Raw genomic sequence first — 55,632 nt, forward strand, 5'->3', positions numbered from 1 at the left:
CCATGGGACGCTAATCCACTACCAGGATGGTAGTAAGTGCGGCGCGCGACCCAACGCCATGGGCGCGCCGCACACAACCCGCGGCGCCCCGGTCCCTCGTTCGAGGGGCCGGGGCGCCGTCGTGTGCGGTGGGGCGCCATACCGAAGGCACGTGAACCGAAGACACGTGAATAGCCATCACTTTCTGTAATTGCAATGCAACAATGAGTGCCATGCCGTCCCCCCGACATGACACCCTCATCAAACTGTTCGCCGACCGCCCTCAACTGGCGGTGGAGATCCTGCGTGACTTCCTGGGGGTGGACCTGCCCGCCACTCCGCTGGTCCGGCTGGAGAAGAGCACCTTCAACACCCGCCCTTCCGACGACATCGAGGCCGACCTGGTCCTCGTGATGGGACCACCACAAACGCCCGCCCACGCCATCATCGTGGAGATCCAGCAGGACAAGTCCAAGGATCCCCGGCAACTCGCCCGCTACGCCGCCGCCCTGTGGCTCATGCTGGGCTGCGACGTCTCAGTCCTGGTCATCTGCCCCGACCGCAGAGTCGCCGCCCACTACGCGCAGCCGATCGAGTCCGGACTGACCGGCTACCGCCTGCGACCCTGGGTACTGGGGCCGGACGACATCCCGGCCATCACCGACCCCCAAGAGGCCGCCGCCCACCCGCACCTCGCCGCCATGTCGGTCATGATCCACGGCCGCGACCGCAAGGTCATCGAGGCCTTTGCCGCCGCGCTGGCGGACGTGACCGACGAACACGCTCCGGATTACTATGAATACGCATACAGCATGTCCGCGCCCGAGATCCGCCGCCTCATGGAGGAGATCATGAAGTCCGCGTCCACTGAATGGCCGGTCTACAGCCCCTTCGCCCGCGAACACTTCGGCCGCGGCAAAGCGGAAGAGGCCGCCAGATCGGTGCTGCTCGTGCTCGCCGCTCGCGACTTCAACGTCCCCGACGACATCCACGCCCAGATCACCGCCTGCACAGACCTCGGCCAACTCGAAACCTGGCTCACCCGCGCGGCCACCGCCCAGACCCTCCAAGATCTGTTCAACGAACCAGGCTGACAGCGCCATAAAGAGCGACCTCGGCGGCAGGGCTCGCCGCAGAGTGACAAGCCCGCACGAAACGCGCGCGGGCTTCGATCAGCCGGTGCCGCCGGGAGAGATCAGGCCGGTCTCGTAGGCGACCACCACGGCCTGGACCCGGTCGCGCAGGTCGAGCTTGGACAGGATGCTGGCGACGTGGGTCTTCACCGTGGCCACGCTGAGGGTCAGCTGGTCGGCGAGTTCGGCGTTGCTCAGGCCGGTGGCGAGCAGGCGCAGCACGTCCAGTTCCCGGGGCGTCAGCTGGTGCAGATCGCGGTGGAGAGCGGGCTTCGCGCTGTCGCGGCGGGCGAAACGCTCGACCAGGCGGCGAGTGATGGTGGGCGCGAGCAGTGCGTCGCCGGAGCGCACCAGACGTATCGCGGCCACCAGGTGCTCGGGTGAGACGTCCTTGAGCAGGAACCCGCTCGCTCCTGCGGCGAGCGCGGCGTACACATAGTGGTCGAGGTCGTAGGTGGTCAGGATCAGCACGCGGGTCTCCTCATTGCCGCCCGCGAGGATCCTCCGGGTGGCTTCGAGGCCGTCCATCTGCGGCATCCGGATGTCCATGAGCACGACGTCGGGCCGGGTCCGGCGAACCACAGTGACGGCTTCGTCTCCGTTGGTGGCCTCGGCCGCCACTTCGATGCCGTTGGCGGCGAGGATCATGCGGAATCCCGTGCGTACCAATGCCTGGTCGTCTGCGATGACGGCGCGCAACCGCTCGGTCATGCGGTCCTCCACGGGACGCGGGCCTTGAGCCGGAATCCGGCCTCGGCCGTTCGTCCGGCGTCGAGGGTCCCGCCGTAGACGGCGAGCCGCTCGCGCAACCCGATCAGCCCCCTGCCGCCGCCGGCCCGCGGCCCGGCGCCGCGTGTCCCGCCGGTGTCGGTCACCTCGATCTCCAGCCAGTCGCCGTCATGGCCGATCGTCACGGACGCGGCGGCCCCGGGCGCGTGCTTGATCGTGTTGGTGAGGGCTTCCTGTACGACGCGGTAGGCGGCGAGGTCGATCCCGGGAGGTAGCGGCCCGGGCGGTGACGCCGCGACACGCACCGGCACTCCGGCGGCGCGGACTCGTTCCACCAAGCCGTCAAGCTGGTCGAGCCCGGGTTGCGGTTCGAGCCCGTCGCTGGGCCCGTCCAGGCGTTCGCCGCCCGGGCCGGCCAGCAGGCCCATGACATGGCGCAACTCGGCCATGGCGGCCCGGCCACCGGACTCGATCGCGAGCAGAGCCTGCTTCGACTGTTCCGGCTCCGCGTCCATCACGCTGCGGGCCGCACCGGCCTGAATCACCATCACGTTGACATTGTGGGTCACCACGTCGTGGAGCTCGGCGGCGATCCGGGAGCGCTCCTCCGCGACAGCCTCGCGCATGGCGTCCGCCTGCGCCCGCTGCAGCTCGGTGAGCCGGTACCGGCTGGCTCCTAGCTGTCGCCGCCAGAAACGGACGAAGCTCCCGAGAAGGCCGACACTCAGCAGGACGACGAACGGCCCCATCCAGCCCGGCAGCGCGGGTGCGATGTCCCCGAACCCGGCACCGGCGAGCCCGGCCACGAGCACCAGGCCGCCCATCGCCAGGATTCGGTTACGGCTGTGGGCGGCGGCACCGTACGCGGCGACAGCGCAGGTCAGCACCGTGATCCAGGTCGCGTCCGCCTGTGTGGCCCGCGCCGCCAGCAACACCACCCAGAAGGTGATGAGCGGGTACCGGCGCCGCGCCGCCAGCGGCAACGCCGTCAGCGCCACGAGGAACGCGGGCGCGTCGTGGGATGGAAGCCGGCCAAGGGCTGGGAACGGGCTGTTGGACAGGGCGCTGGGGAGTAGTGGGTGTTCGGCCGGGGGACCCGGTCGGAGCAGAAGGTGCTCGATCACTTCGAGCTGTTTCGCGGCAGGACCGATCGCTGGATACTCCGCCGCCACGGTCACCGCCAGGACAGTCAGGACGATCGCGACCACGACATCGGCGGCGAGTGCCCGGCGGGACAGCCTTGGGGGCCCGTCGCTGCTCCGTCCCGGCGCGTCCCGAGCTGAGTAGTCCTCGTTCAGCCGGCGGTACAGGTCGAGCACATGCCGCCACCACGGCCGTCGTTCTGTGGTCTCCACCGGCACATTGTCACGCCTGCCCTGTCCGTCCCACATCGGCCGTCGTGACGGGGCTTCACGGTCTTCGGGACTAGATCGCAGGGATGACCTGGTGGCCCCTCGTTCTCAGGCGCTACGTGATCTCGGCATCACGGCCGAAGCGCACAGGCAGGAGCGGCGCCTAATTTCGGTCCCGGCACGAGGGCCGGGGCCTCGACGATCGAGGCGCTGCTCATGACCATCCCTTCGAACCGCTGCTCAAGGAGGACATAGCGTGACTTCTGTCCTGCAGGCCCAGGCACTGGGCAAGAAGTACGGCAGACGCTGGGCGCTGCGCGAGTGCACCATCGACATACCGGCTGGCCACATCGTGGGGCTGGTGGGTCCCAACGGAGCCGGCAAATCCACGCTGCTGAAGCTGGCCAGCGGCCAGCTCGAGCCGAGTGCGGGCGGCGTCGCCGTGCTCGGCGGCCGGCCGGGCAGCACGCCCGCGCAGCTGGCCAAGGTCGGGTTCGTCGCCCAGGAGACCCCCGTCTACGCGAACCTGACCGTTGCCGAACACCTATCGTTGGGAGCTCGGCTCAACCCCCGCTGGGACGCCACCATGGCGCGGGAACGTATCGCGCGACTCGGGCTCGTCCCCGCGCATCGGGCGGGCAGGCTGTCGGGCGGCCAGCGCGCCCAGCTCGCTCTCACCCTGGGCCTGGCCAAGCGCCCCGACCTGCTGATCCTGGACGAGCCTGCGGCAGCGCTCGATCCGCTGGCCCGTCACGAGTTCATGCAGGGGCTGATGGAGGCCGCTGTCGAGCACCAGCTGAGCGTGGTGCTCTCCTCTCATCTGGTCTCCGACCTGGAACGGGTCTGCGACTTCCTGATCGTGCTCGTCGATTCCCGCGTCCAGATCGCCGGGGAGAGCGGCCAACTGCTGGCCACCCATCACCGGCTCACCGGCCCCCGCCACGATCCCGACCGGCTGCCCGGCGGCCGGCACGTGGTCTCCGCCCGGCACGCCGATGGGAAGAGCACGTTCGTGGTCCATGCCGAAGCGCCGATCGACGATCCCGCCTGGACGGTCAGCCGGCTCAGTCTGGAGGACCTCGTCCTGGCCTACATGGACAAGGGCACCGCCGAGCGCCGGCGGGTCGCCCTGGAGGTGCGGCGATGATCTGGTTGACCTGGCGGCAATCGCGCGGTTCGGCCGCGACGCTGGCCGCCGTCCTCGTCGTTCTCATCGCCGTGCTGGCCTTGACCGGGCCGGGTCTGGCCTCCCGCTACGGTGCCGGAATCGCCGGCTGCACCCCGGACAACACCTGCGACGACTTCTTCGACCGCTTCTTCGACGAGTACCAGCTCCCTTTCCTGGCCCTCACCCTCGTCGTGCTGATCCTGCCGGCGCTGGTCGGGCTCTTCTGGGGAGCGCCGCTGATCACCCGCGAGCTGGAGGCGGGCACGTACCTGCTGGTGTGGAACCAGAGCGTCACCCGCGGCCGCTGGCTGGCGGTCAAGCTCGGGCTCACCGGCCTGGTGGCCATGGCCGCCGCCGGCGTGTGCGGCCTCGTGGTGACCTGGTGGTCCGACCCGCTGGACAAGTCAGCCGTGCCGGAACTGGCCCAGATGTCTCCTTTGGTGTTCAGCGCGCGCGGCATCGCCCCGATGGGGTATGCGGCCTTCGCCTTCGTCCTCGGTGTGAGCGCGGGTGTGCTGGTGCGCCGCACGCTGCCCGCGATGGCCCTCACCCTGGTCGCTTTCGCCACGATCCAGCTCGCCATGCCGCTGCTGGTCCGGCCCCACCTGATGCCCCCGGTCACGTCGACCTTCGAGCTCGGCCGGACGAATGTGAACGGCCTCGTGCCGCAAGGGCAGGCAGGCGGCGGCACACAGGTCTTCCTGAGTACGTCGGCCGTTCCCGGCCACGCGGGCGCCTGGGTCCTGTCCAGCGACCTGGTCGATCCGTCCGGACGTACCGTCGTCGGCCGCGACGGAGCCTCGGGGCCGTCGTCGACGATCGCGCGGTCCGTCCCGGTCTCCACGACCTCGGGACCCTGCGCACCATCGGGAGGGCTGGGCACAGACGCTTGCACAGCGGAGATCAACCGGCTCGGCTACCGGCAGCAGGCGACCTACCAGCCCCTTGAGCGCTTCTGGCCCTTCCAGTGGATCGAGACCGGGATCTACGCCCTGCTCACCCTCGGCCTCACCTGGCGCTGCTTCCGGCGGGTACGGCGAGGCTTGTCATGACCGTCGCCAGGATCGCGGCCGCCGGGCTCGCCCTCCTCCTGGCGACGGCCTGCACCGCGCCGCCGCCGCCGCGCGGCCAGTCAAGCACGGCGGCCGGTACGGTCTGCGCGCCGCCCCACGGAACGCCCGGAGCTGAGACGCCCACCACGATCGACGTCATCGAGCAGGCGTACTTCTGCATCCTCGGCAACTACTACAGCGGCGCCACCCTGGACGCCCGCTCGCTACTGACCGCCGGATTCACCGCCCTGACCCAGGAGCTCGACCACCACGGACGCGACCTGCCCGGCGCCACCATGCCGGCGCTGACCGGCGACCGCAAAGCCGACTGGGCCGCCTTCGAGACCGTCTACCGCAAGATCACCGATCAAGTGCCCGACCTGCGCGACAAGCTGGCCATCGCCACCCTCGAAGCCATCGTGGCCGGCCTCGGCGACGACCACGCCGACTGGATCCACGGCGTCAAGCAGCCGCCGGACTACTACGACGGCGACGGCTACGGCCTAGGTCTCGAGGCGAACGTGGACGCTTCGCAGGCCGACGGCGACCTCGGCGTCGCCGTACCGCCGCTGTTCGTCACGACCGTGCTGGGTGGCGCGGCACGGGCCGCAGGGCTGCGCCCAGGCGACATCATCGAATCGATCAACGAATCGGCGCCCTTCATCGACGACCGGGCCACTCCCGCTATCACCGCCCTCTACCCGCAGTATCCGGAAGCGCGCCAGGTCCGGCTGCGGCTCCTGCGGAAAGGCACCGGACGCCGCTGGAGCGTGACGCTTCAGCCCGGTCTTTTCCAGCGGGACCTGGCCGCCCTGCAAGTGGTGCGGTCGAAGCTGCTGGACGACGACATCGCCTACGTACGGCTGACCGCGTTCGCGCCCGACTCAGCGGACCGGGTCCTGCGGGCGATCTCCCAGCTGCGCAAGGGCCGGACGCTGTCCGGCGTCGTGCTGGACCTGCGCGGTAACAGCGACGGCGGTCTCACGGAGGTGACCCGGCTGGTGAGCGCGTTCGTCCACGGCAAGGTCACCGCCTACCACTGCACCGTGGACGGCACGTGCGCGGCATCGCGAACCGACGACACCGTCGGGCTGCTCAACCTGCCACTGACGGTACTCACCGACCGCGGCTGCGCCTCAGCGTGCGAGCAGTTCGGCTCCGCGGTCAAGGATCTGCGCATCGGCCGGTTGGTCGGCACCAGGACCGCCGGTGTCGTCTCCGGCCCGGCTCAGGCGTACCTGCTCGCCGACAACACCCTGCTGAGCTTTCCCGCCAAACACCACCTGGGGCCCAACCGCGAGGTCATCGACCGGATCGGCGTGCCGCCCGACCACTACGTGCCCCTGACCCCGGAGGACACGGCCGCCGGGCGCGACCCCGCCCTGGCCAAGGCCCTGACCCTGCTGCACAAGTGAAGGGACATCTCCATGAGACAGACCCTGGTAGCCGCCGCGGTACTGGCCGTCCTCGCCGCGTCCGCCTGCTCCGCACCCGCGCCGCCCCGATCCGACGCCGTGTCCGCCGCGCCAGCCGGGCCTGCCACCCTGCCCGCCCCCACCGGCCCTCACTCGGTCGGCACCACCGTCCTGTACCTGAAGGACACCTCCCGCCCCGACCCCTGGAATCTCGACGCCGAAGCCAGAGAGCTCAAGGTCACCCTGTGGTATCCGACCAAGCAGCGCGACGGGCAGCGGGCTCCGTACATGACACCCAAGGAATCGGAGCTCCTCCTGAAAGGCACCCTGATTGCGAGCGCGCCGTACGACACGCTGAGCAAGACCCGCACGAACGCCATCGAAAACGCCGAACCCGCAGGCAAGACGCTGCCGCTGGTGGTGCTCTCCCCCGGCTTCACCAAGCCGATGAGCACCCTCACCTCCCTGGCCGAGGACCTGGCCAGCCGCGGGTACGTCGTGGCCGGCATCGATCACACCTACGAAAGCTACGCCACCACCTTCCCCGACGGGCACGTCGCCGAATGCCTCGCCTGCGACAGCAACTCCGATCCCGGCTTCGGCGCCGGGCTGGTCCAGGGCCGCGCCGCCGACGTCTCCTTCGTGCTCGACCAGTTGCCATCGCGGTGGGACGGTTCCGACCGGATCGACCGCTCCCGCATCGCCATGGTCGGCCAGTCGATCGGCGGGTCGAGCGCCATGGCGACCATGCTCGAAGACCGCCGAGTGCGGGCCGGAATCGACATGGACGGCACCGCATACGCCCGGATTCCCAAGAGCGGGTTCTCCCGGCCGTTCATGTTCCTGGGTTCGGCGCAGCACGTCTCCGGAGGTCCCGCCCCCACGTGGGACCGCGACTGGAAGCTGCTCACCGGATGGAAGCGCTGGATCGTACTGACGGGCACCGAACACCAGTCCTTCACCGACACCCCGCTGCTGTCGGACGCCCTCGGCATCAAACCGCTCCCTGGCGTCCTGCCGGCGGCGCGCACCGCCGAACTCACCCGCACCTACGTGGCGGCCTTCCTCGACCACCACCTGAAGTCACAGCGGCAGCCCCTCCTGGACAAGCCGTCGTCGCGCTACCCCGAGGCCAAGTTCTGCCCCGCGACCTGCGCTCATTCCTGAGGTCCGGAGGAGTGAGCCCCCGACCTATGTGGCCAGGGGCTCAAACGCGCAGATGGATGATCGGGTGTTGGACGGGAGGCTGAGTCAGAGGTCAAATTCACCTAGCCATACACCACCAATGAAGGCTTCCCACTCATCTGGGCGGAACGTGAGCAGGTCACGAACGCCGTGTCGCACACCGCATCCGGCGAGGCAGGCGGGTTCGTCACGGTGGAGGTCACCTCCCTGGATGCCGCGACGGCCTACATCGAAGTGATCGACGACGGGACGGCCATGGCCTTTCCCGAGGTGCGAAACGCCGACGCCGGCGACTGTGGCGGCCGGGGGCTATGGCTGGTCGAAACGTATACGGCCAGGTGGGGCGTGCGCGATGAGGGCTATAGACGGCGAGTGGTGTGGGCGGAGATGTCCACGAAGAACGGCACGCCTGCCTGTGCGGCAAGGATGTGAGGGCGCGAGATGAGGTGCACCGGCGTGTCCTGGACGGTTGATCAGGCGTGGTCTTCTCCCCACTGCAGGAGTCCGCACGCATCCCCCGCGCAGTCCCATGCCGAGCGATTGGCATGGAACGCACCCCGCGACAACGGCCGCCACGTGCGCGTCATCGCGTGGACCTGCGAGTGCGCCAGCCCCTTCTACGAGCTGTGCCAGGCGGGCGGCCAGCGGTTCATCCGACGCACTCGAAACGGGCCGAACGAGTGGATCGTTGATGAAAGCGACCGATGGCCTGCCGGGCAGGCGGAGGCGCAGTGGCACGCCTTGCTGGTCGGTCTTGTCCGCTGAGGAGAGGGGGCAGGCCGTACGAGATTGGCTTGGGTTGTCGGCGGGCGTGTAGAGCGACGGGCCCCACGAAACGCGCGCGAATAAATCGGTTGCGGCGAGCGCCAGACGAGGCATAGGGTCGGTGACATGCGCTTTTACCTGTAATTCGTTGGGGATGCCAATGCCCCGGCCACTCGGCCCCGCCCGGCGGTGTGTATGCCCGCCGACCTCGTCCAGACGCGGCAGCTGAGCTTGTCGACCGGCCCTGGCCGCGTCGTGAATTACGTAAAGGAGCCCTCATGCGAGTTCGTTCAGGCAAGAAGAAACACGGCAAGAACCTCCCCGGGCAGGAGATGCCGCCGGTGCCCCGGCAGATGCCGAGAATGCCGCAGCGGCCCATCGCGCCGCCCAGGCGGATCCCGTCCAAGGGACGCTAGTCCACTACCAGGATGGTAGTAAGTGCGGCGCGCGACCCAACGCCATGGGCGCGCCGCACACAACCCGCGGTGCCCCGGTCCCTCGTCGAGGGGCCGGGGCACCGTCGTTTCAGCACTACCGGGCAGGTTAGAGGCGTTCGATGATGGTGACGTTGGCCTGGCCGCCGCCCTCGCACATCGTCTGGAGGCCGTACCTGCCGCCCGTACGCTCCAGCTCGTGCAGCAGTTTGGTCATCAGGATCGCGCCCGTACCGCCCAGCGGGTGGCCCAGGGCGATGGCGCCGCCGTTGGGGTTGACGGTGGCCGGGTCGGCGCCGAGCTCCTTCATCCAGGCCAGCGGCACCGGCGCGAACGCCTCGTTGATCTCGGTGACGGCGATGTCGTCGATCGACATGCCGGCCTTGTCCAGTGCCCGCCGCGTCGCCGGGATCGGCGCGGTCAGCATGTACACCGGGTCGTCACCCATGAGCGCGAGCTGGTGGATGCGGGCGCGCGGGGTCAGTCCGTGGTCCTTCACGGCCTGCGCCGAGGCGATCAGTACCGCGCCCGAGCCGTCGGAGATCTGCGACGCGGTGGCGGCGGTGATCTGGCCGTCCTCCTTGAGCGTCTTCAGCCCGGCCATCTTCTCCAGCGTCGTGTCCGCCCGTGGCCCCTCGTCGTCGGAGACGTCGTTGACGGGCGCGATCTGGTCCTTGAAGTAGCCGTTCGCGATGGCCTTGGCGGCCCGCTGGTGGGATTCGAAGGCGTACCGCTCCAGTTCCTCGCGCTTGAGGCCCCACTTCTCGCACATCAGCTCCGCGCCGCGGAACTGCGAAATTTCCTGCTTTCCGTACCGCTCGACCCACATGTCGCCGAACGGGAACGGCATGCCCTTCTCCAGCGCGGCCGTGATCGACGAGCCCATGGGGACAATGCTCATCGACTCGACGCCGGCCGCCACGACCAGGTCCTGGGTGCCGGACATGACGCCCTGCGCCGCGAAGTGGATCGACTGCTGCGAGGAGCCGCACTGCCGGTCGATGGTGACACCGGCCGTGGTCTCCGGCAGTCCCGCAGAGAGCCAGGCATTTCGCGCGATGTCCATGCTCTGGGGGCCGAACTGCATGACGCACCCCATGATGACGTCCTCCACCGCGGTGGGGTCGACGCCAGTGCGGTCGATCAGCGCCTTCAGAGTGTGAGCGGCCAGGTCAGTGGGGTGGACGGTGGAAAGGCCGCCCTTCTTCTTGCCGACCGGGGTGCGAACCGCCCCGACGATGTACGCCTCTGCCACAGTGCCTCCTGAAACCGAGCATTGTTCGGTTATTAGGGAGAGACTACAACAGAACGATGCTCTACGCCCCGTCACCCTGGGGGCAGAAGGTCCTCCACCGCGTCGATCCGGAACCGCCACCGGTCCACGATCAGCCCGTTCAGCGCATCCGCCAGACGCAGCGCGAGCGCGCCGACCTTCTCGGGGTCGTCGCCGCGCAGCTCGATCGCGGTCAGCTCGGTGGCGAAGGGCAGAAGCTCTTGTACGGCGGGCGGACGGCCCTTTTCCGGGACCACGAGGACTCGTATGTCGCCGACCGTGTAGAGGAAATCGTCCTGCTTGTCGTCTTCGCCAGCAACGCCAGAGATGTCGGCCACCTCGGCGACCTCGGCAACCGCTTCAGCCTCGGCGTCGGCACCTGTTTCAGCCTCGGTCTCGGTGTCGACAGCCGTATCCGCAGCCGCGTCGGTCTCTGTGGTCGTTGCGTCGGTAGCGGTGGGGTCCTCGGGCGCGGTGTCCGTAACGCTGTTGGCCTCGTCGCCTACGTCGGCCTTGGGGCTGTCGTCGAGAGCGCTCAGTACCGTCCGCAGTTCGTCCGCCGTCGGCCGTTCCGGAAGGATCACCGCTGGGCCGCCACGGTCGCTGTCGGCGGGATCGGTCACCTCACCCCGGCACACGGCCAGCCCGCCGAGGCGGAAGGCGATCCCCTCGGCCAGGTAGCGGTCGAAGTAGTCGAACGGCAGCGGGCCTTCCGCCACCACCCGGCAGGCCCACACCTGTTCCAGCTCGCCGCCCACCAACTCGGGCTCGGCCTCGACCGGGACGTGCACCCGGACGTCCAACGCCACGATGTCGGCGCCGTCCTCGCGGGCCTCCGGGTCTGCCAGCCGTACCAGTCGCAGGAGATCTGCCTGGCTCGGCTTGGCGGGCAATGCCGCCGTCGGGCCAGTACGCAGTCTCCGCTTAGCCATCCAGCCCATGACGCGCCTCCGCGTTCAGCCTCGATAGGAGCTTGTCATCGTCGCATAGACGATGATGTTGTCGGTGTAGTGACCGATGCTGCGGTTGTACGTGCCGCCGCAGGTGATGAGGTGGAGCTGGGCGTTGGCGTTGGCCTGGTTGCCGTAGACGCGCTGGGTGGGGAACGTCTTCTTGCTCGCCTGCTCGACGCCGCCGACGGTGAACACCGCGGTCGTACGGTCCTGCCGCTTGACCTCGATGGTGTCGCCGTTGCGGATCTCGTACAGGCGGCTGAAGACGGCGCTGCGCGTCCGGGTGTCCTTGTGCCCGAGCATCACGGCCGGACCGGCTTCGCCGGGGGTGGACATGTTGCGGTACCAGCCGACCAGGTTGGGGTTGTCGGCCGCCGGCACCTGGATCGTCCCGTCCTTGGCGAGCCCGAGGGACTCGACCGGGGCGTTGATCCCCAGCCGCTTGATCACGATCCGCTGTGGGGTGGACGGCAGCATCGCGGGCGCCGGGTCCGGCAGCGGGAGCGGCGGCGGCACCGTGGGGGCCGCCTTGAACAGGGCCTGAGCCGGCTGTCCCGTCGTCTTGCCGTCGGGCTGCACGGTGACGGGCAGCGTGTCCCGCTGGCTGGCCAGGCCGTACTCCTCGGGCGAACGGAGCACGATCAGCAGCCCGGCCACCACGGTCACCACCCCGGCCACAGCGGCGAGGATCAGCACCGACCTGAGTACGGTGCTGCCCCTGTCCTGCGGCGGCTCGCCCCCGTAGGGGTACTGTCCGGCCACCTCGATCAGCCTCTGGTGGCGGAACGGCGACGCATCACGAGTCCTCCAACACCGGCGGCGAGTATCAGTGCGGATCCGGTCAGCACGACCATCCTGCCGTCGGGACCCATGTCACCGCCACCACCTGTGTCGGCTCCGGCCTTGGGAGTCTTGGAGCTCTTGGTGGTGGTCTTCGTCGCGTGGGGGGTCTTGGTGACGGTGAGGGTGGTCGTCTTGGTGGGCTTGGGGGTGGGGGTGGGTGTCGGCGTGGGGGTGGGGGTGGGGGTGGTGCTCGGGGTGGAGGTGCCGGTGGGAGTGCCGGTGGGAGTGGCGGTCGCGACGACCAGGTTTGCGGAGGGGCCACCGCCTGCGGTCTGGGGGGCGCAGTTGTACCACGCAGCGTTGTTGACCTTGACCGCGAACGCGTCTCCCTTGATGGCGACGGTTCCCGCCACAGTGGGGGTGACCACAATCGCCATGGTGGGAATCGGCATGGGCGCACCTGAAGCGATCGTGGTCGTCACGGTCGTCGTCCCTGTGGCCAGGACTTGGCTCGAAGGGACGGGGCTTCCGGTTGGCGTGATGGTCGCCTCTGCGGCGAAGGTGGCTGTAGGCGTAATCGCTGTGGGCACCGCGAGCGGCGATGTGGCGGGCTGCATGACGCGCCAGCTCACTGTGGCGGCGACGTGTGGAACGGCCAGCGTTGGCGTCGCTATCTCCATGCTGAACGGCACGGTGATAGTCGGTGCACTCGTAGGCGCTACTTGAGCGACCGGAGTGCAGACATACCGCTTCTCAACCGGTGTGGCCATCGCGGCCACCGCCGGAACCACCCAGAAGATACCCGCACCCGCTAAGGCCAGGCCAGATGCCTTGAGGGCGAGGCGGTGCCTCGCCTTGGACGTCAGCACTGTCCTTCTCCGTTTCAGCGCAGTATCAACAGGCGTACCAGGATCCCAGCCGTTGGTCACGGTCAGGTAGCGATGATACGAACTCTCCCTGTGAAGTTCCCGTAAACCCTACAAGCAAGCACTTGCCCGCCGTTCACCCCTTCTTCTTGGACAGGGTGGCGTACACGATGATGTTGTCCGTGTAACTGTGGGCCGTCTTGTTGAAGACGCCCCCGCAAGTGATCAGCCTGAGCTGCGCGTTCTTCGTGTTCCCGTACACCCGAGCCGTCGGGAACGAGGACTTGCTGACCTGCTCGACCCCACTCACCGTGAACCGCGTCACCTTTTTGTCCGACCGGTACACGTAGATCTGGTCCCCCTTGGCCACCTCGGAGAGCCGGTAGAACACCGCCGCGCCCTTCTTGGTGCTCACGTGGCCGTTGATCACCGCGGGCCCCAGCTCACCCGGGACCGGCGAGAACTTGTACCAGCCAGTGAGGCCGGGCTTCGTCAGCGGCGGGGTCGTGAGGTTGCCCTTGAGGTCGACGGTGACCGAGCCGATGGTGGCATTGACCTTGATCTTGGGGATCTTGATGCGGTACGGCTTCGCCTTCTTGGCCTTGGTCTTGGCCGGCGGGATGGCCGCGACGACCGGGGCGGCGGCCAGCGGGGGCGGCGCGTCGAGGCGGGCGGGGGTCAGCGGCACGTTCTTGCCGCCGGGGCCCACGGTCGGGGGCAGGACGAAGGCGCCTGCCGCGTTCTGGATCTGGACCGTGTCGCCCGGCTGCGCCTGCGGCCCGGGACCCGAGCCGTCGTCCACGGTCGGCGCCAGCGACAGCAGGCCGACCATGATGGCGCCCACCCCGCCCAGCGACCCGGCGATCAGCAGCCCGGGAAGTGCCCTGTTCAGCAGCGGCTTCTGCTCGGTCATGACTCAACTCCTCCGGCGTGCTCGGCCTTGCGCCGCCGTAGCAGCAGCCCTCCTGTGGCGCTGCCCATGAGCAGCATCGAACCGCCCGCGATCAGCCCGTACGACCCGCCGCCCGGCGGCTCAGGCGCCTCACCGGAATCGACCCCGCCCTTGGGTGTCTTGGCGACCTGCGCCTTGACGTACGTGGTCTTGGTCGTGGTCGGTTTGGGGGTAGCCGTGCTCGGACTGGTGCGTACGGTCCCCGGTATCACGCTCACCAGGCCGTCGTTCGTCCCCGGCGGGTTGTTGTGCGGGAGCGTGGGGGTGGGCGTGGTCGGGCCCGGGGTCGGCGAGCCGCCGGGACCGGTCGGGGTGGGCGTGGTCACCGTGGGGCTCGGCGAGGTGGGGGTCGGCGAGGTGGGGGTGGCGCCGGGCACCGTTACGTCGATGGCACCGGGGTCGTTCTGCAACGTGCACAGGGCCTGGTCGTGGGTCGGCGGCTCGTCCAGGTTGGCGGTGCTCACCCGGAAGGCGTCCACGTTGGCGACCTTGGACTCGGTGTTGATGATCTCGATCGTGTGGGGCCCGTAGGCGAGCACTGGTGACTTCCAGAGGTCTTCCTGGGCTCTGGAGCCGGTCATGTCGCTGCCGTCGCGGTCCTTGCTCGGCTTGACCAGCCCGTCGGTCACGGTGTCGCCGTCGAGGAGCACGCGCACGTCACCGAGGTCCCGGTCCCGCCGGCCGATGTAGGTGACCTGCGTGCCGGAGAAGGACAGCTTCGCGCTCTCGCCCTGCTGGTCGGTCGTGTGCAGGTCGTAGAGGTAGTCGCCGAACTCTTTCTCGGTGTTGATCCGATGCCAGCCACTGGAGTAGGTGACGCTCTTGTGGTTGTTGATCATCACTTCGCCCTCGGCGGGCTGGAACCGGACGACCAGCCCACCCGGCCTGACCCGGATGGTGCCGGTCCGCTTCACCAAGCCCGCGTCCGACAGCCCGTCGGGGAGCACCAGCTGGTCGCCGGGCACCAGTTCGTCCTGGTCCTTGCTGCCCTTCGGGCGGAGCTGACCGTTCCAGGCGCCGGTGATGTCGACCACGCCTTCCAGGTTCAGCGTTGACCCTGCCTCGAAGAAGCCCGGCGAACCGAACCGGTGTAGGCCCTGGTACTTCAGCGCCCAGCCGACGTCCAGCATGCCGCCCGCGGCGATCCTGGGCGTGATCGTGGCCTCCAGCTGCACGCCCGCCCCGGCGACACCACCCGTGCAGAGGTACTTCGCGACGAGCGAGGACTCCGCCGACCCTGAGGGGGATGACACCACGAACGCGGCTGACGCCGCCATGCCGACCGATGCGGCGATGAACGCCTTACTCCACCGATTCACGGCACACTCCGATCAACACAGTAGGCCGAAGGTCGATCTTAGGGTCGATATCCGCCGAACACCGCCACTACCGACACTTGTGATGAACCCGTGTCCGCCTCTCGCAAACCGGCAACAGAATCGTATTCTGTCCAGCACGACCACCCCCCGCTTGGAGGCGACCGATGCGGCGAGACCTCTTCGACGAGGAGCACCTGCTCTTCCAGGAGACCGTGCGCGAGTTCATGGCTCGTGAAGTCGTGCCACACCACGGCCAGTGGGAGAAGGACGGCATCGTCCCGCGTGATGTGTGGAAGAAGGCCGGGGAGATCGGCCTGTTCGGGTTCTCCGTCCCCGAGGAGTACGGCGGAGCCGGTGTCACCGACTTCCGGTTCAACGCGGTCATCGTCGAGGAGATCATCCGGCACGGCGCGTCAGGGCTCGGGTTCGGGCTGCACAACGACATCATGGCGCCGTACCTCGTCGACCTGACCGATGAGGAGCAGAAGCGGCGCTGGCTGCCCGGGTTCGTCAGCGGTGAGCTCATCACGGCGATCGGGATGACCGAGCCGGGCGCCGGGAGCGACCTGCAGGGGGTCAGGACGACCGCGGTCCGCGAAGGCGATCACTACCTGGTCAACGGGCAGAAGACGTTCATCACGAACGGGATCAACGCCGACCTCGTCGTGGTGGTCGCCAAGACCGATCCCGCGGGTGGGGCGCGCGGCACCACGCTGCTGGTCGTCGAGCGGGGCATGGAGGGGTTCGGACGGGGTCGCAATCTCGACAAGATCGGGATGAAGGCGCAGGACACGGCCGAGCTGTTCTTCGAGAACGTCCGCGTCCCCGTGGCCAACCGGCTCGGCGCCGAAGAGGGCCAGGGCTTCTTCCAGCTCATGAACAACCTGCCGCAGGAACGGCTGTCCATCGCGGTGGCGGCGGTCGCGGCGGCGGAGACGGTTCTGGAGCAGACCATCGAGTACTGCAAGTCCCGCCAGGCTTTCGGGCGGAATATCGGGTCCTTCCAGAACACCCGGTTCGTCCTGGCGGAGCTGGCCACCGAGACGGAGATCGCCCGCCACTACGTGGACAAGTGCATCCGGGCGCTCAACGCCAAGGAGCTGACCGTGGTCGACGCCGCCAAGGCCAAGTGGTGGACCACCGAGCTCCAGAACAAGGTCATCGACCGCTGCCTCCAGCTGCACGGCGGCTACGGCTACATGATGGAGTACCCGGTCGCCAAGGCGTGGATCGACAGCCGCGTCCAGACCATCTACGGCGGCACCACCGAGATCATGAAGGAGATCATCGGAAGATCCTTCGGGTTCTAGAATCCGGACGCATGACGCGCGGGAAGCGCCCCGGCACCGCATACTGGTCAGCATGTACGGCGGCCTGATCCTGCTGGTTTTCCTGGCGTTGCTGTTCGCCTGGGGGCTCAACCGCGTGCGCCGCGTGTTGCGCCTGGGGCCGGTCGGCTACGCCGGGGTGATGATCGTCTTCATCATCGTCATGCTGCTCATCTACGGCCAGACGTTCCGCTAGCCGGGGAGTCCCTCGACGAAGCGGGTGAGGAGCCGCGCGAACTCCGCGCGCTCCGCGTCCGACCATCCCGCCATCGCCTCGGCGAACGCCGCCTGCCGACCGCGATGCGCCTGCTCCAGCGCCGTCCGGCCGGCACCGGTCAGCACGAGCAGCGCCCGGCGCCCGTCGGCCTGGTCCGCCTGCCGCTCCACCAGGCCGGCCGCGACGGCCGCCGCCACCAGCCTGCTCGCCCTCGGCTGGTCGACCGAGAGCGCGTCGGCCACCGTGGAGACGGTGGCGGGCGCGCTCGCGGACTCGATCACGTCGAGCACCTCGAACTCCGGGCCCGGCGCGCCCTGCAGCCGCGCCAGCGCGCGCCTGCTCTGCCTGCGCCTGATGGCGACCATCGCGCGCTCGACCGCTGCAACTTCATTGTCAAAATACATATAGTTGCTATTATACATCCATGACCCGAAGAATCGGTTTCCTCCTGAAGCATGTCCACGCCCTCCTTGAGGACACGATGGACCGCGCGCTCCACGACCATGAGCTCTCGCGCCGCCAATGGCAGGCACTCAACGCCGTGGCCGAGGGCGACGACCCGTACGAGGCGCTGAAGGCGTTCGACTGCGTCGGCGACGCGGTGCGCGAGCTGACCGCCAGGGGATGGATCACCGGCACCACCCTCACCGAGGAAGGCGAGACGGCCCACGCGGCGGTCCACGCTCGCGTGATGGAGTTCAGGCAGCTCGCCAACCAGGGCGTGAGCACGCAGGACTTCCAGACCACCCTCGCGGTGCTGAACCAGATGGCCGCCAACCTCGAAGCCGCCTAACCGCCGCTGCCGTCCAGCAGCACCCGGGCCACCAGCCCGGGATCGTCGCTCATCGGCACGTGACCGCAGCCCTTGAGCAGCTTGACCCGCTGCCCCGACCACCTGGCGGCGCGTACGGCCTGGCGGCGCGGCAGCAGCCGGTCGTGCTCGCCCCAGGCGATCGTGATGGGCGACTTGGGCGGCGCGGGCGGCATCACCCCGGCGAACGCCTCCAGCGTCTCGTCGAAGCCGGGCGCACCGCCCAACGCCTGGGTGGCGGCGATCAGCGCCGTCGGCGACAGCCGGGACGGATGGGCCACCAGAAGTCCCGCCGACAGGGCCCGGCCGAGGGGGTTCTCGGCGAGCCTGATGGCCTGCTCCGGCGGCAGCGACCTGGCCGTGGCCCGCAGCGCGCGCAGCACCGACCGGCAGTACAGCAGCTCGGAGCGCGACCAGAAACCCGCGGGCGACAGCGCGGTGGCGGAGCGGACCACGCCGCGCGAGGCCAGCTCCAGCGCGATGTAGCCGCCGAGCGAGTTGCCCGCCACGTGCGGCTCGCGCACCCCGAGCAGCGCGCAGAACGACTCGACCGCGTCGGCGAGCGACTCCGCGGTGTACGGCGTGCCGTCGGGCAGGCCGGGCGAGACGCCGAAGCCGGGCAGGTCGATGGCGATGACGGTGCGCGAGGCGGCGAGGCGGTCCATGACCGGCAGCCATGCCTGCCAGTGGTGCCCGATGCCATGCAGGAGGATCAGTGGCGCGCCGGTGCCGCGACGCTCGAAGGCCAGGTCCATGGCGTCGAGCTAATCACTCAACGGCTACGGGTGGGAATCTCGAACCAGACGGCTTTGCCTTCCCTGGTGGGTCTCGACCCCCAGCGCCTGGCGAGTTGGTCCACCAGGTAAAGGCCGCGTCCGCCCTCGTCGTTCTCCCCCGCGCTCCGGATCCGGGGCAGGCGCAGGTCCTGGTCGAACACCTCGACCCAGACCGACTCCTCGCCCCTGCGCAGCCGCAGCGTGAACTCCTTGTCGCTCACCACTTCGTCCTCGAAGCCGGGTACGTCCCACGAGTCCTCGAACGGCAGCGGCGGCCCCTCGACGACCAGCTCCCTGCGAGGCACGCTGCCGTGAGCCGCGTGGAGCACCACGTTGGTGACGACCTCGGAGACGAGCAGGCAGGCCAGCTCGGCGCGCTCCTCGGGGACGTTCCAGCCGCCGAACGCCTCGGAGGCCATCCGGCGCGCCTCGCCGACCATGATCGGCTGGGCCGGGAACGTGCGCTCCTCGACGTCGAGGTCCGACTCGCTCGACCGGACCACCAGGATCGCCATGTCGTCGTCGATCTCGCCGGGCACCGCCACGGTCGCCGCGTCGGCCACCCGCTCCACCTCGGCGTCGGCCATCTTCGCCAGCTTCTCGCACAGGACGCCCAGCGTCTCCTCGTCGCTCGGCATCCGGCCGTCGCGGGCGGGACGGCGGTCGACCAAGCCGTCGGTGTAGAGGAGCAGCGCCGCGCCGGGCGGCAGCGTGCGGGTCTCCTCCTTGTAGACGAGGTCGGCGTGCAGGCCCTTGGCGCGTACGCCCAACGGCTGGCCGACCTCCTCGATGTCGAGCTCGACGCACTGGCCGTCGACGAGCAGCAGCGGCGGCGCGTGCCCGGCGTTGGCGAACGACAGCTGCCGCGACCAGGCGTCGTAGACGAGGTATTGGCAGGTCACGATCGGCGGGACGCTGATGTCGGCGCCGCTGTCGTCCTTCTCGGGAGTGGCGATGATGCGGGTCCACTCGTCGAGCCTGGCCAGGATGTCGGCCGGTGACTTGTCGTCCTGCGCGAAGGCCCGCAGCGCCGCCCTGAGCTGGCCCATGATGGCCGCGGCCTTGGCGCCCCGGCCCTCCACGTCGCCGATGACGATGCCGACGCGACCGGCCGACAGCGGGATCACGTCGTACCAGTCGCCGCCGACCTGGGTCTGGATGCCCTGGCCGTGGGAGGCGAGCGGCGCCGCCGGGTAGTAGCGCACCGCGATCTGCAGGCCGTCGAGCTGGGGCAGCGCGCGCGGCAGCAGGTGCTTCTGGAAGGACTCGGCGGTGTGCCGCTCCTCCTCGAACAGCAGCGCGTTGTCGATCGCGAGCGCGACCCGGGTGGCGATGGCGCCGACGAAGTCGCGGTCGAAGGCGTCGTAGTGGGGGCTGCGGCGGTCGGTGAGGTTGGACAGTCCGAGGTACATCAGGCCGAGCGTCTCGCCGCGTACGCACAGAGGGGCCACGATGGCGGAGGTCATGCCGACCTCGCCGCACAGCTTGGCGCTGCCCTCGCTCGGCGACGGAAAGCTGCTGAGGGCGAAGTCCTCGACGAGGATGGTCTCCTGGCGGCGCAGCGCGGTGTCGGCGTAGTGGGAGGCGGGGTAGCGGATCTCCGCGCCCACGGGCTTCCAGGTGCCGGCCGGTGGGTTCCATCCCTGGACGTGCTGCGAGACCCGCCGGACCAGCCGGTCGCCCTCCATCAACTCGATGAAACAGTGGTCGGCGAACTGCGGGACGAGCATCTCGGCCACCCGCTTGAGCGTCTCCTCGACGTACAGGGAGCCGGCCAGCCGCTCGCCGATGCGCTCCAGCAGGCCGAAGCGGTCCTTCTCGCGCTCGTTGCTGCGCAGCGCCTCGCGGGCGGTGACGACGATGCCGGTCACCGACCCCGAGGGGTGGCGCAGCGGCACGGCCTGGGCGCGTACGTAGACGATCGTGCCGTCACCCCGCCGTACGTCGAAGGTGCCCTCCCACACGCCGCCCTTAAGCACGTGCTTGGTGAGCTCGCTGGCGAGCGGGTGGTCCTTCTCCATGATGCCCAGCGACAGCATCGAGGTGTCACGTGACGACTTCGACGGGCGGCCGAAGAGCTTCTCGGCGAAGGGGTTCCAATAGAGGAGATTGCTGAAACGGTCGGTCACGACGACCGCCATCTCGGCATGGTCAAGCACGGATGCAGCCGCCAGATGATCAGCCTCTTCCTGGGACACATCCCCCCAACGCTTCATCCGGAGACCACTCCTAGGGAGGGCATGTGCGCAATGCGAACCACGGGCACTCCTGCAACAGCGTCGACCGGCCGGGAGTGGAGGGCCTCCCAATAGGGATTCAACCAAGGAGTAGCGGGCGAGTCAGCGCCTGGAGACGAAAACATGCGCGGCAACGTCACGCGGAAGCTCCGCGAGAGTGTCGTTCGCGTCACCGTCACCTGTCACCCGCACACCGTCGTCGCTCGCCGCGAGCGTCACCTCGCGTCCGGGTTGTATCCCAACTTGCTTGAGTTTAAGCATCACAGCAGGATCGCTTTGCACTTGTTCGCTAATTCGCCGCACGACTACGGGTATATCTCTGGGTCCGGCGAGGTCGGACATGGATGTCAAGAGGCTGGGGCCACCCTCTACGGGCTCTCTGGCGCCCAGCTCGCCCAGTCCGGGGATCGGGTTGCCGTGCGGGCAGGCCGTCGGGTTGTCGAGCAGCGCCACCAGCCGGGTCTCCACGGACTCGGACATCACGTGCTCCCAGCGGCACGCCTCGATGTGCACGTCTTCCCAGGGCAGGCCGATCACCTGGGTCAGCAGGCACTCCGCGAGCCGGTGCTTGCGCATCACGCGCGTGGCCAGGGTGCGCCCGAGGTCGGTCATCGACAGGTGGCGGTCACCTTCGACGCGGACCAGGCCGTCGCGCTCCATCCGGGCCACGGTCTGGCTCACGGTGGGACCGCTCTGCTGGAGCCGCTCCGCGATGCGCGCGCGCAACGGGACGATGCCCTCCTCCTCGAGCTCGAAGATCGTGCGGAGGTACATCTCCGTGGTGTCGATCAGGCCGTGTGCGGTCAAGGCTCCTCCCATCTGAATGCTACGCCGGTCAGGGCAGGGTCTGGACCCGTCGGCGACGGGCAACAGAAGTCACACGGAACCCTATGGGGAGAACGACCGGCGAGGGTGACGCTCCACAACAACCGAGCGCGCTGATTACTTCCCGATCGTGATGAAAGCGGCTAACCAGCCCGGTAGTTCCGGAAGCTCGGCACCGACAGGCCCACGATCAGGACCGCGACGGCGCACGCCAGCCCGCCGCCCACCCAGGCCCACGTCATCCCGAACCACACGGCGGTCAGCCCGGCCCGCAGGTCGCCCAGGCGCGGCCCGCCCGCCACGACCACCATGAACGCCCCCTGCATCCGCCCGCGCATCTCGTCGGGAGCGTGCAACTGCAGGATGGACTGCCGCCAGACGGACGACACCATGTCGGCCACCCCGCCGACGGCCATCAGCACGACCATCAGCCAGAGCTGCTGCGCCAGCCCGGCGGCGGCCACGCTGAGCCCCCAGAGCGCGATCGTGACCGTAAGGGCCACCCCCTGGCGGCGTACCCGGCCCAGCCAGCCGGAGCCGAGCGCGCCGAGCACCGCGCCGATGGCCATGCCGGCCGACAGCCAGCCGAGCGCGATCGGCGAGCCGTCGAAGCGCTCGGACACGGCCTGCGGGATCAGCGCCCTGGGCAGCGCGAACACCATCGCGATGATGTCCACGACGAACGACATCAGCAGGACCGGCCCGGTCGCGATGTAGCGCAGCCCGTCGATCACCGACCGCCAGCCGGGCCGCTGGATCTCGCCCATGGGGAGCAACTGGGGCAGCCGGATCGAGGCGTACAGGCTGGCCGTGAAGAGCACCGCGTCGATCCCGTACGCCAGCGCGTAGCCCTGCCAGGCCAGCAGCACGCCCGCGATCATCGGCCCGACGATCGCGCCGAACCCGAAGACCAGCGAGTTGAGCGCGTTGGCGGCGGGCACCAGCTCGGCGGGCAGGATCCTCGGGATGATCGCGCCGCGGGCGGGCGAGGTCATCGCGAACCCGGTGGCGCTCACGGCCGAGGCGAGCAGCAGCAGGTAGACGTTGCCCAGGCCGAGGAGGGCCTGGGCCAGGATGAAGAGCGTCGCGCCCCAGGAGATGAGCGAGCTGATGATCAGCAGCCGGCGCCGGTCGACCGCGTCGGCGAACGCCCCGCCCCACAGCCCGAACACCAGGAGCGGGAGCAGGTTGGCCAGCCCCAGCAGGCCGACCCAGAACGAGGACTGGGTGAGGTCCCAAACCTGCTTGCTGACCGCGACGACGGTCACGCCGATGCCGATGTTGGCGATGGCCTGACCGGACCAGAGGCGCCGATAGGTGGGGACGGCCAGCGGCCGTATGTCTATGAGATGACGCTTGATCAGCTCCCCGATTGCCATTTAAGGCACATTAAGGGGCGAGTCTCTCCAGAACCCATCCGGGGCGCGTTCGCCGATATCGCAGCCTGTCATGCATCCTGTCAAGCTGCCCCTGCCAGAACTCCACCTCCAGCGGGCTGACCCGGAACCCGCCCCAGAAGTCGGGCACGGGCGGATGCTCCGGCCACCGGGCGGCGAGCTCGTCGTATCGGGCGTCCAGCTCCTCCCTGGACCGCACGACCGCGGACTGGCGTGAGGCCCAGGCCCCGATCCGCGAGCCGTACGGCCTGGAGTTGAAGTAGTCGGCCGACTCCTCGTGCGAGAGCCGCACGACCGTGCCCTCGATCCGCACCTGGCGGCGGATCGGGTGCCAGGGGAAGAGCAGCGACGCGCGGGCGTTCTCGGCCAGGTCGCGGCCCTTGCGCGACTCGTAGTTGGTGTAGAAGACGAACCCCTGCTCGTCATAGCCCTTCAGCAGGACGGTCCTGGCGCTCGGCCGGCCGCCGGCCGAGGCCGTGGCCAGCACCATGGCGTTCGGTTCCGGCAGGCCGGCCGTGAGCGCCTCCTGGAACCAGGTGGCGAATTGGGTGATCGGATCGGCGGATAGATCGGCTTCGAGCAGCGGCTCGCCCTCATACGTACGGCGAAGCCCCGCCAGCGCGGGCGGGCGCGAGGTGGCATCCACGAGACGGTATTCTTGCGCGCTTGGTGGCAGATCCCACACAACACTCCCTACCAGCGGCTTTCGCGTTCCGGCGGGTCCGGAGACCGACCACGGGCGGGTAGGGGGTTAAATTGACCCGCCGGTATCTCGACATCAAGGCATTGCCGCAACATGGCAAGAAAGGGAGGCGGCCGAGAATGTCCGACTTCAAACCCGGCCTCGAGGGCGTTGTAGCTTTTGAGACCGAGATCGCGGAACCGGACAAAGAAGGGGGCGCCCTTCGCTACCGGGGTGTCGACATCGAGGAGTTGGTCGGCCGTGTCCCCTTCGGGCACGTCTGGGGCCTGCTGGTCGACAACAAGTTCCAGCCGGGCCTGCCCCCGGCGGAGCCGTACCCCATTCCTGTCCACTCAGGTGACATCCGCGTAGACGTACAGAGCGCGCTGGCCATGCTGGCCCCGGCCTACGGCTTCAAGGCGCTCCTCGACATCAGCGACGAGGAGGCCCGCGACCAGCTCGCGCGCGCCTCCGTGATGGCGCTGTCCTTCGTGGCGCAGTCGGCGCGCGGCCTCGGCCTGCCGATGGTGCCGCAGAGCCGCGTCGACGAGGCCAAGACCATCGTCGAACGGTTCATGGTCCGCTGGCGTGGCGAGCCCGACCCCAACCACGTCAAGGCCATCGACGCTTACTGGACCTCGGCCGCCGAGCACGGCATGAACGCCTCCACGTTCACCGCCCGCGTCATCGCCTCCACCGGCGCCGACGTGGCCGCCGCGCTCTCCGGTGCCGTCGGCGCCATGTCCGGCCCGCTGCACGGCGGTGCTCCGGCCCGGGTGCTGCACATGATCGAAGGCGTCGAGCACCTGGGCGACGCCAAGAAGTACGTGCAGAGCGAGCTCGACAAGGGCAGCCGGCTGATGGGCTTCGGCCATCGCGTCTACCGTGCCGAGGACCCGCGCGCGCGGGTGCTGCGCCGTACCGCGAAGGAGCTCAACGCGCCTCGTTACGAGGTCGCCGCCGCTCTGGAGCAGGCCGCCCTGGAAGAGCTGCACGCGCGCAAGCCCGACCGGGTGCTCGCCACGAACGTCGAGTACTGGGCCGCCGTGGTGCTGGACTTCGCCGAGGTGCCCTCGCACATGTTCACCTCGATGTTCACCTGCGCCCGCACGGCCGGCTGGGCCGCGCACATCCTGGAGCAGAAGCTCACGGGCCGCCTGGTCCGCCCGAGCGCCAAGTACATCGGCCCGGCGTCGCGTCCGCTCAGCGACGTCCCCGGCGCCTCCGAGGTCGTCGGCACCATCTGACGCCTCGATCCTTGTGTACGGCTGCCGCGTTCCGACGCGGCAGCCGTATTTCATTTGATGGCGGCGGAGGGCGAGTCGGCGGTGTCGGGCAGACGGGCGCACACGGCGTCCTTCGGGGGCGGCTCGCTGACGTCCAGGGAGCCGCAGCGGACGACCGACTTCGGGTTGCCCGCTCGCGCCACGTCCACCTTCATGATCGCGATGGCCTTGTCGACCGGGGCGTGCAGATCGGCGGAGCCGAAGTCGATCTTCCCGCTGGAGCCGTTCCAGACCCGCCGGGTCAGCCGGTACAGGATGTCGCCCCGGCTGGGCAGGCCGCCGCCCTCCTGCGCGCCCGCCCGATAGGCGGTACTGGCCGCCTGGTAGAGCACGTTGGCCGCGTCGAAGGTGAGGATGAGGTTGTCGTCGGAGGACTTCGCGTGCGCGCCGGCGAGCAGGCCGCTGATGAACGCGGTCTGCTTGGTGGCGCTCTGGTTCCACACCGCCCGGTGCGCCAGCGCCACGTAGTAGACCTGCATCCGCTTCATGTGGGCGATCTCACCGGCGTGCTCGGCCATCGCCCTGACGACGTCGTCGCCCGCGAGCACCTTCGCGTCCTTGCAGCCGCTGCCCTCCACTGAGGTCAGGAAGCCGAGGAACTCCGAAGCCCGCCCGGCATAGAGGAAGACGTCCGGTTTGAGGCCACAGGCCGCCACAGCGGCCTCCTGGATGCCGCCCGACTCGACGTTGTAGTCCTCCGGCTCCTTGACGGTGATGCCCTGCGCCTTCAGCGCCGTCTCGAAGTCGTCGGCCAGGTTCTTCGTGTACTGGTCGGTGATCGATTCGTCCTGGACGATGACCGCGACCGGCTTGGCCACGTCCTCGAGCAGCATGCTCCGGGCGAAGCGCGCGCCCAGCGTCGCCTCACGGAAGTTGGTCGGCCCGACCTGGAAGTAGTAGGGGGACGGCTGGCCGGGCTGCTTGCCGTCGGCGGAGTCGCCGACGTAGCCGAGCCGGTCCGCCGTCGCCGTGGTCGACACCATCGGGATCTTCGCCAGGTGCAACTCCTCGATCGCCTGGCTGACGCCCTCCATGCTGCGCGGCAGGCCGATCACACCCATCACGTGCGGGTCCTGCGCGGCGAGCTCGGTGATGAGCTGCGCCGTCCGGCGGCCATGGCGGAAGTTGTCGCCGGCGTTGGCGAGCAGCACCCGCAGCCGGGGCGTGGTGCTGGCGGTCCGCTGCTGCTCCTCCACCGCTTCCAGCTCGGACACGGCGGCCGACAGCCGGGTGTCGTTCGCCTCCGTCTTCGTGATCGAGAACTCACCGAACAGGACCACGCTGACGTACCGTCCCGAGCCGAGGGCGTAGCCGTTGTTCGCGTCGATCTTCTTGACCAGCTGCTTCACGGCGCCGTCGAAGAGGCCGTCCGGCGTGTCGCCGGTGGCGTTCACGATGCCGACGCACTCGGTGCCGCTCCGCTCCGCCCATCGCAGACCGCCGCAGTGCGCGGCCCTGTCCCGCTGCATCCAGAAGACCAGGGCGAACGGCAGGACCAGCAGCAGCCCGATGGCCGTCCAGTAGGCCAGGGCCCGCTTCCTGCGCGGCAGCACCGGCGGGTACGCCCCGACTGCGGGCACCTCCGCGGCCTGGATGCCGATCCGCAGGTCAGGGACGCGGAGCCGGGCCGCGGCCCGCCACCGCCCGACGACCTCGGGCAGCTCGCCCAGCTCCGCCGACCCGATCGGCGGTCCGGGCGGGACGGCGGACACCGCCGCCAGCACGACCATCGGCGGCAGCAACCCGGTCTTCTTGGTGGTCTCCTCCACGAGCCGCAGGAACCGCGCGTTGACCCCGTCGGGATCGACGACCTGGATCAGCAGCAGGGCGTACAGCCCTCTGCCCCAGCTCGGCCACGGGATGATCCACTTCTTGTACGCCTCGCGCAGATCCCGCATCAGCGCGTGCACCAATAACCGCTCGATGGCCTCGTCGTCGGCGTTGGCCAGGCGCAGCGCGTAGGGGGTGGGCCGCTCGAACCGCTTGCGCCGTACGTACGGCTGCTTGCGCAGCCAGCCGGTGAACAGTGTCCCCCTGATCGAGAAGAAGGCCTGGCCGGTGGTGCCGAGCGCGGCCACCAGCAGACCGAGCACCCACGGAGCGAGGCCGACGAGGTCGGCGGGGCCGTTGAACCACCAGACGGCCAGCGTGCCGACCGGCACCCAGGTCGTCGCGGCGCGCGCCAGGAAGTCGGCCGAGGTCCTGCGCCCCCGGTCGCTGTCGCGGCTGCTCCGCTGCCTCTCCTTGAGCCGTTCCTTGAACGCCCGGTAGCCCGTGTGAGAGTGCGGATCCGGCGGCCAGCTCCCGGTGGCGTCCGGCGGCGGCAGGTCCCGCTGCTCCCTCGCCCACAGCACGAACTGCGCGAGCGGGAAGCGGGGCGGCGGCAGCAGCGACCCGCCCACCGGCTTGCCCAGCTGGCCGTGCTCGCCCGCAAGAGCCTTCACCAGCTCCTGGACCGTCCCGTACTCGCCCTCCTTGACGTGGGCGTAGGGCACGGAGTCCTGGAACGGCTCGGCGAGCAGCTCGACCGCGGCGAGCGCCTCAGGGCCCGTCACGAGCACCGTGGGCAGCGGCGGGTCGGCCCGCCAGAACACCGGCCGGTGAATCAACGCTTCGACGACACTCCGCAGATCGGCCACCCGGACTCCTCCAGCCAGACCTCACCCGTGTTGCCGGTCCAACGAATGATCGAGGGAAATGGTTCATCATTTCTCAGGATCCGGACCCGGGTCCAGGCAACCTCGTCGGGAAAGTACCCTTGGTCAGGTGGCTGACATCGTGATTCCCGCTGACATCAAGCCCGTCGACGGCCGCTTCGGCTGCGGGCCCTCGAAGGTTCGCACCGAGCAACTGGCCGCGCTCGCCGCCTCCGGCGCGAGCGTCATGGGCACCTCGCACCGCCAGAAGCCGGTCAAGAACCTGGTCGGCCGCGTACGCGCCGGCCTCGCCGATCTGTTCTCGCTCCCCGAGGGCTATCAGGTCGTGCTGGGCAACGGCGGCACCACCGCGTTCTGGGACATCGCCTCCTTCGGGCTCATCCGGGAGCGGTCCCAGCACCTGTCGTTCGGCGAGTTCTCCTCGAAGTTCGCCACCGTCGCCAAGAAGGCACCCTGGCTGGGCGAGCCGACGGTGATCAAGTCCGAGGTGGGCACCTACCCGGCCGCCGCGGCCGAGGACGGCGTCGACGTCTACGCGCTCACCCACAACGAGACCTCGACCGGCGTCGCCATGCCGATCAAGCGAGTCGGCTCCGACGACTCCCTGGTGCTCGTGGACGCCACCTCCGGCGCGGGCGGCCTGCCCGTGTCCATCGAGGAGACCGACGTCTACTACTTCGCCCCGCAGAAGAGCTTCGCCTCCGACGGCGGCCTGTGGATCGCGCTCATGTCGCCGCGCGCCCTGGCCAGGGTCGAGGAGATCGCCGCCACCGACCGCTACGTGCCCGAGTTCTTCAGCCTGCCGGTCGCGATCGACAACTCCGGCAAGGACCAGACCTACAACACCCCGTCGGTGGCGACGCTGTTCCTGCTGGCCGACCAGCTCGACTGGATGAACGGCAACGGCGGCCTGTCCTGGACCACCGCCCGCACCGCCGACTCCGCCCAGCGCCTCTACACCTGGGCCGACAAGACCTCCTACACCACGCCGTTCGCGGCTCCCGAGTTCCGCTCACAGGTGGTCGGCACGATCGACTTCTCCGACGACGTGGACGCGGCGGCCGTGGCCAAGGCGCTGCGCGCCAACGGCATCGTCGACACCGAGCCCTACCGCAAGCTCGGCCGCAACCAGCTGCGCGTCGCGATGTTCCCGGCCATCGACCCGGCCGACGTCGAAGCGCTGACGGTCTGCGTCGACTACGTGGTCGAGCGTCTTTGACCTGTTACGCCGGTTACGTGGTCGAGCGTTTCTGACCCGTACGGCGCGAGAGCTCGTCCAGCAGGGCCAGGGCGTCCTCCTCCTCGACGCTCTGCGCGAACCTCGCCAGCACCGGCAGCCGGTCGGTGCTGGCCGCCAGCGCCTCCAGCATGAGCCGCGTGACGTGCTCGTCCCTGGAGTAGGCGGCCGCGTACTTGAAGGCGTTACGGTACGGCGTGCGGACGAGCAGCCCCTTCTTCACCAGCCGTTCGGCGACGGTCTGCACCGTGGTGTAGGCGAGCTCACGCACCTCGTTGAGCGTGGCGAGCAGCTCACGCACCCGCATCGGCCTACCGGCATCCCACAGCACGTCCATGATCGCGCGCTCCAGGGATCCCAGGTTCGCCAACTGACCAACCCTCCGGCTCGGTGAGTTAGGAAACATTCTTCCCTAAAAAGCCCGCGCGCGACCAGGGTTGATCTTCCTTTCCGCCCAGTCGCGCCGACATATCCTCATGTGACAGGGGTTATACCGGATGAGTATGAGCAGGCGGCCCAATGGCCTGGGCTACCTGATGTTCGCCAGCCGCTGGTTACAGGTCCCCCTCTACCTGGGGCTCATCGTGGCCCAGGGGGTGTACGTCTGGCAGTTCATGGTCGAGCTCTGGCACCTGATCGAAGGCGTCCTCCATGGCGGCGAGAGCGACATCGAAGTCACGGTCATGCTGTCGGTGCTGGGCCTCATCGACGTGGTGATGATCTCCAACCTGCTCATCATGGTCATCGTCGGGGGCTACGAGACGTTCGTCTCGCGCATCAACCTCAACGAGCACCCCGACGAGCCGGAGTGGCTGTCCCACGTCAACGCGAACGTCCTCAAGGTCAAGCTGGCGACGGCCATCGTGGGCATCTCGTCGGTGCACTTGCTGCAGACGTTCATCAAGGCCCAGACGATCGAGGACAGCAAGATGATGTGGCAGACGATCATCCACCTGGCCTTCGTCCTGTCGGCCATCGGCCTGGCGCTGATAGATCGCCTGCTGTCCTCGTCTCCGGCCGAGCGGGTGCACAGCTCCTAGCGCGGTGACCTGGCTGGTTCGGCCTACGCCACTTCGCGCTTGCGGCGCAGCAGCCAGGCGGCGATGACGCCGCCCACCAGGCCGAACAGGTGGCCCTGCCAGGAGATGCCCTGCTGGTTGGGCAGCAGGCCCCACAGGATCGAGTAGTAGGCGATCCCCACGCCGATCCCGATGACGATGTCGAACACGCGGCGGTCGAATATCCCGCGAGCCAGGACGTACCCGAAATATCCGAACACCAGGCCGCTCGCACCCACCGTGATCGTGTCGGGGCTGGTGAACCAGGTGCCGATCCCGCCGATCACGATGATCAGCAGGCTGGCCGCGAAGAACCGCCCGAGCCCACGCAACGCCGCCAGGAATCCCAGGATCAGCAGCGGCAGCGAGTTGGCCATCAGGTGGCCGAAGCCCACGTGCAGGAACGGGGCGAAGAAGATGCCCACGAGGCCCGAGGGGTCCCAGCCGACGATGCCGAACTCCCGGTCCAGGCTGCCGTTCGTCGTGTAGTCGACGACCTCGACGGCCCACATCACGGCGAGCATCACGACCATGACGAAGGTCGCGCTCAGGGCGCCGGCGAGGAGGGAGCCCGCGCCACGCTTGGCCGACTCGTACGCGGACCTCGAATAGTCGCTCATGCGCCCCTCCCGCTAGACCTTTCCTTCTTTACCGTACGCAGAAGAAGTTATGCGCGCGCGATGAAACCCCCTCCCAAAAAGGGGAGGGGGTCGGGAAAAGGGCTACTCGCCCTTCCACTGGGGGGCGCGCTTCTCGGCGAAAGCCGCCGCGCCCTCCATGGCGTCCTTCGAGCTGAACACCGGGCTGATGATGCCGCCCTGCTTGGCGAACATCTCCTCCAGCGACCAGTCCTGCGACTCGACGATCACCTGCTTGGTGGCCGCGAGGGCCAGCGGAGCGTTGGCGGCGATCTTCCGGGCCAGCTCCAGCGCCCCGTCCAGCGCCTCGCCCGCCGGGGTGATCCGGTTGACCAGTCCCAGCTCGTACAGGCGCGAGGCGGGGTAGTGATCGCCGGTCAGGGCGATCTCCATGGCGACGTGGTACGGGATCCGGCGCGGCAGCCGCATGATGCCGCCCGCGCCCGCCACAAGGCCCCGCCTGGGCTCCGGCAGGCCGAAGGTGGACTCCGCCGACGCCACGATCACGTCGCACGACAGCGCGAGCTCGAAGCCGCCCGCGAGCGCGTAGCCCTCGACCGCCGCCACGATCGGCTTCTTGGGCGGCGACTCGGTCAGGCCGCCGAAGCCGCGGCCCTCGACCACGGGGAAGTCGCCGGACAGGAAGCCCTTGAGGTCCATGCCCGCCGAGAAGTAGCCACCCGCTCCGGTCAGAACGTAGGCGGAGATGTCGGGACGAGCCTCCAGCGTGTCGAGGGCTGCCGCGATACCGCGGGCCACCGCGCCGTTGATGGCGTTGCGCGCGGCGGGCCGGTTGATCGTGATCACGGCGACGCCGTCGGACTCTTCGACGAGCACTTCGTCAGACACGTGACCTCACTTGGGCTGGAAGCGGATGCCGCCGTCGAAGCGGACGACCTCGGCGTTCATGTAGTCGTTCTCGATCAGGGACCTGATCAGGTGCGCGAACTCGTCGGCCCGCCCCATGCGCTTGGGGAAAACGACCGGCGCCACCAGCTTGGCCTTGAACTCGTCGGAGTTGGGCGAGAAGCCGTAGATCGGAGTGTCGATGATCCCCGGGCAGATGGTGTTCACCCGTACGCCGATGGCCGCCAGGTCACGCGCGGCGGGCACGGTCATGCCCACGATGCCGCCCTTGGAGGCCGAGTAAGCGAGCTGCCCGGTCTGGCCTTCCAGCGCCGCGACGGAGGCGGTGTTGATGACCACGCCCCGCTGCCCGTCGGCGTCCACCGGCTCGGTCTTGGCGATCGCCGCCGCGCCGACGCGCATGAGGTTGAACGTGCCGATCAGGTTGACCTCGACGACCTTGCGGAAGGAGGCGGGGTTGTGCGGGGCGCCGTCACGGTTGACAGTGCGCTCGGCCCAGCCGATTCCCGCGCTGTTCACCACGACGCGCAGCGGCTTGCCGGTGGCGACGGCCGCCTCGACCGCCGCTTGTACCTGCTCGTCGTCCGTCACGTCGGTCCGGGCGAAGACCCCACCGAGTTCGTCGGCGATGCTCTTGCCGCGTTCCTCGTTGAGGTCGGCGATGACCACCGTGGCGCCGTGGCCCGCGAGCTCGCGGGCCGTCGCCTCGCCGAGGCCACTGGCCCCGCCGGAGATGATTGCTGCAGATCCGTTCACGTCCATATCCCGGACCCTAACCCGCCAACCGAATGAAGTTCTACTCGGGGTGGGTTAAATCTCGCCTACGGCCGTGTCGACATCGGAATATACCTTGATCCGCCGGTCGAGCCCGGTCGTACGCAGGATGCGGGCCACCGGGGCCTGCGGCCCGGCCAGTGACACGCCGCCGCCCTCTCCCGTGGCCAGCCGCCATGCCTCGATGAGCACCGACAGGCCGCTGGAGTCCATGAACGACAACTGCTGGAGGTCGAGCACCAGCCAGGCGCCATCCTGTTTGATGGCGTCCCGCACCTCGTCGCGGAGGAACGGCGCCGTGAACAGGTCCAGCTCACCCTCAACGGCCACCACCACGGCATCACCCAGGGCGTGTCGCGCAAGCCGCAGCTTCATTTGGCCCTCCTCGATGAGCCACTGTACTTCGACATCCCCGGGTACCGGGCATGCACAAACTCGGATCATCCGTATGTGAAGGCCGAAACGGGAAAATGACCTCCCTGGATCAGCCGTGCTCCGCCGGTGCGGGGATGGCGAAGCCGTATGGGAGCTCCAGGCGGTGGCTGGCGAGCAGCTCGGTGTCGGCGAGCAGCTCGCGAGTGGGCCCGTCCGCGACGATCACGCCGTCGGAGAGGATCAGCGAGCGTTCACAGAGCTCCAGCGCGTACGGCAGGTCGTGGGTGACCATGAGCACGGTCACGTCGAGCGAGCGCAGGACCTCGGCCAGCTCCCTGCGGGCGGCCGGGTCGAGGTTGGACGACGGCTCGTCGAGCACCAGGATCTCCGGCTCCATCGCCAGCACGGTCGCCACGGCCACCCGCCGGCGCTGGCCGAACGACAGGTGGTGCGGCGGCCGGTCGATGACCTCCAGCATGCCGACCCGCTCCAGCGCGCCCTTGACCACGCGCTCCAGCTCCGCGCCCGACACGCCCGAGTTGGCCGGGCCGAACGCCACGTCGTCCCTGACCGTGGGCATGAAGAGCTGGTCGTCCGGGTCCTGGAAGACAAGGCCGACGCGCTGTCTGATCTCCTTGAGAGTGTCCTTGCGCACCGGCGTGCCGGCCACGCTCACCGAGCCGTGCCCGGCCGTGAGGATGCCGTTCAGGTGCATGACGAGGGTGGTCTTGCCGGCGCCGTTGGGGCCGAGCAGCGCGACGCGCTCGCCGCGCCGGATCGTGAAGTCCACGCCGAACAGGGCCTGCGTCCCGTCGGGGTAGGCGTAGGCGAGCCGGTTCACTTCGAGGGAGTTGACGGCCGGAGAGTTCACAGTGACAGTCCTTGTACGGCTGACAGTCCTAGTACGGCCAGAGCCATGCCCGGCAGAGCGAGGGCCGTGGCCCATTGCCCAACAGATCCCGAAATTTCGTCCATCATCGGCATCCGCCCGGAATAGCCGCGGCTGAGCATCGCGAGGTGCACCCGCTCGCCCCGTTCGTACGAGCGGATGAACAGCGCGCCCGCCGACCGTGCGATCACCGGGATGTGCCGGAAATTCCGTGCTTCGAAGCCACGAGACTCCCGCGCGACCCGCATCCGGCGCATCTCATCCATGATCACGTCCATGTAGCGGAGCATGAACATGGCGATCTGCACCAGCAGGCTGGGCAGCCGGAGCCGCTGGGCGCCGATGAGGATGACCCGCGGCTCTGTGGTGGCCGCGAGCAGGATCGAGGCGACCACCCCCAGCGTCGCCTTGGCCAGGATGTTCCACCCGGCCCAGAGCCCGGCCACGCTCAGCGAGACGCCCAGCACGGTAGTCCGCTCCCCCAGCCCGATCACCGGGATGAGGAAGGCGAACAGCACGAAGGGCAGCTCGACCACCATCCGCCGCAGCACGTACGTCAGCGGCACCCTGGCGGCCACCGCGACCCCCGCGAGCAGGACCGCGTAGAGCCCGAAGGCCCAGAACCGCTCCCTCGGCGTCGCCACCACCACGATCGCGAAGGCGGCGACGGCCAGCAGCTTGCACTGCGGCGGGAGCCGGTGCACGACCGAGTCCCCTGCCAGGTAGAGCTGATGATGGTGCCCCGCGCCCACCCGACACTCACCGTCTCTCGTTCGCTAGCCTCAGACCCGCGCCTTTGCTCGGCCACGGGCGGTATAGGCGACGCCCCCGGCGATGAGCAGCACGAGCCCGACTCCGATGATCCCGGCGACGCCCACGGGGATGCCGCCCACATCACCGTAGTCGGCCAGCGCCCACGAGCCGAACACGTGGTGGGTGGCCTGGTCGAGGAAGCCATGGTTCTCGGCGACCGCCTCCAGGCCGTCGGGGCTGGAGGAGGCGAAGAAGGACACGATCCCGGCCAGCACCAGCGTCAGGCCGAGGCCGCCGAGCAGGAACGCCCGCAGCGGGCCGCGGGTGGCCACCGGCTCCTCAGCGGAGCCCACCGTGACCGCCGCCTCTTCGGCACCCCTCAGCACAAGGGGCGTGGTCAGCCCGCGCGCGCCGTACACGAGGTCCGGCCGGACTGCCAGCACCGCGCCGACGGTCAGGGCCGTGATGACTCCTTCGCCGATGCCGATCAGCACGTGCACGCCGCCCATCGCGGCCGCCACCGCGGAGACCTCGATCGGCGCGGTGCCGCCGGCCCAGAACAGCGCCGAGAACACCAGGGCGGCTGACGGCACGGAGATCAGCGCGGCGAGGAACGCGGCCACCGTCACACCGCCCTTGCCCTTGGCGAGCCGCGCGACCAGCCGGAAGACGCCCCAGCCGACCAGCACGGTGACGATGCCCATGATCGTGATGTTGATCCCCAGCGCCGTGAGACCGCCGTCGGCGAAGAACACGCACTGCACCAGCAGGACCACGGCCATACAGAGCACGCCCGTATAGGGCCCCACGAGGATCGCGGCCAGCGCCCCGCCCAGCAGGTGCCCGCTGGTGCCCGCGGCGACGGGGAAGTTGAGCATCTGGACGGCGAAGATGAACGCGGCCACCAGCCCGGCCATGGGCGCGGTCCGGTCGTCGAGCTCGCGGCGCGCGCCGCGCAGGCAGACCGCCAGCCCGGCGGCGGCGACCGCGCCGGCGGACACGGATACGGCCGCGTTGAAGAAGCCATCGGGTACGTGCACGGTGAAGCCCTTCGTCAAGCGGTGTTGCAACTCCCCACTTTAGGACATCGCCTTGCACCTGCACATAGATGGCAATTAGCGAAGAATTCTGCGGAAGGCCGTACGGGTCGTCATCTTGAGCACCACCGTGCTCAGCCGCCCCTTGCCCGACGTCGCGTACGGACGCACGCTCCGCAGCATGGCACCGCCGCGCAACCTGCCCCACAACCGGCGCGGCGCGGCGACGGTCTGGGCGTCGGTCTCGATCCGGAACCTCGCGGGCGGACCGCCCAGCTCAACCTCCAGATAGGCGTCCCAGATGCCCGGCGCGAACTTGCCCATCGCGGGCCGGGCCGCGAACCCGCCGCCCGGCAGCGCGACCACCCGCTCGGCCCGTTCGTTGCCCGTACGCCGCTCGCGCCAGACCAGCCGGGTGATCGCCGAGGCCGCCGGGATCACGCCCACGACCGTGACCTCGCCGTCGATGAGCAGCCGCCGCCCGAGCGTCCAGCGCGTCCGGTGGATCCTGGCCCGGCCCGGCACCGTCATCAGGTGCCCGCCGACGTCGATGCTGAGGTTGCCGTTGTCCTTGGTGAAGTACGGCAGCGCCACCACGGCGCCGATGAGCCGGGGCGCCGGCCGGGTGACGCAGCTGTCGCGGTCGGCGCCGAGCCGGCCGTATCGGACCACGCCCTCCATCTCGACGGCCACCCGCAGGTCCCAGATGCCGGAGTCGAGCGCCGCCACGTCGACGCTGGCGACGAACGCGGCGCCCTCGCGCTCGGCGGGCACGATCAGCTCCTGCCCGCGCACGTTGCGGGCGCGGAGCACGAGCGCGACCCCGTCGTGCTCCGGCATGCCGTCGAGCCCGGCCACCCCGGTCACGACCAGCCGGTTCGCCTCCCAGCGCAGGCCGGTCAGCCGGCGGCTCACGGCGGCGGCCTCGATCTGGGCCAGCCGCACCAGGCGGTGGATGTCGCCGAGCGCGGCGATCCGCTGCTGGTCGGTCCGGCTGAGCCGCGCGTAGACGCCGGGCGTCAGCCATCTGTCGCAGAGCGCGGCCACCTCCTGCGCGATCTCCTTGCGCTGCACCTCGTCCGACTTCAGGAACGGCACGCCGAGCTGCTCGAACACGTCGAGCCTGAAGTGCCGGCGGAGCAGGTGGTCGCGCAGCGGCCCCGGCGGGACGTGCTCGGTCATGAGCTGGATCGGCCCGCGGATCATGCCGAGCCAGCCGCGTGGGTCCCGGCTGCCCGGCTGCTGCATGATGCTGCTGCCGTCGGACCTGGCGACCAGGTGGTAGCAGTCGTAGTCGGCCACCACGGAGATCACCTTGGCATGGCAGTAGGCGTGCACGGTGAAGTGGATGTCCTCGCCGACCAGCATGCCCTCGCCGAACTTGATGCCATGACTGACCAGCATCTCCCTGCGGAACAGCTTGAAGCAGCTCAGGCTGTTGTAGACGGCGCTGTCACCGAGCTCGGCCCGCTCGGCGCCGCGGTGGAACATCGACATCGGAGCGCGCCTGCCGTGCCCGACGACCTTGCCCAGCACGATGTCGGAGCCGTTGCGGTCGGCCATGGCGACCATGCGTTCGAGCGCCTCGGGGCCCAGGTAGTCGTCGGCGTCGCAGAAGAAGACGTAGCGGCCGGTGGCGTGCTCGATGCCGATGTTGCGCGGCCGCCCGGCGCCACCCGAGGCGGCGATGCTGATGACCTTGACGTTGCCCTTGTGGTAGGTGGCGTAGAGGTCGAGCAGTTCGTCACTGCCGTCGGTCGATCCGTCGTCGACGACGATGATCTCTTTCCTGATCCGCTGAACCAGCGCGGCGGTGAGGCACCGGTCCAGGTATGGACGGCAGTTGTGGGCCGGGATGATGACGCTGACGTCCACCGCGTCCTCGTCGCCGTTCGATGTCGCCATAGCCACAAGCGCGCCCTTCAGCCGCCGTCACATACCGCAGTCACGTCGTTTCAGTATGTGATGACGACCGGGCGTCGCGTGGCCGATCTCGCCTCTTCCTCCGCCCCTTTTCCCCAGACAGAAGATTCACCGCACTCATCGCATAAGCGCAGGTGAAACCGCTAATCCGCACAATACGGCAGGACCGAACGGGGTTCAGGGACGCTGTTATCCCACCCAGGAGGAGAGAACCTCCCCCGGAGGAAGGATGCCGTACCCCACGCGAGAACAGGTGATCCACGGGACGGGATGACGCGTCTACAGTGAGGCAACCTTGACCGGGGAGGTGGCGAGAGTGGGATCCGATCTTCGCGGGCCCAGGGTGACCGGCTCGGCCGTACACGATGCGGAGTTCATCGTCTCCTCAGCGCGGCTGGGAGAGCTGCATGAATGCTCCGCCCTGCTCCGCCGTACGCGGATCAGGGCGGAAGAGATCGTGGACGAGGCGCGAGCACTGCTCGCCGAGGCCGAGACACAGGACGACCATGAGCGGATCGTCATCCGAGGCGCCCAGCTCGACGAGGCGCGGCAGGCGTACTGCAAGGTGCTGAACGCGTACGTGACGATCTGCCGCCGGATCAACGAGGAGCGGCAGGAGATCATGCGGGCCCTCGCGGGCTTGTCAGGCGTTACCTGACGCGCTCCTGTCAGGCCATGCCTGACAGGATGGACAACCTGCGCTGCTCGTTCTGCCGGTAAACCTCTGTGACATGTGGGGCGTCCTTCGTGCAGGGAGGCCCACCATGCATGTCCTCGATGGCCTCGCGGCTCCCGATCTGGCCGAGCTCCACCTGGAGCTGATCCTCATCGCGGTGTTGCACGAGGAAGCAGAAAGCCTGTCCACCCGTTGAACGGGCTCCAGCTCCCCGATCGCACCTGGGAGCTGGAGCAGGGGGTCAGTGAGTCGCCGACCCGCCGCCCATGCCGGGGAGCTGGCCGCGGATGGCTCCGTCGGGATACTTCGCGTTGTGCACGTTGACGTAGTACCGCTCCGGCGACTTGACGATGCCGTGCAGCTCGCTCTGGGTCAGGACGAGCGCGGCGTTCGAGCCGCTCTGCTGCTTGGCCGCCTTGATGCAGCCTTTCGCGGGACCCTTGGTCGGGGACTTCAGGGTGACGGTGATCGGGCCTGCCACGCCCTTCTTGCCCTTGTGGAGGTGGGCGGCCGTGGCGGGCAGGATGCGGTCGGCGGTGATGGTGTAGCAGAGCGTCTCGCCCTTCACCTGGTAGGTGAAGGCGCCATGCCCGTCCGGATCACCTGGACCCGGCACCTCCTGCCGGCCGGTCATGACGACACGTTGCCCGCGGTCGGCGGCGCCGGCGGGGCTCGCGGTGGCGGAGCCAGGAAGGGCTACGAGGCCGGTGACGAGGGCTGCGGTGGTGAGGGTGGCGACTGCCAAGGATCTGCTCATGGGACGTGGTCCTCTCCCATCAGACTTCAGGACACCCTGCCGCACGTATCGTGGCGGATTTCGAGGCGGCGAAGTATGGGTGAAGCGGCTTGACGGTAAGCACCTGTGCCTGCCGGAGACAGCGCCGGTAATATCCGCATTTATGCTGCGCTGTGCCGTATTGGATGACTACCAGGATATCGCACTCGACCTCGCCGACTGGTCCCCGGTGCGGGCGACGAGCTTCCGCGAGCACTTCGCCACGCAGGACGACCTGGTGCGAGCCGTCCGCGACCACGAGATCCTGGTGATCATGCGGGAGCGCACGCCGTTCCCCGCCGAGCTCTTCGCCCGGCTCCCGAACCTGCGCCTGCTCATCACGACGGGCATGCGCAACGCCTCCATCGACCTGGACGCCGCCCGCGCCCACGGAGTCACAGTCTGCGGCACCGCCGGCAGTTCGGCGCCGCCCACCGAACTGACCTGGGCCCTCATCCTGGGCCTGGCCCGCCACCTGATCCCCGAGGCCACCGCGCTGCGGGCCGGCGGCCCCTGGCAGCACACGATCGGCCTCGACCTGCGCGGCAGCACCCTCGGCCTGCTCGGCCTCGGCAAGATCGGCTCCCAGATGGCCGCCATCGGCCGCGCCTTCGGCATGGACGTCGTCGCCTGGAGCCGCAACCTCACCGCCGACCGGGCGGCCGAACTGGGCGTACGGTACGCGGCCACGAAGGAGGCGCTCCTGGCCGAGTCGGACATCGTGTCGATCCACCTCGTCCTCGGCGACCGGACCCGCGGGCTGATCGGCGCTTCGGAGCTGGCGCTGATGCGTCGTACGGCGTATCTGGTCAACACCTCGCGGGCGGCCATCGTGGACCAGGCCGCCCTGATCGAGGCGCTGAGGGAGGGCCGCATCGCCGGCGCCGGGCTGGACGTCTTCGACGAGGAACCGCTTCCGGACGACCACCCGCTGCGCACGCTGCCGAACGTCCTGGCCACGCCGCATCTCGGTTACGTCACCCAGGGCAACTACCGCACCTACTTCCAGGAGGCCGTGGCCGACATCGAGGCGTTCCTCGCGGGCACACCGGTCCGGCTGCTCACGTAAGCCCGGTCCGGCTGCTCGCGTAAGCCCGGTCCGGTTGCTCACGTGGCCTTTCTCGTGCCCGGTTGCTCATGTGGCGCCCGCTTGCTCACGTGACCTTGCCCCGCGCCCGGAAGGCCGCGGTTTTGACCCGGTTCTGGCAGGCGGTGGAGCAGAAGCGACGCGTGCCGTTGCGCGACACGTCTACGTAGACCCGGTCGCAGTGCGGCGCCGTGCACACGCCGAGCCGGTCGGAGAACTCGCTGCCGAGCACGATCGCGAGCCCGGTGGCGCAACTCGCCGCCCAGTCACCGGCCAGGGTGCCACCCGTGCCGTGGAAGTGGAGATGCCACGGCTCGCCGTCGTGCCGTTGGAGCATCGGCCGGGCGTGCGACTCCTCCAGCAGGCTGTTGACCTGCGTCGCCGCCGTGTCGATGTCGTCCGCCGCGACGGCCTCGAAGACCAGGCGCAGGCGCGCCGCGATCTCGGCGTACGCACCGCCCTCCGCCTCGGTGACCTCGGGATGCGTGGGGTAGACGGTACGGAGCACGTCCGTGGCGGCGGCGCCGAGATCGTGCGGCGCCGGCCAGGGCCGCCCCCGGCTCTCGCCAGGGGTCAGCACATTGACCACCGCCACGGCGACTCGGACGACCGTATCCGTGTGACTGTTGAAATCCACTTGACCAGTTACATCCTGTGTTTTAGCGTGTGACTGTCTAAAGCTTAAACGAGGGTCACAAGGAGACGACGTGCTCACTCACGAGATCGCAGTCGACTGGATCGCGCGCTGGGACCGGCAGCAGGAGGGCTACCTGCCCGACCGCGAGGAGCGCTTCACCGCGTTGATCGACGCCGTCGAGGCGCTGGGCCGCCCCGACCCGCTGGTCATCGACCTGGGCTGCGGGCCGGGCTCGCTGTCCGCCCGCCTCCTGGAGCGGCTGCCCAAGGCCACGGTGATCCCGGTCGACGCCGACCCGCTGCTGCTCGGCCTCGGCCGGGCCGCGTACCCGCGACTCGGCTTCGTCGACCTCGACCTGCGTACACCGGGCTGGACGGAGTCCCTGCCCCTGGACCGCCCGGCCGACGTCGCGGTGAGCACCACCGCGCTGCACTGGCTCGCCGTGCCGGAGCTCCGGAAGATGTACGCCGACCTGGTCTCCGTGCTGCGGCCGGGCGGGCTGCTCCTCAACGGCGACCACTTCGACTCCGACGACGCCACTTCGGTCATCGCCCGGCTCGAACGCGCCGTCCACGACCGCCACACCGACCGGGTGTTCGCCGACGGCCGGCCCGAGGACTGGCGGCAGTGGTGGGACTCGATCGCCGCCGAGCCCGCCTTCGCCGAGCTCATCGACGCCCGTACCGCTCGCACCACCGCGGGCGCGAACCACAGTGGCACCGAGTCCGGCCTGCTGTCCCAGCACGTCGACGCCCTGCGCGAGGCGGGCTTCGCCGAGGTCGGCACGCTCTGGCAACGCGGCAACAACCGCCTCCTCTGCGCCGTCCGCGCCTGACGCCCGCCGCGACCCGGCGGGGGTCTCCTAGCCCCACACCTCCCGCGCGGTCTCGGCGATCAGGGCCAGCTTGGCGAACTGCTGGTCGGCGTCGAGCACGTTGCCCTCGACGGTGGAGGAGAAGCCGCACTGCGGGGACAGGCAGAGCTGGTCCAGGTCGATGAACTTGGCGGCCTCGTCGATGCGCCTCTTGAGCGCGTCCTTGGACTCCAGCTCACCGCGTTTGGTGGTGACCAGGCCGAGCACCACCATCTTGCCCGGCGGTACGTAGCGCAGGGGCTCGAAGCCGCCCGAGCGCTCGTCGTCGAACTCCAGGAAGAACCCGTCCACCGCCAGCTCGCCGAACAGCGCCTCGGCCACGAAGTCGTAGGCCCCTGAAGCCGCCCAGGAGGAGCGGAAGTTGCCGCGGCACATGTGCGTGGTGATCGCCATTCCCTCGGGCTTGGCCGCGAGCGCGATGTTGATCTGCTTGATGTAACGCAGGTGCATGTGCTCGGCGTCGTCGCCGCGTTCGGCGAGCTCGGCCCGCTGCGCCGGGTCGTTGAGGTAGGCCAGGCTGGTGTCGTCGAACTGCAGGTAGGTGCAGCCCAGCTCGCCGATCCCGCGTACCTGCTCGGCGTAGGCGGCGCTGAGGTCGCTCCAGAACTCCTCGACGTCGGGGTAGACGTCCGGGTCTATGGAGGCGGGACCGCCCCGGTAGTGGACCATGCTGGGCGAGGGGATGGTCAGCTTGGGCACCGCCGTGGTAACGGTGTCGCGCAGGAACGTGAAGTGGTCGGCGAAGATCGGCTCGGTCAGCCTGATCTTGTCGTGCACCCGCATCGCCGCGGGGGTGTACTCGAGGTCGCCCCGCTCGTTGTGGAAGCGGACCGTGATGTGCTCGCCGGTGGCCTGGCCGATGCCGCCGAGCTGGTAGATGAAGTCCATGTGCCAGGAGGCCCGGCGGAACTCCCCGTCGGTCGCCGCCTGCAGGCCCAGCTCCTCCTGCCTGCGCACGACCTCGCGGATCGCCTCGTCCTCCACCTCGCGCAGCGCCTCGCCGGTGAGACTCTCACGGGCGCTGAGCAGGGCGAGTGGCCGGAGCAGGCTGCCGACATGATCTGCGCGGAAAGGGGGTGAGGTGCGCATGTGGATCACCTTCTCTAGGCGTACGTAGTACGCCCAAAGTTAGGCCACTATGCAACGGCTGTCACGGTTCTGCCCAACGTCCTCCTGATCACAATGTTGGGCACTCTATTGACAGGCGTAAAGTGCCTGCCTACATTCAGGGCCACATTCGCGGTCCTGGAGGTCCTGAATGCACAGGCTTCTCCCGTCCTTGGCCTGTCTCGTTCTCGCCACGGCCGCGTGCGGCAGCGGTGGCGGTGGCGGGGGCGGCGGATCCGGCGCTCAAGAGCCGATCAAAGTGGGCCTCATCGTCTCGTTGACCGGCAACTACACCCCGCTCGGCAGCGAGGACAAGAAGGCCGTCGAGCTGGCCGTCGAGCAGATCAACAACGGCGGCGGCCTGCTGGGCCGCAAGGTGGAGCTCATCGCCCGCGACGACAAGACCGCGCCGGACCAGGGCATCGTGGCCTACAACCAGATCAAGGGCGAGATCGACGCGCTGATCGGCCCGGTCTTCTCCAACTCGGCGCTGGCGATCGAGCCGCTGGCGCAGCGCGACAAGATGCCCTACCTGTCGCTGGCGCCCGCCCAGGAGCAGGTCGAGCCGATCAAGTCCTACGTCTTCGTCACGCCCGCGCTGTCCAGCATGTACGCCGAGCGCTACCTGCAGTACCTCCAGGCCACCGGCCTCAAGACGGTCGCGCTCGCCTACGACTCCAAGAGCGCCTACTCCGTGTCCGGTCACAAGGCCATGGTCGCGCTCGCCCCGAAGTACGGCGTCAAGATCGCCGTGGACGAGCCGTACGAGACCACGACCTCCGACTTCAGCCCGCTCTTCACCCACGTACGCGGCTCCACGGCCGAGGCGCTGGTCTTCTGGGGCTCCGGCGCGCCCGGCGTCACCGCCGCCAAGCAGTACGCCGCCGCGGGCCTGAAGGTGCCGTTGTTCCTGACCGCCTCCCAGGCCAGCAAGCTCTGGCTGGAGCCGATGGGCGCCGCGGCCGAGGGGATGACCGTGCAGAGCGCCATCGGCGTGGTGGGCGAGCAGTTACCCGACGGCAAGCAGAAGCAGGTCATCGAGCAGATGTCCAAGCCGTACCAGCAGAAGTACGGCTACCCGCCGCCGCAGTTCGCGCAGGACGGTTACAGCGCCGGCCTGCTGCTGTTCGAGGCGATCAAGAAGGCGGGCAGCACCGACAAGGCCAAGATCCAGCAGGCGCTGGAGAGCATTGACCTGGTCACCCCGAACGGCCGGTTCCGTTACTCCCCCACCGACCATTCCGGGCTCTCCCCCGAGTACATCTCGGTCAACACCGTGAAGAACGGCCAGTTCATCACCACCCCCTGGGCCAAGGCGCAGCTCGCCAAGACCGTGGCCGCGGAGTAGCGGTGCTGGCGGTCACCGGGATATCGCGCTCCTTCGGAGGCGTCTACGCCGTCGACGACGTCACGCTGAGCGTCGCGGACGGCGAGGTGTGCGGGATCATCGGGCCCAACGGCGCGGGCAAGTCCACGCTGTTCAACCTCATCACCGGCCACCTGCTCGCCGACCGCGGCGAGATCGCCTTTCTCGGGCGCCGGGTCGAGCGGCTGGCGCCCCACAGCCGGGCCCGGCTCGGCATGTCGATCGTCTTCCAGGGCGCCCGGGTGTTCCGCGGCATGACGGTCAGGGAGAACGTCATGGTCGGGACGCACAGCCGTACCCGGGCCGGATTCGTCGCGGCGGCGCTGCGGCTGCCGCGGCATCGCGCCGACGAGCGGGAGATCGCCCGCGAGGCGGACCTCGCCCTCGACCGGGTGGGGCTGGCGGAGTGGGCGGACCGGCCCGCCGACCAGCTCCCGATCGGCCAGCAGCGAGCGCTGCAACTGGCCCGCGCCCTGTGCGCGCGGCCCCGGCTGCTGCTGCTCGACGAGCCCGCGTCCGGGCTGCGCGGCGGTGAGCGCGAACGGCTCGCCACCCTGGTCGAGGAGCTGCGCGCGAGCGGGCTGACCATCCTGCTCATCGAGCACGACGTCGCCTTCGTGACCCGGCTCGCCGACCGCGTCGTCGTCCTCGACCTCGGGCGGGTCATCGCGGAGGGGTCCCCCGCCGAGGTACGCGCGGACCCGCTCGTGCTCGCCGCCTATCTCGGACAGGCTTCATGATCGACGTCCGCGACCTGGTCGTCTCGTACGGCGCGGCCACCGCGCTCGATCACGTCACGCTCTCGGTACGACGCGGGGAGATGGTCGCGCTGCTCGGCCCGAACGGCGCGGGCAAGTCGACGCTGGCCAACACCCTGGCGGGCCTCCTCGCTCCGGCCTCCGGGACCGTGCGGATCGATGGCAGGCTGGCGCTCATCCCCGAGGGCCGCCAGGTGTTTCCGGATTTGTCGGTCGCCGACAATCTCACCCTCGGCGGCTGGCGCGCCCGGCAGCGCGACCCCTCGTTCGTCTACCAGCTGCTGCCGCGGCTGGCCGAGCTGTCCGGCAGGCGGGCGGGCGTGCTGTCGGGCGGCGAACAGCAGATGGTGGCCTTCGGCCAGGCGCTGATGGCCCGGCCCGACGTGCTCGTGGTGGACGAGCTGTCGCTGGGGCTCGCTCCGCTGCTCACCGCCAAGCTGGCGGAACACCTGGTCGAGCTCAACCGTAGGCATGGCCTGACGGTGCTGCTCATCGAGCAGAACGCGCGGCTGGCCTTCGAGCTGTGCCGGCGGGCCTACGTCTTGGAATCCGCGCGCGTGGTAGCTGAGGGCGAGTGCGCCGAGCTGGCCGACGACCCGCGCGTGGCCGGCGCGTACCTGGGCGGGGCGATCACATGAGCGCGTTCATCGGGTACCTGCTCAACGGCCTGGCCGTCGGGTGCGCGATCGCGCTCATCGCCAGTGGGCTGGTCACCATCTACCGGGTCACCGGGGTGGTCAACTTCGCCCAGGGCACCTTCGCCGTCGTCGCCGGGCTCTGCACCTCCTCGCTGCTGGGGCTCGGGCTACCCCACGGGGTCAGCGAGGTGGCCGCCGTCCTGGTCGCCGCGCTCGCGGGCCTGCTGACCGGCCTGGCCGCCACCGGCAAACGGGGCACCACCCCTCTGTCGTCGCTCATCGTCACGCTCGGCGTGGGGGTCCTCGCCTACGCCGTCGAGATCGTCCTGTGGGGCGACCAGCCGCGCTCGGCTCCCGGCCTGGCCGGGTCGGTGACCATCGCCGGGGCCCGCGTCCAGACCCAACACCTGCTCGTCATCGCCATCACCGCGGCGACGTTCGTCCTGCTCGTCCTGTTCTTCGGCCGTACCTACCTGGGCAAGGCGCTGACCGCGTGCGCCTCCAACCCGTTCGCCGCCCGCGTCATCGGCATCGACACCCGGCTGATGGGCCTGCTGGCCTTCGCCCTGGGCGGGCTGCTCGGCGGCATCGCCGGAGTGCTGGTCACGCCGTTGCGGCCGATCTCGTTCGACACCGACGTCACGCTCATCGTCAACGGCTTCGCCGCGGCCGTGTTCGGCGGGCTCACCCGTCCGGCCGTCGCGCTCGGCGGCGCGCTGCTGCTCGGCGTCGCCGAGACCATGGCGGCGGGGTACGGCTACGGGTCTCACCAGCTGGAGGTCGCCCTGGGTCTCATGCTCGTCGTCATGGTCGTACAGGCCGGCCGCCGATCGACGATCCACCAGGAGACGGTGTGAAGCGGGCGGCGGCAGGGCTGCTGATCGGCGCCGTCACGCTCGTCCTGCCCGCCGTGCTCGACGACAGCTCGCTGGCCGTGTACATCCTGCTCGGCCTGGCGGCCATGGTCACGGTCGGAGTCTCCCTGCTCATGGGGTACGCCGGGCAGGTCTCCCTGGGCCAGGGCGCCTTCTACGCCATCGGCGCCTACACCGCCGCCCTGCTCGCGCTGAACGGCGTCCCTCCCCTGGCCGGGCTGATCGCCGCGCCCGTCGCGGCGGCCGCGTTCGCCCTCGTGATCGGTACGCCGCTGCTGCGGCTGCGCGGCCACCACCTGGCCTTCGCCACACTGGCCATGCAGCTGATCCTGCTCTCCCTGGCCGGGCAGCTGGACTTCACCGGCGGCGACATCGGGCTGCAGGCCATCCCCCGGTTCGGCATCGGCTCGGTCGAGGCGGAGAGCGCCTCCGCGTACGCCTATCTGACGTGGGCGGGCCTGGCCCTGGTGATGCTCGTGACGCACAACGTGATCGCCTCCCGGCCCGGCCGGGCCCTGCGCGCCCTGGCCACCAGCGAGACCGCCGCCGCCTCCGCCGGGATCCCGGTCGGCCGCTACAAGCTCGTCGTGTTCGCGCTGTCGGCCGCCTTCGCCGGCCTGGCGGGCGGCATCTACTGCTTCTACACCGGCTACGTCGCGCCGGGGTCGTTCCCGGTGCTCATCTCGATCCAGTACATCGTCATGGCCGTCGTCGGCGGCCTGGGCACGGTCTGGGGAGCCGTCGTCGGGGCCACCGCGATCACGCTGCTCGTGCAGGGGCTCGACCGGGTCGCGAACCTGCCGGGGATGCCGACGTACGCGCCGAGTGTGCTGTCGTACGCGGTCTACGCGCTCGTCCTCATCATCGTCGTCCTCTTCCTGCCCCGGGGGCTGCTGCCCACGTTCATTTCTCCGAATCGGAAGAGAACGCGCGGCGATTCCGGCTGAACTTGCCGATTCGTCGCCGTCATACCTCCGTCGTCCGGAAAGGTGCGGGTGATCAGTCAGTGGTTCGCGCCGTTCAGCGTCAGCGGATCATGAGCCTTTGATGCTCGATGGGGGCAAATGCCTCGGGTAAAGCTTCTTTACAAGCCCTTTACCGTGCGTAGTCAATTGATTACAGTAAGTGCGCCTGGCCAGTTCAGCGGCCAGAAAGCCCTCCGCACGATGAAAGGTGCACAGCATGCGCGCTCTCCCTCTCGCCGCTCGAACCGCCGCACTCGTCGCCGCGATGTTCCTGGCGGCACCGGCCCTGTCCGCGTCCGCCAATCCCTTCCCCCTGCGACCCGCCGTCCCCGGCGGTCCGCCCGTGGACCAGCTCAGCGCCGTCTGCTTCAAGCTGCCGTACTTCGGCCCGAAGGGACACGCCAACTTCGATTTCGGGCCGAAGGTCGTCCAACTGCTCGATGACCGGGGCGTCAAAGTGGAAGGGGTCGCCCCGATCGAGGCCAAGCCCCGCAACAAGGGCGTCTACATGCCGATCGGTTGGCAGCAGGACCACATCGATCCGTGCAACGGCGTCTACTACCCGGGCGGCTTCACCCTCAACGACGTCAAGAGCGGCCACAAGGTGACGATCCACGACATCCACCTGCGCGCTGACGGCACTCACGCCGGGGTGGCGATCGACGGGGTCGAGCAGGGCGAGCAGCTCGTGGCGACGTACAAGCTGCATGAGTTCCTGCCGACCGTGGCCACGCCTCGTCCGCTGGAGGGCGGGGTCGGGCCGAAGTACTGGCCGTTCTACGTCAGCGCGTACCTCAGCAGCACGGTCAAGGACATCACCGGCATCACTCTGAACCCGGGCGAGTACCTCGCCAACCTCGACGCGGTCGTGCAGTACGTGCCCTGACCCCAGGAACCGCGTACGAGACCATCCGCGAAGCGAGGGACATGATGCTGAACCTCATCGGCAGACGGCCATGGCTCATGGCCGCCGCCGCCTCCATCACCGTACTGGCCGGCGCCGTGCTGCTCGGCCCGGCGATGGACGCCGTCACGGCGACCAGCCACTGGGACGCCCCGGGGACGTTCAAGGACAAGGTCATAGACGCCAGCGACCTGTACGCCTTCACCAGCCCGGACAAGCCCGACACGGTCACCATCGTCGCGAACTACATCCCCTTCCAGATCCCTTACAAGCCCTACCAGTTCGACACCAACGTCCAATACGACCTGCACATCGACAACACCGGCAGCGGCAAGGCGGCCATCACCTACCGCTGGACCTTCCGCAACAAGGGGCTCCCGGTGCCCTCGGTCCTGCGGCGCGAACGCCAGGCGGCCGCGCCCGAATCCCTGGTGGAGCAGAGCTTCACGCTGACCAAGCTGCGGCCGGGCCAGCCCGACCAGATCCTCGTCAGGGATGGCTACGTGGGCCCCTCCGACATGGGCCTCCTGATCACGCCCGGCTACCAGAGGCTGCGCCAGAAGGCCGTACTCGACCTGCCCGGCGGCGGGAAGGTCTTCACCGGGCAGGCCGCCGATCCCTTCTTCAGCGACAACAAGGCGGTGAACCTGCTCAGGTTCGGCATGCCGTTCCCGCCGATCGCCACCGGCGTGCCGATGAACGTCGACTCGCTCGCCATCCAGGTGCCCAAATCCGAGCTGGCCCTGGGCGGCGACCCCACGGCCAACCCGGTCGTCGGCGTCTGGACCACGGCCGCCCGCAAGTCCTTGAACGGCGAATACCGGCAGGTGTCACGGCTGGGCAACCCCAACTACAACGAGGCACTCATCCCGTTCGCCTCGCGTGACCGCTTCAACGGCATGCGCCCGCAGGACGACGCCGGCAGCGGCCTGGTCGTCGAGTCCACCCGGGACCCCGAGCAGGCCAGAACCGTCGAGCGGCAGGCCGGGGTCAAGGCGCCGGCCCCGCCGCGCGCGGACCTGGAGGAGATCTACCTCACCGGCCTGACCACCAAGCGGGGCGGCCCGCTGAAGGAGGACCTCAACTCGCAACTGCTCAACCGGGACGCCTCGGGCTTCACGTCCGCGGAGCAGTTGCGGCTCAACATGAGCACCCCCGTCACTGCCAAACCGCACAAGTACGGCTACCTCAAAGGGGACAAGCAGGGCTATCCCAACGGCCGCCGCCTCACTGACGACGTGGTCACCGTCAACCTCCGGATGCTCCTGGGTGAGCCGGCGGGACCGGGCGCGCCCGGTCTGATCGACGAGAACAACCCGGTCTTCCTCACCGCGCCCATCACCGGCAGCTTCCCGTACGTCGCCCTGCCGGTGCACTAGACCGGCAGAGCGCCTGACCGACCGAGGACTGATGAGACGCGTACGGAAAGCGCTACCGCTGCTGGGCTGCGTGCTACTGGGCTGCGCCCTGCTGGCCTGGTTCGCCCCCGGCGCCTGGCTCCGCCGGGACGAACCGCCGCCCACCCCGCCGCGGCGTACGGCGTACGAACCGGCCGCGTTCATCGATCAGGCCCAGGACCATCTGCGCCGCCACCCCGGCGACGCACGGACCTGGGCCGACCTCGGCGGTGCGTACCTGGAGCAGGCCCGCCGCACCGGCGACCCGGCCCTCTATGGCAAGGCGGAGGGGGCGTTGCAGCGCTCCCTGCCCGACATCGACGCCATGATCGGGATGGGCGCCCTGGCCAACGCCCGCCACGACTTCGCTCTCGCCCTGCGCTGGGGCACGCGGGCGCGCCGCGCGGCGCCGTACCGATGGCCGCTGTACGCCGTGCTCACCGACGCGTACGTGGAACTCGGCCAGTACGTCAAGGCCGACCGGGTGCTCCGCCACCTGCTCGACGGCCGTCCGGACCTGGTCTCCTTCACCCGTGCCGCGCACCTGTTCCACCTGCGCGGGCAGAGCGCCCGTGCGCGCGAGGCCATGGAACGGGCCCGGGAGATCGCCTCCGATCCCGCCGACTACGCCTTCTGCCTGTGGCAGCTCGGGGAGCTCGCCTGGAGCGACGGCGACCCGCGCGCCGCCCTGGCCGCCTACACCGAGGCGCTGGCCGCCGACCCCTCTCTCGCCGGCTCTCTCGCCGGCAAGGCCCGCGCCGAGGCCGCGCTCGGGCGCTTCGCCGACGCGCGGCGCGACTACGCCGACGCCGTCACGCGTAATCCCTCCTTCGGCGTGGAGTACGGCGAACTGCTCCAGCACCTCGGGGACCGGGCCGGGGCCCAGCGGCTGTACGCGGTGTTTCGCGCGCAGGTCAAGCTGCAGGCGGCGAGCGGCGTAACGGACTCCCTCGCCGTCGGCCGGTACGAGGCGGACCACGGCTCACCGGCCGTCGCCGTGCGGGAGCTGCGGGCGGAGTGGGGGCGGCGGCGCAGCGTGGACGTGGCCGACGCGCTCGGCTGGGCCCTGCACCGGGCCGGGCGCCACAGTGAGGCTGCCCGGTATGCCGCTTACGCCGACCGGCTCGGCGGGCGGAACGCGCTGTTCGCCTACCACCGAGGGGAAATCTCCCGCGCCCTCGGCCGGACCGATTCGGCTCACGCCCAGCTGACCAGGGCACTGTCCATCAACCCATACTTCTCCCCGGACGGCCCGGCGAAGGCCCGCGCGGCATTGGACGATGCGGCACTTCGCGGCCCGGCGAAGGCCCGCGCGGCGCTGGACGGCACGGCGTGATCGGCGTTGTCGCCGCCGCCGTGATTCTGGCCGCGCACCCGCTGGGGAATCTGAGCGTCAACCACTACGACGGCCTGAGTGTGTTCCTCGACCGGATCGAGGACACGGCGATCATCGACAGCGCCGAGATCCCCACCCTGCAGCAGCGCCAGGGCGCCCCCGGGCCTCCCGACGCCTACGCGGCGCGCGCCTGTGGGGAGCTGGCCGCCGCGGTGCGCGGACAGGTCGGGGAACAACCACTGGCCTGGCGTGTCACCAGCGCGTCCTTCGCCTACCGCCCCGGCGCCGCCGGATTGCCCACCAGCAGGCTCACCTGCCGCCTGGCCGCCCCGCTGCGCGTTGACCGGCCAGTCACTCTGACCTTCGCCAACCCGTACCGCGGCGAGGCCGTCGGCTGGCGGGAGATCACGGCGTCCGGCTCCGGTGTCCGGCTCAGCGCGTCCAGTGTGCCCACCCGCAGCGTGTCCGGTGAGCTGCACGCTTACCCGGTGGACCTGCTCAGCTCCCCGCTCGACGTCCGTCAGGCGCGCTTCACGGTGGAGCCGGGCAGTGGCGGCCTCGGCGCACCGGCCCGCGTTCCCGGTGCGGATGTGCTCACCCGCTACACCGGTCTGCTGGCCGACCGCCTCAACAGCCTGGTCGGGGCCGACCGGCTGACGGTCCCGCTCGGGCTGCTGGCCCTGCTCGTGTCGCTGGTCCTGGGTGCCGTCCATGCCGCGCTGCCCGGCCACGGCAAGACCGTCATGGCCGCGTACCTGGCCGGGCGTGACGGCGGTCCGCGTGACGCGCTCGTCGTGGCCGCGACGGTGACGCTGACGCACACGGCCGGGGTGATCGTGCTGGGCGTGCTCCTGTCGGTCAGCGCCTCGATCGCCGGGGAGGCGGTGCTGGGCTGGCTCGGGGTGATCAGCGGGCTGCTCATCGCGGCGATCGGCACCGCCCTGCTCCGCTCGGCCCTTGTCCGACCCGCGAGCCAGCACGGCGACGCGGACGGGCCGGAGCATGCGCACGGACACGGACACGGACACGGACATGGGCATGGGCATGGGCATGGGCACGGACACGGGCATGGGCACGGAAACGGGGACGGGCATGGGCATGTCGCTCCGTCGGGGCGGGGCGTGGTCGGGTTGGGGGTCGCGGGCGGGCTGGTGCCGAGCCCGTCGGCTCTGGTGGTGCTGCTGGGGGCGATGGCGCTCGGGCGCACGGCGTTCGGGATCGTCACGGTCGTCTGTTACGGACTGGGCATGGCCCTGACCCTGCTCGCCGCGGCCCTCACCGTCCGCCGCCTGGCCGACTTCACCCTGACGAACCGGCTGAACAGGCTGCGCCCGTACACGGCGACGATCACCGCCGCACTCGTCCTGCTCGTCGGCCTCGGCGTCGCCGTCCGCGCCCTGGCCTCCCTCGGGTGAAATGTCCCCGCCGATCAGGTGGCGGTGGCCACCCTGGCGGCGGGCGCGAGCCGGTCACGCCGGTCCAGCCGTCTGACGGCGGCCGCGGAGGTGAGCCCGGCGACGGCCAGCAGCAGCCAGGGCAGAGCGGCCAGCCGCGTCGTACGAGCCGCGTCGAGCAGGGCACCGGCCACCAGATTGCCGGTCAGGATGCCCACGCCCGAGGCCAGGTTGTAGATCCCGTAATAGGTGCCGATCAGCCGATCTCCCGCCATGTCGGCGATGGTGGCCATCTCGAACGGGAAGGCCATCAGCGTGCCGACGGTGAGCAGAAGAGTGCAGGCGAGCACGGGCAGCATCGCCCACACCGGCGCGAGCGGCAGGTGCGCCGCCACGGCCGGCGGCAGGAAGGCGATGCCCATGAGCGCCAGACCGCGGCTGATCGCCTGTCCGCGACTCCAGCGCGCCGCGCACCAGGTGGTCAGGTGCACCTGCCCGGCGATGCCGAGCAGCGCGGAGAGCGCGTACAGCGCCATCACCCCTGCCTGGCCGCCACCGAAACGCTGCACCTGCAGCGGCAGGGCCAGGTACATCTGGTAAGACAGCGCGTAGGAGGCGATCATCGCCGCGGCGAAGGAGACGAACGCCCGGTTCCCGAACGCCTCGCGCCACTCGCGCAGCACCGGCTGATGCTCTGCCACCGCAGGGCGTCGGGCCGGAAGGCACACGCCTTGCAGAACGGTCAGCACCGCGAAGATCGCCGCCGCGGACAGGCACACGGCCGGGAAGCCGACGCTCATCAGGGCGATGCCGGCCAGCGGACCGAGCAGGATGCCCGCCTGGTAGAACACGTTGAACACGGCGAAGGCCGCCACCTTGCGCTCGCCGGCCTCGACGGCCAGGTAGGCGCGGGCCGCCGGATTGAACAGCGCCCCGGCGAACCCGGTCACGGCGGCCGCCGCGAGCAACCAGGGCAGCGAGGTGGTCAGCCCGAACAGGGCGAACCCGATCGTACGCAGCGCGCACCCGGCCATGATCATCGGTTTGTAGCCGATCCGGTCGGCCAGGGTGCCGCCGATCAGGAACATGCCCTGCTGGCTGAAGTTCCGCAGGCCCAGGACCAGCCCGATGGTCCAGGCCGCCAGTCCCGCGGCGGCCGACAGGTGCTGGGCGAGGTAGGGCATGAGCATGTAGAAGCCGAGGTTGATGCCCGCCTGGTTGATCTGCAGCAGCTGGATCGGCCGGTCGAAGGATCGAAACTGCCGCAGCGTGCCGCTCATCGGGTTCCCGCCAGCGGGTCCATCACCTGGGTGCAACGAGTCCAGCGGTGCACCTCCCGCTCGCTCGGCGCCGGGAGGAGGTCCGGTTCCTCCGCCGGGGTCGTACCGAGCAGGCCGTGCCTCTGGCAGTACTCGTCGTCGAAGATGGTGTTCCAGTATCGCCACGGCCCGTCGGGGAAGATCGCCACGATGGTCTGACCGGGAGTGGTGCGCGCCAGCCAGCGGGCCACCAGCGTGACCGCGCCGGTGCTCCAGCCGCCCGAGATGTAATGCCGGGCCGCCAGGGCGCGGCACGCCCAGACCGCTTCGGCGGCGCTGACCCAGTGCACCTCGCTGAAGGCGTCGTAGGCGACGTTGCGCGGGTGAATGCTGGAGCCCAGGCCGCGCATCAGCCGGGACCGGGCGGGCTGGCCGAAGATGGTGGAGCCGACCGTGTCGACGCCGATCAGTCTCAGGTGCGGGAAGTGGCGGCGCAGCACGTCGGAGATGCCCGCGCTGTGCCCGCCGGTGCCGACCGAGCACACCAGGGCGTCGATGTGCGGCAGCTGGGCCAGCAGTTCGTGGGCGAGACCGGCGTAGGCGTCGACGTTGTCGGGGTTGTTGTACTGGTCGGGACAGTAGGAGCCGGGAAGGTCGGCGAGCAGGCGTTGTACCCGCTCCCGGCGGGCCTGCTGCCAGCCGCCGACCGGGTGCGGCTCGGTGACGATCTCCAGCCGGACACCGTAGGAGGTGAGCAACCGGCACATCAACGGCTCCATGCCGACGTCGCTCACCAGCACGACCGGGTGGCCGAACACGATCCCGGCCAAGGCCAGGCCGAGCCCCAGGGTGCCGCTGGTCGACTCGATGATCGTCGCACCGGGTGCCAGCTCTCCCCGGGCTCGGGCCTGGCGCACCATGTGCAGGGCGGGCCGGTCCTTGATGCCGCCCGGGTTGAAGCCTTCGAGCTTGGCCCAGAATCCCCCTCCCCCTGGCACGAACGGCTCGGAAATGAACGCCAGCGGCGTATTGCCGACGGTGAGCGACAGAGTGGAATGGGCGGCCGGCGAAACCTCTTGCGGGCGCGCGAAAATTGCTTGTGATGACATTGATGAAATCCCCGAAGAATACGCGAAATTCACGGCATGGCGAGCCGACCGCGAACGTGGGCGGGCAATGGACGACGAAAGCAGACGCAGTGCTGACCTATACGCGCATCAAGCAGAGGCTTGCCCGGTCAGGCCCGGCCCCCCGGCCGATGCCGGTCGGCGCCGTGGCGGCCACGGCGGTCCGCGCTCCCGCCGGGCAGGACAGCACGACCGCCGGCCCGGCCGGCGAGATCGGCGCGGCTGTGGGGTTGGTGGCCGAGCAGTCCTGCTCGGTTCCGTGTACATGGCCCACCGGCAGGTCACGATGCAGGCAGCGGACGCCGTGCGGGGCCGAAGAGCCCCCGCCGCCCGCCGGATGAGCGCTGTGGACGACCCGCTCCGACAGCTCCACGGCCGCGCACGCGCCGCCATGGGCGAACACCACGCTGAGGACCAAGGCGATCGCGAACATCGCATGCGTCAGCAGCCGGCCGGCGCCGCGGGCGGCCGGTCGGCGCGAACGGAGCGTTCGTGTCGCGAGCATCACCGGTGATAGTGCCCGAAAGGCAGCCGGACGCGCCCCGCAATAGCAATGCTTCCGGTAAAGCTCGTGCCGTCATCCGGTTTCGCGGGCGCGTCGATGGCCCGCTCATCGACACGGGCGAAAGAGCGTCCTACCGTACGGCCATTTCTCCCGTACCGCGATTTACGGTGGACATTCGTGGCCCGCGTGAATCGCGCTGTTATCAGGTGGAGTCCCTCATGACCCTGTCCCGACGCCGGATCGTCGCCGGACTCGGCGCGCTGGCCGCCGGTGCCGTGACCCGCCCGGCCCCGGCCGTGACCCGCCCAGCCATGACCGAGTCGCTGATCGTGCCCGGCGGCTTGACCCCTGAACAGCTGGCCCGGGACGAGCGCTTCTGGGCGGCCGTCGCCCGCCAGTTCCAGGTGAGCGCCGACTTCGTCAACCTGGAGAACGGTTACTACGGCATCATGCCCGACCCGGTCCGGCTGGCCTACCACCGCAACGTCGACCAGCTCAACGAGCGCAGCTCCCACCTGCTGCGCACCGCGTACAAGCCGCGAGCCGACCAGATCCGCGACCGCATCGCCACTCTGCTCGGCGTCACCAGGGACGAGATCGCACTGACCCGGGGCGGCACCGAGGCGCTGCAGAGCCTGATCTCCGGCTACCGCCGCCTGCGCCCGGGCGACGGCATCATGTACGCCGACCTGGACTACCACAGCGCCCAGTACGCGATGAACTGGCTCCAAGCCCGGCGCGGCGTCCACCTCGCGCGGATCGCCATCCCCGAGCCCCCCACCCGTCAGGCGGTGCTGGAGGTCTACGAGCGCGCCCTAGGTGAATAC

The 55,632-nt window shown here is 69.5% G+C and carries 57 protein-coding genes (1 of these 57 only partly in view); 27 read left to right on the plus strand and 30 right to left on the minus strand.

Features of this window, described 5'->3' with window-relative positions; genetic code table 11:
- The first annotated feature begins 212 nt into the window (after window positions 1-212).
- Complete coding sequence (locus AB0H88_RS25975; RefSeq protein WP_357648652.1) at window positions 213-1,073, plus strand: hypothetical protein; 861 nt, start codon at window positions 213-215, stop codon at window positions 1,071-1,073.
- Between the two features lie 78 nt (window positions 1,074-1,151).
- Here AB0H88_RS25975 and AB0H88_RS25980 read toward each other — a convergent pair whose 3' ends face one another.
- Both AB0H88_RS25980 and AB0H88_RS25985 read right to left on the minus strand, forming a co-directional pair.
- Window positions 1,152-1,823 (minus strand): response regulator transcription factor, encoded by a 672-nt coding sequence (locus AB0H88_RS25980; protein ID WP_357648654.1) that lies wholly within the window; start codon window positions 1,821-1,823, stop codon window positions 1,152-1,154.
- A complete protein-coding gene (locus AB0H88_RS25985; protein ID WP_357648656.1) occupies window positions 1,820-3,196 on the minus strand; it encodes a histidine kinase in 1,377 nt (458 codons plus the stop codon). The genes AB0H88_RS25980 and AB0H88_RS25985 overlap by 4 nt, the downstream gene beginning before the upstream one ends.
- 253 nt (window positions 3,197-3,449) lie before the next feature.
- Between AB0H88_RS25985 and AB0H88_RS25990 the strand changes: the two genes are divergently transcribed.
- From AB0H88_RS25990 to AB0H88_RS26015, 6 genes are all read left to right on the plus strand, one after another.
- Window positions 3,450-4,340, plus strand: coding sequence for an ABC transporter ATP-binding protein (locus tag AB0H88_RS25990; protein ID WP_357648658.1), 891 nt, complete (start codon window positions 3,450-3,452; stop codon window positions 4,338-4,340).
- Entirely contained in the window at window positions 4,337-5,413 is a 1,077-nt protein-coding gene (locus AB0H88_RS25995; RefSeq protein WP_357648660.1) for an ABC transporter permease, read from the plus strand. Before AB0H88_RS25990 ends, AB0H88_RS25995 begins: the two co-directional genes overlap by 4 nt.
- Window positions 5,410-6,828: a S41 family peptidase gene (locus AB0H88_RS26000; RefSeq protein ID WP_357648662.1), complete on the plus strand. Its 1,419-nt coding sequence runs from the start codon at window positions 5,410-5,412 to the stop codon at window positions 6,826-6,828. The genes AB0H88_RS25995 and AB0H88_RS26000 overlap by 4 nt, the downstream gene beginning before the upstream one ends.
- A gap of 12 nt (window positions 6,829-6,840) precedes the next feature.
- Window positions 6,841-7,995, plus strand: coding sequence for an alpha/beta hydrolase (locus tag AB0H88_RS26005; protein WP_357648664.1), 1,155 nt, complete (start codon window positions 6,841-6,843; stop codon window positions 7,993-7,995).
- A 168-nt stretch (window positions 7,996-8,163) separates the two neighbouring features.
- Window positions 8,164-8,445: a hypothetical protein gene (locus tag AB0H88_RS26010; RefSeq protein WP_357648666.1), complete on the plus strand. Its 282-nt coding sequence runs from the start codon at window positions 8,164-8,166 to the stop codon at window positions 8,443-8,445.
- A 611-nt stretch (window positions 8,446-9,056) separates the two neighbouring features.
- A complete protein-coding gene (locus AB0H88_RS26015; RefSeq protein WP_357648668.1) occupies window positions 9,057-9,194 on the plus strand; it encodes a hypothetical protein in 138 nt (45 codons plus the stop codon).
- Window positions 9,195-9,321: 127 nt separating this feature from the next.
- Here AB0H88_RS26015 and AB0H88_RS26020 read toward each other — a convergent pair whose 3' ends face one another.
- The 4 genes from AB0H88_RS26020 to AB0H88_RS26035 form a co-directional block, all read right to left on the minus strand.
- Window positions 9,322-10,467 carry an acetyl-CoA C-acetyltransferase gene (locus AB0H88_RS26020; RefSeq protein WP_357648670.1) on the minus strand — a complete coding sequence of 382 codons (1,146 nt, stop codon included), beginning with the start codon at window positions 10,465-10,467 and terminating at the stop codon, window positions 9,322-9,324.
- A gap of 71 nt (window positions 10,468-10,538) precedes the next feature.
- Window positions 10,539-11,417: a hypothetical protein gene (locus AB0H88_RS26025; protein WP_357648672.1), complete on the minus strand. Its 879-nt coding sequence runs from the start codon at window positions 11,415-11,417 to the stop codon at window positions 10,539-10,541.
- 24 nt (window positions 11,418-11,441) lie between these two features.
- Complete coding sequence (locus tag AB0H88_RS26030) at window positions 11,442-12,200, minus strand: class F sortase (protein ID WP_357648674.1); 759 nt, start codon at window positions 12,198-12,200, stop codon at window positions 11,442-11,444.
- Between the two features lie 5 nt (window positions 12,201-12,205).
- Entirely contained in the window at window positions 12,206-12,673 is a 468-nt protein-coding gene (locus tag AB0H88_RS26035) for a hypothetical protein (RefSeq protein ID WP_357648676.1), read from the minus strand.
- On the opposite strand from AB0H88_RS26035, the gene AB0H88_RS26040 reads away from it, so the two are divergent.
- Window positions 12,672-12,947 carry a hypothetical protein gene (locus AB0H88_RS26040; protein ID WP_357648678.1) on the plus strand — a complete coding sequence of 92 codons (276 nt, stop codon included), beginning with the start codon at window positions 12,672-12,674 and terminating at the stop codon, window positions 12,945-12,947. The two genes, AB0H88_RS26035 and AB0H88_RS26040, sit on opposite strands and share 2 nt — an antisense overlap.
- A gap of 276 nt (window positions 12,948-13,223) precedes the next feature.
- Here AB0H88_RS26040 and AB0H88_RS26045 read toward each other — a convergent pair whose 3' ends face one another.
- Entirely contained in the window at window positions 13,224-14,000 is a 777-nt protein-coding gene (locus AB0H88_RS26045; RefSeq protein WP_357648679.1) for a class F sortase, read from the minus strand.
- Complete coding sequence (locus AB0H88_RS26050; RefSeq protein WP_357648681.1) at window positions 13,997-15,358, minus strand: hypothetical protein; 1,362 nt, start codon at window positions 15,356-15,358, stop codon at window positions 13,997-13,999. The genes AB0H88_RS26045 and AB0H88_RS26050 overlap by 4 nt, the downstream gene beginning before the upstream one ends.
- Window positions 15,359-15,522: 164 nt before the next feature.
- Between AB0H88_RS26050 and AB0H88_RS26055 the strand changes: the two genes are divergently transcribed.
- Both AB0H88_RS26055 and AB0H88_RS26060 read left to right on the plus strand, forming a co-directional pair.
- Window positions 15,523-16,668 (plus strand): acyl-CoA dehydrogenase family protein, encoded by a 1,146-nt coding sequence (locus tag AB0H88_RS26055; RefSeq protein ID WP_357648683.1) that lies wholly within the window; start codon window positions 15,523-15,525, stop codon window positions 16,666-16,668.
- 52 nt (window positions 16,669-16,720) lie between these two features.
- Window positions 16,721-16,882: a hypothetical protein gene (locus AB0H88_RS26060; protein WP_225294066.1), complete on the plus strand. Its 162-nt coding sequence runs from the start codon at window positions 16,721-16,723 to the stop codon at window positions 16,880-16,882.
- On the opposite strand, the gene AB0H88_RS26065 is transcribed toward AB0H88_RS26060, so the two are convergent.
- Entirely contained in the window at window positions 16,879-17,307 is a 429-nt protein-coding gene (locus AB0H88_RS26065) for a MarR family transcriptional regulator (RefSeq protein ID WP_357648685.1), read from the minus strand. The genes AB0H88_RS26060 and AB0H88_RS26065 overlap by 4 nt on opposite strands.
- 20 nt (window positions 17,308-17,327) lie before the next feature.
- Here AB0H88_RS26065 and AB0H88_RS26070 point away from each other — a divergent pair, with 20 nt between their 5' ends.
- Window positions 17,328-17,696 carry a MarR family transcriptional regulator gene (locus tag AB0H88_RS26070; protein ID WP_357648687.1) on the plus strand — a complete coding sequence of 123 codons (369 nt, stop codon included), beginning with the start codon at window positions 17,328-17,330 and terminating at the stop codon, window positions 17,694-17,696.
- On the opposite strand, the gene AB0H88_RS26075 is transcribed toward AB0H88_RS26070, so the two are convergent.
- The 5 genes from AB0H88_RS26075 to pdxH all read right to left on the minus strand — a co-directional run bounded on the left by AB0H88_RS26075 (window position 17,693) and on the right by pdxH (window position 23,595).
- On the minus strand, window positions 17,693-18,469 hold the full coding sequence (locus AB0H88_RS26075; protein ID WP_357648689.1) for an alpha/beta fold hydrolase: 777 nt from the start codon (window positions 18,467-18,469) through the stop codon (window positions 17,693-17,695). The genes AB0H88_RS26070 and AB0H88_RS26075 overlap by 4 nt on opposite strands.
- 17 nt (window positions 18,470-18,486) lie before the next feature.
- Complete coding sequence (locus tag AB0H88_RS26080; RefSeq protein WP_357648691.1) at window positions 18,487-20,706, minus strand: SpoIIE family protein phosphatase; 2,220 nt, start codon at window positions 20,704-20,706, stop codon at window positions 18,487-18,489.
- A gap of 123 nt (window positions 20,707-20,829) precedes the next feature.
- The gene (locus tag AB0H88_RS26085; protein ID WP_357648693.1) at window positions 20,830-21,534 is read right to left on the minus strand and encodes a metal-dependent transcriptional regulator; all 705 of its coding nucleotides are present in this window, start codon (window positions 21,532-21,534) and stop codon (window positions 20,830-20,832) included.
- A gap of 161 nt (window positions 21,535-21,695) precedes the next feature.
- On the minus strand, window positions 21,696-22,931 hold the full coding sequence (locus tag AB0H88_RS26090) for an MFS transporter (RefSeq protein ID WP_357648695.1): 1,236 nt from the start codon (window positions 22,929-22,931) through the stop codon (window positions 21,696-21,698).
- Window positions 22,932-22,941: 10 nt separating this feature from the next.
- Window positions 22,942-23,595 carry a pyridoxamine 5'-phosphate oxidase gene (gene pdxH, locus AB0H88_RS26095; protein WP_225294082.1) on the minus strand — a complete coding sequence of 218 codons (654 nt, stop codon included), beginning with the start codon at window positions 23,593-23,595 and terminating at the stop codon, window positions 22,942-22,944.
- Between the two features lie 176 nt (window positions 23,596-23,771).
- Here pdxH and AB0H88_RS26100 point away from each other — a divergent pair, with 176 nt between their 5' ends.
- A complete protein-coding gene (locus AB0H88_RS26100; protein WP_214643257.1) occupies window positions 23,772-24,878 on the plus strand; it encodes a citrate synthase 2 in 1,107 nt (368 codons plus the stop codon).
- Window positions 24,879-24,928: 50 nt separating this feature from the next.
- Here AB0H88_RS26100 and AB0H88_RS26105 read toward each other — a convergent pair whose 3' ends face one another.
- Window positions 24,929-27,556 carry an ABC transporter substrate-binding protein gene (locus AB0H88_RS26105; RefSeq protein WP_357648698.1) on the minus strand — a complete coding sequence of 876 codons (2,628 nt, stop codon included), beginning with the start codon at window positions 27,554-27,556 and terminating at the stop codon, window positions 24,929-24,931.
- A gap of 127 nt (window positions 27,557-27,683) precedes the next feature.
- On the opposite strand from AB0H88_RS26105, the gene serC reads away from it, so the two are divergent.
- Window positions 27,684-28,793: a phosphoserine transaminase gene (serC, locus tag AB0H88_RS26110; RefSeq protein WP_357648700.1), complete on the plus strand. Its 1,110-nt coding sequence runs from the start codon at window positions 27,684-27,686 to the stop codon at window positions 28,791-28,793.
- Between the two features lie 13 nt (window positions 28,794-28,806).
- On the opposite strand, the gene AB0H88_RS26115 is transcribed toward serC, so the two are convergent.
- Window positions 28,807-29,181: a BlaI/MecI/CopY family transcriptional regulator gene (locus AB0H88_RS26115; protein WP_225294089.1), complete on the minus strand. Its 375-nt coding sequence runs from the start codon at window positions 29,179-29,181 to the stop codon at window positions 28,807-28,809.
- 127 nt (window positions 29,182-29,308) lie between these two features.
- On the opposite strand from AB0H88_RS26115, the gene AB0H88_RS26120 reads away from it, so the two are divergent.
- Window positions 29,309-29,851: a TIGR00645 family protein gene (locus tag AB0H88_RS26120; RefSeq protein ID WP_357648702.1), complete on the plus strand. Its 543-nt coding sequence runs from the start codon at window positions 29,309-29,311 to the stop codon at window positions 29,849-29,851.
- Between the two features lie 23 nt (window positions 29,852-29,874).
- Here the strand turns inward: AB0H88_RS26120 and AB0H88_RS26125 are convergent, their stop codons facing one another.
- The 8 genes from AB0H88_RS26125 to AB0H88_RS26160 form a co-directional block, all read right to left on the minus strand.
- Window positions 29,875-30,489 carry a rhomboid family intramembrane serine protease gene (locus AB0H88_RS26125; protein ID WP_357648704.1) on the minus strand — a complete coding sequence of 205 codons (615 nt, stop codon included), beginning with the start codon at window positions 30,487-30,489 and terminating at the stop codon, window positions 29,875-29,877.
- A gap of 102 nt (window positions 30,490-30,591) precedes the next feature.
- Window positions 30,592-31,356, minus strand: a complete 765-nt coding sequence (locus AB0H88_RS26130; RefSeq protein ID WP_357648706.1) for a crotonase/enoyl-CoA hydratase family protein — start codon at window positions 31,354-31,356, stop codon at window positions 30,592-30,594.
- Window positions 31,357-31,362: 6 nt separating this feature from the next.
- On the minus strand, window positions 31,363-32,136 hold the full coding sequence (locus AB0H88_RS26135; protein WP_357648708.1) for an SDR family NAD(P)-dependent oxidoreductase: 774 nt from the start codon (window positions 32,134-32,136) through the stop codon (window positions 31,363-31,365).
- A 48-nt stretch (window positions 32,137-32,184) separates the two neighbouring features.
- On the minus strand, window positions 32,185-32,523 hold the full coding sequence (locus tag AB0H88_RS26140; protein ID WP_225294105.1) for an STAS domain-containing protein: 339 nt from the start codon (window positions 32,521-32,523) through the stop codon (window positions 32,185-32,187).
- Window positions 32,524-32,632: 109 nt separating this feature from the next.
- Window positions 32,633-33,394, minus strand: coding sequence for an ABC transporter ATP-binding protein (locus AB0H88_RS26145; protein ID WP_357648711.1), 762 nt, complete (start codon window positions 33,392-33,394; stop codon window positions 32,633-32,635).
- Window positions 33,391-34,164 carry a cobalt ECF transporter T component CbiQ gene (cbiQ, locus tag AB0H88_RS26150; protein WP_225294109.1) on the minus strand — a complete coding sequence of 258 codons (774 nt, stop codon included), beginning with the start codon at window positions 34,162-34,164 and terminating at the stop codon, window positions 33,391-33,393. Before cbiQ ends, AB0H88_RS26145 begins: the two co-directional genes overlap by 4 nt.
- Window positions 34,165-34,194: 30 nt before the next feature.
- Complete coding sequence (locus tag AB0H88_RS26155) at window positions 34,195-35,235, minus strand: energy-coupling factor ABC transporter permease (RefSeq protein ID WP_357648712.1); 1,041 nt, start codon at window positions 35,233-35,235, stop codon at window positions 34,195-34,197.
- Between the two features lie 45 nt (window positions 35,236-35,280).
- On the minus strand, window positions 35,281-37,107 hold the full coding sequence (locus tag AB0H88_RS26160; RefSeq protein WP_357648714.1) for a glycosyltransferase family 2 protein: 1,827 nt from the start codon (window positions 37,105-37,107) through the stop codon (window positions 35,281-35,283).
- A 334-nt stretch (window positions 37,108-37,441) separates the two neighbouring features.
- Between AB0H88_RS26160 and AB0H88_RS26165 the strand changes: the two genes are divergently transcribed.
- A complete protein-coding gene (locus AB0H88_RS26165; protein WP_357648716.1) occupies window positions 37,442-37,783 on the plus strand; it encodes a hypothetical protein in 342 nt (113 codons plus the stop codon).
- 259 nt (window positions 37,784-38,042) lie between these two features.
- Here the strand turns inward: AB0H88_RS26165 and AB0H88_RS26170 are convergent, their stop codons facing one another.
- Window positions 38,043-38,558: a CHRD domain-containing protein gene (locus AB0H88_RS26170; protein ID WP_357648718.1), complete on the minus strand. Its 516-nt coding sequence runs from the start codon at window positions 38,556-38,558 to the stop codon at window positions 38,043-38,045.
- Window positions 38,559-38,700: 142 nt separating this feature from the next.
- On the opposite strand from AB0H88_RS26170, the gene AB0H88_RS26175 reads away from it, so the two are divergent.
- The gene (locus AB0H88_RS26175; protein WP_357648720.1) at window positions 38,701-39,645 is read left to right on the plus strand and encodes a D-2-hydroxyacid dehydrogenase family protein; all 945 of its coding nucleotides are present in this window, start codon (window positions 38,701-38,703) and stop codon (window positions 39,643-39,645) included.
- Between the two features lie 85 nt (window positions 39,646-39,730).
- Here the strand turns inward: AB0H88_RS26175 and AB0H88_RS26180 are convergent, their stop codons facing one another.
- Window positions 39,731-40,300 carry a CGNR zinc finger domain-containing protein gene (locus AB0H88_RS26180; protein ID WP_357648722.1) on the minus strand — a complete coding sequence of 190 codons (570 nt, stop codon included), beginning with the start codon at window positions 40,298-40,300 and terminating at the stop codon, window positions 39,731-39,733.
- A 70-nt stretch (window positions 40,301-40,370) separates the two neighbouring features.
- Here AB0H88_RS26180 and AB0H88_RS26185 point away from each other — a divergent pair, with 70 nt between their 5' ends.
- Entirely contained in the window at window positions 40,371-41,135 is a 765-nt protein-coding gene (locus tag AB0H88_RS26185) for a class I SAM-dependent methyltransferase (protein ID WP_357648724.1), read from the plus strand.
- Between the two features lie 27 nt (window positions 41,136-41,162).
- Here the strand turns inward: AB0H88_RS26185 and AB0H88_RS26190 are convergent, their stop codons facing one another.
- Window positions 41,163-42,263, minus strand: coding sequence for a 5-methyltetrahydropteroyltriglutamate--homocysteine S-methyltransferase (locus AB0H88_RS26190; RefSeq protein ID WP_357648726.1), 1,101 nt, complete (start codon window positions 42,261-42,263; stop codon window positions 41,163-41,165).
- A 169-nt stretch (window positions 42,264-42,432) separates the two neighbouring features.
- Between AB0H88_RS26190 and AB0H88_RS26195 the strand changes: the two genes are divergently transcribed.
- The 9 genes from AB0H88_RS26195 (at window position 42,433) to AB0H88_RS26235 (ending at window position 51,935) form a co-directional block, all read left to right on the plus strand.
- Window positions 42,433-43,629, plus strand: a complete 1,197-nt coding sequence (locus AB0H88_RS26195) for an ABC transporter substrate-binding protein (RefSeq protein ID WP_357648728.1) — start codon at window positions 42,433-42,435, stop codon at window positions 43,627-43,629.
- Between the two features lie 2 nt (window positions 43,630-43,631).
- Window positions 43,632-44,387: an ABC transporter ATP-binding protein gene (locus tag AB0H88_RS26200; protein WP_357648730.1), complete on the plus strand. Its 756-nt coding sequence runs from the start codon at window positions 43,632-43,634 to the stop codon at window positions 44,385-44,387.
- A complete protein-coding gene (locus AB0H88_RS26205; protein WP_357648732.1) occupies window positions 44,384-45,043 on the plus strand; it encodes an ABC transporter ATP-binding protein in 660 nt (219 codons plus the stop codon). Before AB0H88_RS26200 ends, AB0H88_RS26205 begins: the two co-directional genes overlap by 4 nt.
- Window positions 45,040-45,900 carry a branched-chain amino acid ABC transporter permease gene (locus AB0H88_RS26210; RefSeq protein ID WP_357648734.1) on the plus strand — a complete coding sequence of 287 codons (861 nt, stop codon included), beginning with the start codon at window positions 45,040-45,042 and terminating at the stop codon, window positions 45,898-45,900. Before AB0H88_RS26205 ends, AB0H88_RS26210 begins: the two co-directional genes overlap by 4 nt.
- Entirely contained in the window at window positions 45,897-46,865 is a 969-nt protein-coding gene (locus AB0H88_RS26215; protein ID WP_357648736.1) for a branched-chain amino acid ABC transporter permease, read from the plus strand. The genes AB0H88_RS26210 and AB0H88_RS26215 overlap by 4 nt, the downstream gene beginning before the upstream one ends.
- Window positions 46,866-47,100: 235 nt before the next feature.
- Window positions 47,101-47,769, plus strand: a complete 669-nt coding sequence (locus tag AB0H88_RS26220; protein WP_357648738.1) for a hypothetical protein — start codon at window positions 47,101-47,103, stop codon at window positions 47,767-47,769.
- Window positions 47,770-47,810: 41 nt separating this feature from the next.
- On the plus strand, window positions 47,811-49,166 hold the full coding sequence (locus AB0H88_RS26225; protein ID WP_357648740.1) for a DUF4331 domain-containing protein: 1,356 nt from the start codon (window positions 47,811-47,813) through the stop codon (window positions 49,164-49,166).
- A gap of 31 nt (window positions 49,167-49,197) precedes the next feature.
- On the plus strand, window positions 49,198-50,520 hold the full coding sequence (locus AB0H88_RS26230; protein WP_357648742.1) for a hypothetical protein: 1,323 nt from the start codon (window positions 49,198-49,200) through the stop codon (window positions 50,518-50,520).
- Window positions 50,517-51,935, plus strand: a complete 1,419-nt coding sequence (locus AB0H88_RS26235; RefSeq protein WP_357648743.1) for a High-affinity nickel-transporter — start codon at window positions 50,517-50,519, stop codon at window positions 51,933-51,935. Before AB0H88_RS26230 ends, AB0H88_RS26235 begins: the two co-directional genes overlap by 4 nt.
- A 14-nt stretch (window positions 51,936-51,949) precedes the next feature.
- On the opposite strand, the gene AB0H88_RS26240 is transcribed toward AB0H88_RS26235, so the two are convergent.
- The 3 genes from AB0H88_RS26240 to AB0H88_RS26250 all read right to left on the minus strand — a co-directional run bounded on the left by AB0H88_RS26240 (window position 51,950) and on the right by AB0H88_RS26250 (window position 54,805).
- Complete coding sequence (locus AB0H88_RS26240) at window positions 51,950-53,194, minus strand: MFS transporter (RefSeq protein WP_357648745.1); 1,245 nt, start codon at window positions 53,192-53,194, stop codon at window positions 51,950-51,952.
- Window positions 53,191-54,282, minus strand: a complete 1,092-nt coding sequence (locus AB0H88_RS26245) for a PLP-dependent cysteine synthase family protein (RefSeq protein ID WP_357648747.1) — start codon at window positions 54,280-54,282, stop codon at window positions 53,191-53,193. Before AB0H88_RS26245 ends, AB0H88_RS26240 begins: the two co-directional genes overlap by 4 nt.
- A gap of 97 nt (window positions 54,283-54,379) precedes the next feature.
- Window positions 54,380-54,805, minus strand: a complete 426-nt coding sequence (locus AB0H88_RS26250) for a hypothetical protein (protein ID WP_357648748.1) — start codon at window positions 54,803-54,805, stop codon at window positions 54,380-54,382.
- A 218-nt stretch (window positions 54,806-55,023) separates the two neighbouring features.
- Between AB0H88_RS26250 and AB0H88_RS26255 the strand changes: the two genes are divergently transcribed.
- Window positions 55,024-55,632: the 5' portion of an aminotransferase class V-fold PLP-dependent enzyme gene (locus AB0H88_RS26255; protein ID WP_357648750.1), read on the plus strand. The gene runs 708 nt beyond the window's last position; only the first 609 of its 1,317 coding nucleotides appear in the window; the start codon lies at window positions 55,024-55,026; the stop codon falls past the right edge of the window.

Source organism: Nonomuraea sp. NPDC050680 (assembly GCF_040654555.1).
Taxonomy (GTDB): domain Bacteria; phylum Actinomycetota; class Actinomycetes; order Streptosporangiales; family Streptosporangiaceae; genus Nonomuraea.

What these genes read in the sequence shown, in the direction of transcription:
- AB0H88_RS26120 (WP_357648702.1), top strand. Translation starts at nt 29,309, where the DNA reads ATGAGTATGAGCAGGCGGCCCAATGGCCTGGGCTACCTGATGTTCGCC.
- AB0H88_RS26170 (WP_357648718.1), bottom strand. Translation starts at nt 38,558, where the DNA reads ATGAGCAGATCCTTGGCAGTCGCCACCCTCACCACCGCAGCCCTCGTC.
- AB0H88_RS25995 (WP_357648660.1), top strand. Translation starts at nt 4,337, where the DNA reads ATGATCTGGTTGACCTGGCGGCAATCGCGCGGTTCGGCCGCGACGCTG.
- AB0H88_RS26100 (WP_214643257.1), top strand. Translation starts at nt 23,772, where the DNA reads ATGTCCGACTTCAAACCCGGCCTCGAGGGCGTTGTAGCTTTTGAGACC.
- AB0H88_RS26160 (WP_357648714.1), bottom strand. Translation starts at nt 37,107, where the DNA reads ATGGCGACATCGAACGGCGACGAGGACGCGGTGGACGTCAGCGTCATC.
- AB0H88_RS26245 (WP_357648747.1), bottom strand. Translation starts at nt 54,282, where the DNA reads ATGTCATCACAAGCAATTTTCGCGCGCCCGCAAGAGGTTTCGCCGGCC.
- AB0H88_RS26135 (WP_357648708.1), bottom strand. Translation starts at nt 32,136, where the DNA reads ATGGACGTGAACGGATCTGCAGCAATCATCTCCGGCGGGGCCAGTGGC.
- AB0H88_RS26240 (WP_357648745.1), bottom strand. Translation starts at nt 53,194, where the DNA reads ATGAGCGGCACGCTGCGGCAGTTTCGATCCTTCGACCGGCCGATCCAG.
- AB0H88_RS26190 (WP_357648726.1), bottom strand. Translation starts at nt 42,263, where the DNA reads ATGCGCACCTCACCCCCTTTCCGCGCAGATCATGTCGGCAGCCTGCTC.
- AB0H88_RS26250 (WP_357648748.1), bottom strand. Translation starts at nt 54,805, where the DNA reads ATGCTCGCGACACGAACGCTCCGTTCGCGCCGACCGGCCGCCCGCGGC.
- AB0H88_RS26015 (WP_357648668.1), top strand. Translation starts at nt 9,057, where the DNA reads ATGCGAGTTCGTTCAGGCAAGAAGAAACACGGCAAGAACCTCCCCGGG.
- AB0H88_RS26060 (WP_225294066.1), top strand. Translation starts at nt 16,721, where the DNA reads ATGTACGGCGGCCTGATCCTGCTGGTTTTCCTGGCGTTGCTGTTCGCC.
- AB0H88_RS25975 (WP_357648652.1), top strand. Translation starts at nt 213, where the DNA reads ATGCCGTCCCCCCGACATGACACCCTCATCAAACTGTTCGCCGACCGC.
- AB0H88_RS26140 (WP_225294105.1), bottom strand. Translation starts at nt 32,523, where the DNA reads ATGAAGCTGCGGCTTGCGCGACACGCCCTGGGTGATGCCGTGGTGGTG.
- AB0H88_RS26220 (WP_357648738.1), top strand. Translation starts at nt 47,101, where the DNA reads ATGCGCGCTCTCCCTCTCGCCGCTCGAACCGCCGCACTCGTCGCCGCG.
- AB0H88_RS26025 (WP_357648672.1), bottom strand. Translation starts at nt 11,417, where the DNA reads ATGGCTAAGCGGAGACTGCGTACTGGCCCGACGGCGGCATTGCCCGCC.
- AB0H88_RS26205 (WP_357648732.1), top strand. Translation starts at nt 44,384, where the DNA reads ATGATCGACGTCCGCGACCTGGTCGTCTCGTACGGCGCGGCCACCGCG.
- AB0H88_RS26045 (WP_357648679.1), bottom strand. Translation starts at nt 14,000, where the DNA reads ATGACCGAGCAGAAGCCGCTGCTGAACAGGGCACTTCCCGGGCTGCTG.
- AB0H88_RS26195 (WP_357648728.1), top strand. Translation starts at nt 42,433, where the DNA reads ATGCACAGGCTTCTCCCGTCCTTGGCCTGTCTCGTTCTCGCCACGGCC.
- AB0H88_RS26000 (WP_357648662.1), top strand. Translation starts at nt 5,410, where the DNA reads ATGACCGTCGCCAGGATCGCGGCCGCCGGGCTCGCCCTCCTCCTGGCG.
- AB0H88_RS26005 (WP_357648664.1), top strand. Translation starts at nt 6,841, where the DNA reads ATGAGACAGACCCTGGTAGCCGCCGCGGTACTGGCCGTCCTCGCCGCG.
- AB0H88_RS26055 (WP_357648683.1), top strand. Translation starts at nt 15,523, where the DNA reads ATGCGGCGAGACCTCTTCGACGAGGAGCACCTGCTCTTCCAGGAGACC.
- AB0H88_RS26065 (WP_357648685.1), bottom strand. Translation starts at nt 17,307, where the DNA reads ATGTATTTTGACAATGAAGTTGCAGCGGTCGAGCGCGCGATGGTCGCC.
- AB0H88_RS26090 (WP_357648695.1), bottom strand. Translation starts at nt 22,931, where the DNA reads ATGGCAATCGGGGAGCTGATCAAGCGTCATCTCATAGACATACGGCCG.
- AB0H88_RS26040 (WP_357648678.1), top strand. Translation starts at nt 12,672, where the DNA reads ATGGGCGCACCTGAAGCGATCGTGGTCGTCACGGTCGTCGTCCCTGTG.
- AB0H88_RS26080 (WP_357648691.1), bottom strand. Translation starts at nt 20,706, where the DNA reads ATGAAGCGTTGGGGGGATGTGTCCCAGGAAGAGGCTGATCATCTGGCG.
- AB0H88_RS26210 (WP_357648734.1), top strand. Translation starts at nt 45,040, where the DNA reads ATGAGCGCGTTCATCGGGTACCTGCTCAACGGCCTGGCCGTCGGGTGC.
- AB0H88_RS26075 (WP_357648689.1), bottom strand. Translation starts at nt 18,469, where the DNA reads ATGGACCTGGCCTTCGAGCGTCGCGGCACCGGCGCGCCACTGATCCTC.
- AB0H88_RS26230 (WP_357648742.1), top strand. Translation starts at nt 49,198, where the DNA reads ATGAGACGCGTACGGAAAGCGCTACCGCTGCTGGGCTGCGTGCTACTG.
- AB0H88_RS25980 (WP_357648654.1), bottom strand. Translation starts at nt 1,823, where the DNA reads ATGACCGAGCGGTTGCGCGCCGTCATCGCAGACGACCAGGCATTGGTA.
- AB0H88_RS26225 (WP_357648740.1), top strand. Translation starts at nt 47,811, where the DNA reads ATGATGCTGAACCTCATCGGCAGACGGCCATGGCTCATGGCCGCCGCC.
- AB0H88_RS26125 (WP_357648704.1), bottom strand. Translation starts at nt 30,489, where the DNA reads ATGAGCGACTATTCGAGGTCCGCGTACGAGTCGGCCAAGCGTGGCGCG.
- AB0H88_RS26035 (WP_357648676.1), bottom strand. Translation starts at nt 12,673, where the DNA reads ATGCCGATTCCCACCATGGCGATTGTGGTCACCCCCACTGTGGCGGGA.
- AB0H88_RS26070 (WP_357648687.1), top strand. Translation starts at nt 17,328, where the DNA reads ATGACCCGAAGAATCGGTTTCCTCCTGAAGCATGTCCACGCCCTCCTT.
- AB0H88_RS26175 (WP_357648720.1), top strand. Translation starts at nt 38,701, where the DNA reads ATGCTGCGCTGTGCCGTATTGGATGACTACCAGGATATCGCACTCGAC.